The following is a 57,671-nucleotide window of genomic DNA, read 5'->3' as shown; positions in this document are numbered from 1 at the left end:
AGGGTAGATCACAAGGTTTCGCGTCTACCTCATCTGACTATGCGCCCTATTAAGACTCGCTTTCGCTTCGGCTGCGTCCCTGAAGGACTTAACCTTGCCAGACAAGAGTAACTCGTAGGCTCATTATGCAAAAGGCACGCTGTCACAGGACCTGCCTGCTCCAACCGCTTGTAAGCACACGGTTTCAGGTTCTTTTCACTCCCCTGTTCGGGGTTCTTTTCACCTTTCCCTCACGGTACTGGTTCACTATCGGTCTCTCAGGAGTATTTAGCCTTACCAGATGGTGCTGGTGGATTCCCACAGGATTTCTCCGGTCCCGCGGTACTCAGGATACCACTATGTCAACATTCTTTACCTGTACGGGGCTCTCACCCTTGTCGCGCAGTTTCCCACCTGCTTCCAGTTCATAGCGCTGTACAATCTCGTGGTCCTACAACCCCGACCATGCCGTAACATGATCGGTTTGGGCTCTTTCCCGTTCGCTCGCCACTACTTGGGAAATCATTGTTATTTTCTTCTCCTACGCCTACTTAGATGTTTCAGTTCAGCGCGTTCGCGTTTTATACGACTATTCTTCAAATAGTCAGGTTGCCCCATTCGGAAATCTACGGATCACTTCGCATTTGCCAATCCCCGTAGCTTATCGCAGCTTATCACGTCCTTCTTCGCCTCTGAGAGCCTAGGCATCCCCCGTGTGCCCTTATTTACTTTCTTCACCGGCATAGCCTTTTGCTACTATGCGGCTGCTTTTGATATATATACCCATATGCTACGCAGAGATTCGTTCGGCATTCACCGAGGGTCTCCTCTCTACATCAGACACATACACGTATTGTCTCTATACTGTTGTCTTCTCTTGTAATTTTTTTTCTCTTTCAATATGTCAAAGAACTCTTTTTCCGGTTTGTTTCTTCGGAGCATCTGTCGATGTCCCTCCCGGAGATGTGGAGAATAACGGATTCGAACCGTTGACCCCCTGCGTGCAAGGCAGGTGCTCTAGCCAGCTGAGCTAATTCCCCTTACTTTTTCGTAGTCCCGAGCAGATTTGAACTGCTGACCCCTACATTATCAGTGTAGTGCTCTAACCAACTGAGCTACGGGACTAGCTATTTCCTGTTCATCTGTCTCTCTCGGTCCTGCTCCTTTCGGGGCGGGCACTTTCTTCTGATGTTTTTCTTCTTTTGCAATCATATGTAACGTGACGAGCACCGATCTGCGATACTCTAGAAAGGAGGTATTCCAGCCGCACCTTCCGGTACGGCTACCTTGTTACGACTTAGCCCCAATTATCGGTTTTACCCTAACACGCTCCTTGCGGTAACATGCTTTAGGTACCCCCAACTTTCATGGCTTGACGGGCGGTGTGTACAAGAGCCCGGGAACGTATTCACCGCGTCATTGCTGATACGCGATTACTAGCGAATCCAACTTCATGGGGTCGAGTTGCAGACCCCAATCCGAACTGTGAATGGCTTTTAGAGATTAGCATCATATTGCTATGTAGCTGCCCGCTGTACCATCCATTGTAGCACGTGTGTAGCCCAGGACGTAAGGGCCATGATGACTTGACGTCGTCCCCACCTTCCTCGCTGTTTGCACAGGCAGTCTGTTTAGAGTCCCCACCATTACATGCTGGCAACTAAACATAGGGGTTGCGCTCGTTGCGGGACTTAACCCAACACCTCACGGCACGAGCTGACGACAGCCATGCAGCACCTAGTTTCGTGTCCCGAAGGACGGGTGCGTCTCTGCACCCTTCACTAACTTTCAAGCCCGGGTAAGGTTCCTCGCGTATCATCGAATTAAACCACATGCTCCTCCGCTTGTGCGGGCCCCCGTCAATTCCTTTGAGTTTCACCCTTGCGGGCGTACTCCCAGGTGGATAACTTAACGCTTTCGCTGGGACGCTGGCTGTCTATCGCCAACATCGAGTTATCATCGTTTAGGGCGTGGACTACCAGGGTATCTAATCCTGTTCGATCCCCACGCTTTCGTGCATCAGCGTCAATACCAGCTTAGTGAGCTGCCTTCGCAATCGGAGTTCTAAGAGCATATCTATGCATTTCACCGCTACTTGTCTTATTCCGCCCACTTCAAATGGATTCAAGCCCATCAGTATCAAGGGCACTGCGATGGTTGAGCCACCGTATTTCACCCCTGACTTAACAGGCCGCCTACGCACCCTTTAAACCCAATAAATCCGGATAACGCTCGGATCCTCCGTATTACCGCGGCTGCTGGCACGGAGTTAGCCGATCCTTATTCTTCCAGTACATTCAGCTAAATACACGTATTTAGGTTTATTCCTGGACAAAAGCAGTTTACAACCCATAGGGCAGTCATCCTGCACGCGGCATGGCTGGTTCAGGCTTCCGCCCATTGACCAATATTCCTTACTGCTGCCTCCCGTAGGAGTCTGGTCCGTGTCTCAGTACCAGTGTGGGGGATTCTCCTCTCAGAGCCCCTAGACATCGTCGCCTTGGTAGGCCGTTACCCTACCAACTAGCTAATGTCACGCGAGCCCATCTCTATCCTATAAATATTTAATCAACCGAACATGCGAACTGTTGATGTTATGCGGTGTTAATCTCTCTTTCGAGAGGCTATCCCCCTGATAGAGGTAGGTTGCTCACGCGTTACGCACCCGTGCGCCACTCTCACCATCTTCGAGCAAGCTCTCCGATGGATCCCGTCCGACTTGCATGTATTAGGCCTGCCGCTAGCGTTCATCCTGAGCCAGGATCAAACTCTCCATTGTAAAATGAAGTTTTTGATTCCAACTATTTATAATAATCAGAATTCTTTTTTTATATCTCTGATCTTGGATCGAATTGAACGAATTACTTGAATTTGTTCATGACTTTCGACTTTCGTCTGTCTACTCGTCACGCTTACATGATTGTGTTTTCTTAAAGAACTTTTGCCGCTTCAACTTCCGTATCCGCTATATTCCGACAGGCATTGCGCCCCTCTTTATCGTTTTGTTTTTCCCTTCGTTTCCGTTGGGACTGCAAAGGTAGAAATCTTTTCTGAACTTCCAAAAACTTTCTGAAGTTTTTTTTTCTTTTCTCTTTTCCGATTTCCGCGTTTAAAATAAACCCAGCGGGATTTTAAATCCTGCCCAATCCACTTAAACCCTTCTTTTTTCATGGCTCCCTGCTTTCGCGGTAACCGTCCCTCCCTTGCGGAGTGGTGCAAAGATAGGGAGATTGTTAACAAACTTCCAAGCCTTTTGTTCTTATTTATTTCATTTTTCCCTTAACTGCCTGTAACGGTGCGAGATTCTTTTTGTAAAACAGGTGATCGGAAGGCTGGGATGGCTGATTCTGGAGCAGAATAGGCAGGGAACCGGGATCTAACCTGGACATTGCCGGGAACCGCGGCGTGCTGCGTACATACCGGGAACCGGGCTTCGGTACAGGCTTCGCACCGGATCTATTACCAATTCCGTTCAACTTTTGTTAGTAATTGATAGGGGTATTACAGGGGTATAACAGGGGGTTAACAGGGGTTTAGCAGGGGTTATACCCCTATTAACCCCCTGTTAAAACGGTGCCATAATGGTGTTAATTATAAACCCGTATACAATTTGAACCTAAGCGACGTAACAACAGGCCTCCCCTTTTGTCAAAACTGCCGATGAAACAAGCAAAATATCAATATGAAAAGCCAAATAATAACAGCATTGGTTCACTTATCAAGATAAAAAACCTATTTATCTATTTTTTTATGTAGATTTATCTTCTTAAAATAACCACCAGAGCGATGAGCAGAACTACCCTGAAAGATATAGCGTTGGCACTCAATATTTCTGTTTCGACGGTTTCCAAAGCATTATCAGACAGCTACGAAATAAGTGAAGCAACTAAAAAGATGGTTCAGGAATATGCCAAAAAGCATAATTTCCATCCCAATAAATTGGCACGGAGCTTAAAAATAGGAAAATCCAATACAATAGGGGTTATTGTATCCAACATTAGCAATACATTCGTTTCACAAATCCTCGATGGAATTCAGATCGCCTCTCAGCAGACCGTCTATGACGTTATTTTCATGCAAAGCCGGGAAGACGAACGGATTGAAAAAAATTGTATTGATGTTTTACGCATGCGCGGCATTGACGGCCTAATGATATCTCCAGTCTCTTCTGATTCAAATATTGAAGAATTAAAAGCACTGATAAAGTCGCAGATACCTGTGGTTATTTTTGATCGCATCAATCATCAGCTTGATACATTCAAGGTCGGGGTCAATAATTTCCAAGGTGCATATAATGCCACAAAACATCTCATCGAACAGGGCAAAAAGAATATTCTGCATATCACGGGAAAGAACTTAGGGGTGGCAGCCGAACGATTAAATGGCTTTAAATCTGCTTTATCAGATGCGGGTATTCCTTTTGATAATCGGCATTACATCGAATGTAGCTTTAATAATACCGCGGATATCGACCAAACAATAAGAGAGATTTTGCTCAAAGAATATCTTGAGCATAAAAATATAGATGCTATTTTCGGTGCCACAGATGTTATTACAACCCGAACATTGGGTATTTTGGCTGAACTTCAGATTCAAGTCCCTTCAGAGGTCGCCGTTATTGGTTTTTCAAACACACAAATAGCAGCTTCGTTAAATCCGGCCCTATCCACCGTTGTACAACCAGCAACAGAAATTGGGGAACTGGCAACAAATAAATTAATCGCTACTATTAACCAAACAAGACCTATACATGAATTTGAAACGATTGAGCTTCCAACACAGCTTATCATTCGCAAATCATCTTTATAATTCTTTCGATTATAGTCTCGTAGAATACTTAAAACAAAAACAGTCGGAAATAAGATGTTAGCTTCCCTATTTCCCGACTGTCTTTATGCTAGACCTACATTACAAGTCATAATATCCAATCTTCGCCTGAATTATTAGCATTATTCACCAACAATACCATACTCCAGGCCCCGTAATTCTGCAAGCCCTCTCAATCTTCCAATAGCAGAATACCCTGGATTTGTTACTTTATTCAGATCATCCAGCATCTGATGACCATGATCTGGTCTGAATGGAATAGCTGTAGATCTCAATTGATTTTCAGCAACCAGGATTTTCATGATTTTATACATATTGACATCACCATCCAAATGGTCTGCCTCATAAAAACTTCCAATCGCATCTTTCTTCACATTTCGTAAGTGAACGAAGTTTACACGCCCTTTAATGTTTTCTAAGATAGCAGGCAGATCGTTTGTCTGACTAGCCCCCAAAGACCCCGTACAAAAACAAACGCCATTGAATCGTTGTGGAACTGCATTCAGAAAATAGTCAAAATCCTCACCATTGCTGGCAATGCGGGGTAAACCTAAGATAGGGTACGGGGGATCATCTGGGTGAATGGTCATACATATACCATACTCCTCACAGGTTGCCGAAATTCCCTGAAGAAAATAAACCAAATTCTCGCGTAAACCGTCTTTTCCAATATGCTTATAGGTATCAATACTCGCTTTTAAGGCCTCCAATTCCACATTCTTCTCCCCGGGGATTCCCATTAAGACAACATTTGCCAATTCTTCTTTTTGCTGTTCGGTAATTTCATCAAATCGCAAAGTTGCACGTTTTACAACATCCACTGGATATGCTGCCCTGGCTCCGTCACGTTTTAATATAAAGATATCAAAGAGGGCCAGATCAATCCAGTCAAAATACAGTGCTTTTGAACCATCCGCCATGGTTAAGTCCAATTGTGTACGTGTCCAGTCTAGCACCGGCATAAAATTATAACAGATTGTTTTAATACCACATTGGGCGAGATTGGTTAATGTCTCTTGATATTTTTGGAGGTATTCATCTACTTTAGCACCTTTTGTCTTAATCTCCTCGTGTACAGTCACACTTTCCACCACTGACCAGGTTAGACCAGCCTCTTCTATAATGCGTTTTCTTTCTTGAATATCGGCCAGTGGCCATACCTCACCATGAGGAATATGATGTAATGCTGTAACAATACCGGTAGCTCCCGCCTGTTTGATATCCTGCAAAGATACTGGGTCATTGGGTCCATACCAACGCCAGGTTTGTTCTAATTTTTTCATCTTAAAGTTTAATTTAAACGCCGCACCATGCATTAAAACCACCGTCCACAAAGACAGTCTCTCCCGTCACAAATGCCGATGCATCGCTCAGCAGATAGATTAAAGTTCCTTTTAACTCACGCGGGTCGCCTAAACGGTTATAGGGGGTTCCATGAAGAATACGTTTGGTTCGGTCGCTATAAGTACCATCTGGATTAACCAATAGTTTTTTGTTCTGTTTGGTTAAGAATACGCCGGGAGCGATTGCATTGACCCGGACTTGATCGCCATAACGCTGAGCGAGTTCGGTAGCCATCCATTTTGTATAGCCATCGATCCCATGTTTTGCCACAGTATAGCCCAAAACACGTGTAAAAGGACGACTGGCTGTGAGGGAAGAAATATTAATGATAACCCCCTTTCCGCTTTCAGCAATCACGCGACCGATAATATGCGTAGGAATCATTGTACCATACAGATTAAGCTCAATTGCTTTAATGGTATCCTGAATATTGCTCGCAAATAAATCTTGATCAGCACCAATCGTTGCTCCAGGAATGTTGCCTCCAACGGCGTTTACTAAAGCGTCTATCCTACCCCATTTTTGCAAAACTTCATCTTTCGCCCGAGTGACATCCTGTTCGTCCATGATGTCAACTTCAACAAATATCGCTTCGCCGCCAACAGACTCGACCTGCTGAACACGTTCGGCCCCGATTTGTCCATTACGCCCGAGGATCGCGACTTTGGCTTCGGCCTCGGCCAAAGCCTCAACAAAGGCCTCGCCCAAAATCCCAGTACCACCCGTAATGACAACTACTTTATCTTTTAATGAAAATGGATTATTATGCATGTGTTTTTTAATTCAAATTGGTATTTACCCCAATTTTATTGATAATAACCTTAAATACAAAAAAAAGTAATTGATTTAATTACGATAACGTTTTAGTTACGTTGTGTTATTTATTTTCCCCTTCTGTCGTTTCATCATCAAACAGAATCCGTATAGAAGGTGTATAGGTATCATTGTGCTGACCGCTTTTATTTGCCCAGAAAAAAGCACATAGAAAAATCAACGCCAACAAAACGCTACAACCGATCAAAATATACATTATTTCCATAACAATTAGAGTTTACGGCGTTTGGCATACCATCTCGTCATGAGACTTGTAAAGGAGATGATCGTTACCGTACTGATTGGCATTAGAATCGCTGCAAATAATGGCGACATAATACCCTGCACGGCAAAGCTCAATCCAATTACATTATATAAAAGAGATATTCCAAAGCTCATATGTATTACTTTTACCGCATCTTTACTAAAAGCAAAGAAATCCGGCATTTTTGAAAACGACTCCCCATCCAGTATCGCATCGCAACCGGGGGAGAAGTTATTGATATCATCACTCACGGCGATGCCCAAATCTGCTTTACGCAATGCCCCGGCATCATTAAGGCCGTCACCGATCATGCAAACATGCTTTCCTGCTGTTTGAAAGCTTTGGATCGTTTCCAGTTTTTCGATGGGTGATTGATTGAAAAGCAAATTTGCATTTGATGGAAAAATTAGCTGTAGCGCATCCAGACGTCTATCGTTATCCCCTGAGATTAAATGAAGGTCGTATTCGACTTTAAAATCTTCAATCAAAGCCGAAAGGCCATCCCGCCAGGATTGCTCCATGGTAAAATACCCTTTTAACTCCTCACCTATGCGAATAAAAACCACAGATCCATCCGTTTTTATGTTGCCAATATTCAAAAAGTTAGCACTACCGATTTTAATTTCCTTGCCAATTACATTAGCCTGCATCCCCTTACCCGGAAATTCCTTAAAATCCTGTATCGAAATAGCAGCAGAGACATTCAGCCACTTGACAATCTCGCGGCTCAACGGATGGCTAGAGTTTCTACATACCGCATTCAGTAGCTTTTTGTCAACTGCTGAAAGGCTACCTTCAAAATAAATTGAGGTTGCTTTAGGCGACGATATTGTGCCAGTTTTATCGAATACCAGCGTATCAATCGTCGCCATCTGCTCAATCGCAGCTGTATTTTTCACATAAAACTTGTTTCGATCAAAAATACTTAATGCTGCAGAAAGGGTAAATGGAGAGCTCAACGCTAACGCACATGGGCATGCAATAATCAATACCGCCGTAAAAGCTCCCCAAGCCCTGCTTGCACTCCCATCAACGGCCCAAAATAAGGCAGCCAATAGTGCAATAGCCAATAAAACAACAGTAAAATATTTACTTATAAAGTTGACAAAAGTCTGAAAATGCTTGTCATAATCTTTATAATTCTCATTATTCCATAATTTGGTCAAATAGGACTGGGAAATCGGTTTGACCACTTCAAGTTCTATCGCTTCCCCCGTCTGGCGTCCGCCGGCATAAATAATTTCGCCCAAGGTCTTACTGACCGGACTTGATTCTCCCGTTACAAAGCTAAAATCTATCGCAGCATCACCTTTTAAAAGCATAGCATCGGCAGGTATAATTTCATTGTTCCGAACCAAGATACGGTCACCGATATTCACGTCGGCCAATTGTACAGGTTTATCCCCTGATTCGGTCAGTACTGTTACAGCCACGGGAAAATAACTCCGGTAATCCCGTTCAAAAGAGATATGATAATAGGTACGTTGTTGTACCCATTTTCCGATCAATATAAAGAACACAAGACTACAGAGTGTATCCGTAAAACCAGCTCCTGTCTGTGTGAGCACCTCAAACGCCGAACGTAAAAATAACACAAGGATTCCCAGGGCCAATGGCACATCCAGATTCAAACGCTTTTGTTTCAGACTCCAATAGGCCGATTTGAAATAATCCGATGCACAATACAATAAAACGGGCAGACCGAAGGCAAGGTTTATATACCCAAAAAAATTGGCATATTCCTTTTCAAAACTCCCCATTCCAAAATAATCTGGAAAACTGAATAGCATAGCATTTCCAAAACAGAAACCGGCAACAGCAATTTTTGCGACCAATGGATTCAGATTATTTCGATTCCCTTCCTTCACAACATCTTGCAAGGTGATTTTAGGATCATAGCCGATATTGACCAAAAGATAAACCAAATCTTTCAATGGCAGCTCATTGTGATTGAATGTAATGCTCGCCTGTTTCTTCATAAAGTCCACGCGGGACTGTAGTACATGGGGATTGAGTTTATATAAATTTTCCAGCAACCAGATGCAGGAGCTACAGTGAATAGCCGGAATATAAAAGGTGATGATAGTCATCTTATCATCTTTATAATCCACTAATTTATCAGCGATTTGTGGTTCATCCAGATAAGAAAAATCTTCTTGCTTGGATTTATTCGATTTACCGGGATGCTGATTATACCGGTAGTATTGCTGCATACCACTATCGTTCAGTACTTGGTAAACGGTCTGGCATCCCAGACAGCAAAAATCGTGATGATCGAGCTGGTAGCCCGTTTCCTCAATTTTATCGCCGCAATGGAAACATTTTTCTGCAAGTTGTATTTCATCCCTTAGCTCTGCCATACCTTCGTTCTAAATTGCCTGACTAAATAATTGATTTTGCGTCCTTGAACGCAATAATCGCTGATCAAAGGCCATACAGATATTTCTCAAAAAGGAGCGCCCAACGGCAGTACATTGAATAAGGTCGCCCGTTATGGAGACTAAACCATCTGCAACGAGTTCGGACAATTCTTCAATAATCTGTTCATTCAACAACGACCCCGTCTGCAACTGCACCTTACCTTTACACATCATATCCAGGATATAACGTCTTACGAGAAGATCCTCCTCATTGAGTATATGTCCTTTTACAACTGGCAGTACCCCTGCGTCAATAAGTTTATGGTATTCTTCGACGGTCTTCACATTTTGGGCAAAAGCCCCCCAGGCATCACTGATCGAAGAGACGCCAATACCGATTAACAGGGGGCTAAACCGATCAGCATACCCCATAAAATTGCGATGTAATCGCTCTTGTTGAAAAGCCACAAATAACTCATCCTCTCTTTTCGCAAAATGATCCATACCGACATCTTCATAGCCATGGGCTAAAATCATTTTTTTCCCAAGATTATACAGGGCAAGTTTGGCCGCACCATTCGGTAGATCTGCTTCGGTATAATGTCGTTGACCAGGTTTTATCCATGGCACGTGGGCATAGCTATAAAAAGAGATCCGGTCTGGAGCGAGCAGCATCGACTTTTGAATGGTATCGGCAACGGTCGCAAGCGTCTGCTTAGGCAATCCGTAAATCAGGTCAAAATTAATGGACTCAAATCCGATTTTCCGCGCATTCAGCATAACCTCTTCCACTTCCGCCGATGTTTGATGCCGGTTGATCACAAACTGTACAAGTGGATCAAAATCCTGTATTCCCAGGCTCAGGCGCCGAAATCCCAAATCAAATAAGGTTTGTAAATGCGCGATCGTTGTGTTGGCGGGGTGAGCTTCAAAAGAGAACGAACGATCAGGGGCCAGGTCTGCATGTTTAAGGATCCCCTCAATGAGTACCTTCAAATTATCTGGATGGAAAAAGGTAGGCGTGCCACCACCCAAATGTATTTCTGCCAATAACGGTCTTTCTCCTTTAAATAAAGCGACATACATTTCCCATTCCTTCAAAAGGGACACAATATAGGGTTCTTCAACACGATGGTTCTTTGTAATGCGCGTATTGCAGCCACAATACGTACAGAGGCTTTCACAAAAAGGAAGATGGATATACAGGCTAATTCCTTTCTCTTTCGATTGCCCAAAGGTACGAAAGACTTGATCGGTCCAAGCTACCCTGGAAAATGCGTCATTATCCCAAAAGGGAACGGTTGGGTAACTTGTATAGCGCGGTGCGGCAACATTATATTTTTGTACCAATTCTTCCATTTTAACCTGCGATGTAACCATTTTTATTTTATTTTTTTAGCGCAGTCGCTTATACAACAACAGGCTTTACCAACACATTTTTCTATTCCCCATAAGTTGAGATTCCGTACGGTCTGCTCGGCCAGTCCTTTGGGACTCTGGTCTTCGAACGGTGCATTGGCAATCTGAATATTTAAATCTCCGGCTTTCACCAAATCGATATGAGCAGTATCTTTACTGCGGGTCATAATTTTATTGATTCCCAACCCTTTTAAATTAAGTAGCATATTCTCGTCCAAAATATCGCTTACGGAAATAACTACCGCATCTTTTCCACGCGCGTAATTCTGTGTCTCCGCATTTAATCCATTTGAAATCAAAGTCAAATCATGTTGTTTGGCATTTGCCAATGCCCAAAACTCTTTTTCAAATGACCTTACATTATATACTACTACTTTCATTCTGATTCTACAATCAACCATTAAGGTTTATCCTAAGAACAAAAGTAAATCATGCGTATGGGCAAAAAGATGATGTAGCACCACACCTTAAAATGATATTTATCACAATTCACAAAAACTTGCATGATTTCGCAAATACCAACAGCTGTAAAAGTCAACCGAACGTTCTTTTTTGGCCAATAACTGTGTGCAACGCGTTCATTGGAACCGATGAGACCAAACAATTTCTTTAAACTGTGTATTGCTAACACATCGGCACTTTAATAGTGGGATTCAAATAAATATACACGTTCATAAAAAAAGGCATGTTCAGTTCTACTGCACATGCCTTTTTTTAGCTATCGTTTTTAAATACTCACTTCTGATCGCTACTGCTTCACGTCACGGAGATTCTTGATCGAATTGATGTATATTTTACCTTTTTCTTTTGAAATCAGTTTTTCTTCTTTAAAGTCGGAGAGCATACGGGAAACAGTTTCATTGGCTGTCCCTGCAATTGAAGCTAGGCCATCCCGTGTCACATCAATTGTACATGCATTGACCTCGTTTATATTGATTCCACTTTTTTCAGCAACGCTAATCAAAGCATTGGCGACCCGCTTACGGACAGAATGATAGGCAAAGCCAAGCAATTGCTCTTCCTTTTCCCGCAAATCGACAGAAAGAAGTTTAATAAATTTACTGGCTATTGCAGGCTTTTTCCATAACAGCTCCAGAAAACTGTCTTTTGGTATCAAGACAATTTCACTTGGCTCAACTGCTTCGGCGTAGTCTTCATAATTATCATTCAACAAGATCGAGGCATAGCCAAAGTAATTTCCTGCAATAAAAATACCCGTAGACAGCTCGCGTCCATCTTTATACGATTTAAAGCTACGTACCTGACCCGATTTCACGAAATAGACGTATGTTGGCGAATCGTCTTTTTCATAAATAGACTGTTTTTTCTTCACGGTCTTCACCCGTGAATTGGCCAGGAGCTCTTGTAGCAATAAAACCTGCTCTTCGGCACTCAAACTCAAATCATCTTCCCGCGGAACATCTGCTGCCAGCTGCTCATGTCTTTTGAGACGAACATCTATTGCATTCATCAATTCAACATCATCAAAAGGTTTGGTCAGATAATCATCTGCTCCCATCTCCATCGCTTTGCGCATGTCTGCGCGTTCCGCTTTGGCGGTCAGAAAAATGAACGGAATTTTAGCCGTACTTTCAATTTTGCTTAACATAAATAAGACGCCATAACCATCTAATTCAGGCATCATGATATCACAGAGAATCAGATCAGGAATATGTCTTGTCGCCAGGTCGACTCCAACACGTCCATTTTCAGCAGTAATGACATCATACCTCCCTGTCAACTCCAATATTTCGGTAGTCCCCTCTCGGATATCAATATTATCTTCAATAATTAGAATTGTCTTTTTATTTCTCATCTGCAATTATTTATACTGTCCTTTTAAGTTTTAGACCGCGTTATGCTTCGCCTTTATTCATCAACCGTGCTCTCCTTGAAGCGAACCCGGAATGAAGTTCCTTTATGTACTTCCGATTCAAATTCCATCTGACCTTCCATCAGTTCGATGTACCGTTTTACGATATTCAGACCTAAGCCTGTCCCGGGGATATTGCCGGTATTATGTGCTCTAAAAAATGGTTCAAACAAATGTACCTGATCTTCTTCAGGAATACCAATTCCGTTATCCTTTACTGATATCAAGCAGCCTTCTGCGTCAATACATGTGGTAAATTCAATCAATGTATCTTCTCCTGAATATTTGATTGCATTGGAAATTAAGTTGACCAAAGCATTTTTCAACAGATTTGGATCTAAGGTAAAATGCCCAATTTCTCCCGTATGTTGGTATACAATATGCTGATTTTTCTTACAGATCAATTGCATTTCTTCGGTAATCTCTTCCGCCAATTCGACCAGATTGATGTATTGCCTATTCATCACAACGATACCAGCTTCCAGTTTCTCCAGGGATAGGAAATCATTCAGAATGCTCGTCAGCAATTGAACAGCACCTTTGATTTTATTGGTATGTTTAATGATGTTAGCTTTATCGTCCGGTCGCTCGGCATACTTTTCAATCAGCGAAGCCGAAAGCTGAACGGAGCTTAGAGGCGTGCGGAACTCATGCGAAGCCATAGACACAAAACGCGATTTTAACTGACTGAGCTCAATTTCTTTTTCCAGTGATTTAGAAACCTCTGCCTTCGCCTTTTCAAGTTCGGACACCAAAGAAATCAGATCCCGTGTGCGTTCATTGACTTTATGTTCAAGTTCGGCGGCATGTTGCTTGAGCATATCTTCGGCGGCTTTCTCACGCGATAAATCGTGAATAAAGCCTGTAAAGATATTCTTATCTTTTAGCCATACTTCACTGACTGCCAAACGAAATGGGAATGTTTTTCCATTTTTCTTCAAGCCCATCACTTCGCGGCCGATTCCGATAATCTTCTTGTGGCCTGTGGTTTGGTAATTATGTATATAACCATCGTGATTGCCACGATCAGGTTCAGGCATTAACATGGATATATTGTGTCCGATTACCTCTTCAGCCTGATAACCGAACAATTCCAAGGCAGCAGGGTTAATGCTTTCCACATTTCCCCTGTTGTCTATGGTTATTATTCCATCAATAGCGTGGTCTATTATAGCAGCCAAAAGCCTTCCGCTCTCCATAATCCACTCCGCTATTTAACTAATTTCTTATATTTAATACGATGCGGAGTTACATCACCCACGCGTTTTTTACGGTTCTCTTCATATTCAGTATAGTTACCTTCGAAGAAATAAACCTGTGAATCGCCTTCAAAAGCAAGGATATGGGTACAAATACGATCCAGGAACCATCTATCGTGGGAAATCACAACGGCACAACCGCCGAAGTTCTCCAAGCCTTCTTCCATTGCCCGCAAGGTATTTACATCAATATCATTGGTCGGCTCATCGAGCAAGAGTACATTTGATCCCTCTTTAAGCGTAATAGCCAGGTGAACACGGTTACGTTCTCCACCCGAAAGCACACCTACTTTCTTTTGTTGATCAGCACCGTTAAAATTAAATTTGGAAACATAAGCTCTGGAGTTTACCGAGCGGTTGCCCAACATCATATTGTCGCTGCCACCCGTAATGTTTTCCCAAACCGATTTCTCCGGATCGAGGTCGTGGTGCATTTGGTCCACATAGCCCAATTTCACTGTTTCTCCGACTTTGAAAGAACCTGTATCCGGCGTTTCCTGTCCTGTGATCAAGCGGAATAAAGTTGTTTTACCCGCACCATTTGGTCCAATGATCCCTACGATACCTGCCGGCGGCAACATGAAGCTTAAGTTCTCAAATAAAATGCGATCGCCATAGGCTTTGGAGATATTCGTTGCCTCAATGACAGAATTACCCAGACGTGGTCCCGGCGGAATAAACAATTCCAATTTTTCTTCGCGCTCTTTCGTTTCCTCAGAAGCTAATTTTTCATAGTTATGCAAACGTGCTTTCGATTTGGCGTGACGCGCTTTCGGTGCCATACGCACCCATTCCAGCTCACGCTCCAAGGTTTTTTGACGTTTGGTTTCCTGCTTTTCTTCCTGAGCGAGACGTTTTGCTTTTTGATCTAACCAAGAAGAATAATTTCCTTTCCAAGGAATACCTTCACCGCGATCCAACTCAAGAATCCATCCGGCTACGTTATCCAAGAAATAACGGTCGTGGGTAACGGCAATAACCGTTCCTTTATATTGTTTTAAGTGTTGTTCTAACCAATCGATCGACTCGGCATCCAAGTGGTTGGTCGGCTCATCTAAGAGCAATACGTCTGGTTCCTGCAATAATAAGCGACATAATGCTACACGTCTGCGCTCACCACCTGACAAATTGACAATCTTCGCATCTGGTTCAGGGCAACGTAAAGCATCCATTGCTCTTTCCAATTTCGAATCAATTTCCCAAGCGTTAGTGGCATCAATGATATCCTGAAGTTCACCTTGTCTTGCCAACAATTTGTCCATCTCATCGGCATTTTCATAAACCTCCGGCAGGCCAAATTTTTCGTTGATTTCTTCGTATTCCTGTAAGATGGCTGTAATTTCGGCAACACCTTCCTGTACCACTTCAAGAACAGTCTTTTCAAGATCCAATTGAGGTTCTTGTGCTAAATAACCCACAGAATAACCAGGGGAAAACACCACCTCGCCTTGATATGACTTATCCAATCCAGCGATAATTTTTAATAGGGAAGATTTACCTGATCCATTCAAACCGATCACACCGATCTTCGCACCATAGAAAAAAGATAAATAGATATTTTTTAAAACTTGTTTTTGAGGCGGATAGATCTTGTTGACACCCGCCATCGAAAAAATGATCTTCTCGTCTGACATAAAATTTAAAAAAATTCGAAAACTCTTGTTATATTAACATACAAATGTAATCTTTTATACTGACATTTTGGACGTATAACGGTCATGGCTTAATTGTTGATGACATTATTTAAAATAATTTTAAGGTTTGAAATGCAGAATTTACTACATTTATATATCCTTAATATAAAACAGAAAGGTATTCAATGGAAGCAAAATTTTCACCGCGCGTAAAGGATGTCATATCGTACAGTAGAGAGGAAGCTTTAAGATTGCGTCACGATTATATAGGAACAGAGCATTTATTGCTTGGATTGATTCGTGAAGGCGATGGAATGGCGATAAAGATCCTTAAAAACATAGGCATTGACACGGCAGCACTACGTCAATCTGTGGAGGACGCAGTGAAGGGGGCATCGGTTTCACGTGCACCTATTGGCAATATGCCATTAACAAAACAGGCTGAAAAAGTTTTGAAGATCACTTATTTGGAAGCTAAAATATTCAAATCGGATATCATCGGAACGGAGCATCTATTATTGGCTATCTTACGGGATGAAGATAATATTGCTTCTCAGATTTTACAACAATACAATGTGACTTACGACATCTTCAAATCTGAAGTTGAGCAAAATAGAACGACGATCAAGGACGAAGCTCCGGGCTCTCCTACCGGCGATGATGATTTTGCTGAGGATGATCAATATATCCAACCGAAAAAAGTTTCGGATATCAAATCTAAAACTCCGGTGTTGGACAACTTTGGCCGTGATTTGACCAAAGCTGCCGAAGAGGGTAAATTGGATCCTATTGTGGGTCGCGAAAAAGAAATTGAGCGTGTATCTCAAATTTTATCCCGACGCAAGAAGAACAATCCGTTGTTGATCGGTGAACCGGGAGTTGGTAAATCAGCTATTGCGGAGGGACTTGCTCTTCGTATTGTCCAACGGAAGGTCTCACGTGTACTATTCAATAAGCGTGTAGTCACATTGGATCTGGCTTCATTGGTTGCCGGAACGAAATATCGCGGTCAATTTGAAGAGCGTATGAAAGCGGTCATGAATGAACTGGAGAAATCGCCGGATGTCATCTTATTTATCGATGAGATTCACACCATCGTTGGTGCAGGTGGCGCTTCAGGGTCATTAGATGCTTCCAATATGTTCAAACCAGCCTTGGCAAGAGGAGAAATCCAATGTATCGGTGCGACCACATTGGACGAATATCGTCAATACATTGAAAAAGACGGTGCTTTGGACCGTCGTTTCCAACGTGTAACAATTGAACCCGCTACACATGACGAGACGGTTGAAATATTAAATCGTATCAAGGAGAAATATGAGGACCACCACAACGTGACTTACACTCCGGAAGCAATCGAAGCCTGTGTGTCGTTAACAACACGTTATATTACAGACAGGTTCTTACCAGATAAGGCTATCGATGCTTTGGATGAGGCAGGCTCTCGCGTGCACTTAAACAATATTCATGTACCGCAGTCCATTATTGACATTGAGAATAAAATTGAAGAGGTCAAATTGGAAAAGAACAAAGTCGTTCGTAGTCAAAAATACGAAGAGGCTGCCAAATTGCGTGATACGGAGAAAAAATTGATCGAGGAGCTCGAGAAAGAAAAAATCGCTTGGGAAGAAGAGACGAAGTCTAAACGCTATACTGTTTCAGAAGAAAATGTTGCTGAAGTAGTGGCCATGATGACGGGTATTCCGGTACAACGTGTTAGTCAAACAGACAGTCAAAAACTGTTGAATATGGCTGAGTTGATGAAGGGAAGAATCATTGGTCAAGACGACGCTGTAGGTAAATTGGTGAAAGCGATACAACGTACACGTGCGGGTTTGAAGGATCCTAAAAAACCAATCGGTTCGTTTATCTTCTTAGGTCCTACCGGTGTCGGTAAAACAGAATTGGCTAAGGAATTAGCGCGATTTATGTTTGATACAGAAGATGCGCTGATCCAAATTGACATGAGTGAGTACATGGAAAAATTCGCGGTATCTCGCCTTGTTGGAGCGCCTCCAGGATATGTCGGCTACGAAGAAGGTGGTCAATTGACTGAAAAAGTACGTCGTAAACCGTATGCTGTTGTTTTACTGGATGAGATTGAGAAAGCTCACCCGGATGTATTTAACCTCATGTTACAGGTATTGGACGAAGGTCAATTGACAGATAGTTTGGGTCGTAAAGTAGATTTCAGAAATACCATAATCATTATGACTTCAAATATTGGTGCACGCCAATTGAAGGAATTTGGTCAAGGTGTTGGTTTTACGACTGCGGCAAAATCACAACAATCTGATGCGCATTCACGTGGAGTTATTGAAACCGCTTTGAAAAGAGCCTTTGCTCCAGAATTTTTGAACCGTATTGATGATGTAATTGTGTTCAACTCATTGACAAAAGAAAACATCTTCAAAATCATTGATATTGAGTTGAGGTCCTTGTTCAAACGTATCGCTGATTTGGGTTATACGATCAATTTGACAGATGAGGCAAAAGATTTCATTGCAGATAAAGGTTACGACAGTAATTTTGGTGCACGTCCATTAAAACGAGCAATCCAGAAATATCTCGAAGATCCGATTGCAGAAGAAATCCTCAAAGGAAATGTGCAAACTGGTTCAGTTTTGACTGTGAGCATTAATCCGGAAACCAAAGATATTGAGGTTTCTAGCTCAGATCCAAAGTCTTCAAAAGACACCGCTGAGAAGTAGGTCTAAGCTGTCTTTAAAAATAATTTCAATAAAATGCACCTTTATGGTGCATTTTTTGTTGTAAAGAAAGTTGGCGTTAAACTTTTGCACTATTTTATCGTCCTATAATAAAATTGTCACAAATAACACGAATAATATGAAAAGACTTTTATTAGCAGCATTAATTGGAACCGCAGCCTTGGTTTCATTTTCTTCTTGTAAGAAAGAATACGTTACAAACTATTTACCGGGAGTAACTTTTAATACGAAGGTAGTCTCCTCTTCTTGGGGAGTTGACAAAACCGGATATTCTTTCTCAAATGAATTGGACTTTCCCGAATTAGATGCAAAATATTTCGACTACGGACACGTAGGAGTAGCTGTATCATTTGATAATGATCCAAATTATTTCATTAACATTCCTTCAGCTATCGGCCCTTATAATTATCGCGTGGAGTATAAAATTGGTAAAGTATATCTCTATGCTGATTATGTGGGTAGCGACAATAAACCAGTCCGTCCAGACAATATGTTAGTAAAAGTAACATTAACGGATGCTGATAACGGTGGAAACTAAATAAAAAAAGGTCTTAGAAAATCTCTAAGACCTTTTTTTATTTGATAGCTATCCTTTCAGCAATAACTCTGCATGTTCAAGTGCCGCATCCGTTGGATTGGTACCACTGAGCATCTGAGCAATTTCCTTGACCCTCCCTTCTTGATCTAATCGAACAATGTTAGAGATTGTCCGATTGGCTTTATCTTCCTTATACACTTTATAATGTGCAGCACCTTTAGCTGCGATTTGGGGTAAATGGGAAATAGCAATGACCTGCATGTTCTCTGCAAGGCTTTCCATCACCTCCCCTACACGTAGCGCCACCTCTCCAGAGATTCCGGTATCGATCTCATCAAAAATAATGGTCGGTAATGCAGAGGTCTTAGCAACCAAGGATTTAATGGCCAACATCACCCTGGATAGCTCTCCGCCAGAGGCAACCCGATGAATGGATTGCAATGCCTGTCCTTTATTGGCCGAAAATAAAAACTGTATTGAATCTGTTCCCGATTCCCGCATATCCCCTTCCTTCAATGGCTCGAGATTAATTTGCAGCAATGCATTGGGCATCCCCACATTTGACAAAGTAGCTTGTACATCCTTCGCGATTAATTCCAGTACTTTCTTTCTGACTATAGAGAGTTCTTTTCCTTTCGTTTGTGCAATGGCTAATTTAGCTACTACTTCTTTTTCCAGTCGCTCCAATTGCTCATCGGAGGAATTTATAGCAAACAGTTTGGATTCCAGATCATCACGTAATTTGATCAGCTCTTCAACCGAGTCCACATGATGTTTTTTTTGCAAGGAATACAACAAGCTCAAGCGTTCATTGATCTCCAATAAAGTACCTTCATCAATTTGAGTATCTTCTTCAAGCGAACTCAGCTCTGCTGCGACGTCCTTCAGCTCAATCCATGTGCTCCTTAATCGTGCAGCTAAATCTGCCGCCTCAGGGAGAAATGCAGCGATGCTTTCCACTTGGCTCATCGTCTCTTTTAAACGGCTTAAAACTGCCGTATCATCGTTTTCCAATAGATGTGATGCCCCAGTTAGTGCACGCTTAATATCTTCTGCATTTTCCAACTGCCGCTGCTGTACTTCGAGTTGTCCCTGCTCATCTGCTACCAATCGGGCGGCGTCAAGCTCATCAAATTGAAACTGAAAATAATCCTGTTCTATTGCAGCTTTTTTTACCAGCTCCTTAAATTCTTCGAGTTCTCTTTTTGCCTTCTTATAAGCAAAGAAGCTCTCTCGATAGTTTTGTTTCAGCACAAAAGCTCCTGCCACACTGTCGACCACAAGGAACTGAAAATCTTCTGTATTAATCTGCAATGTTGCATGTTGCGAATGTACATCAATCAACTGCTCACCTAAAGCTTTGAGGATAGCGAGTGTGACCGGTGAATCATTAATAAATGCCCGGGACTTACCATCGGGAGAGATTTCTCTTCGAATAATGCTGTTGTCCGCGTAATCAAGATCATTTTCCTCAAAAAAACGAAGGAGTTGATAAGACCCAATTTTAAATTCCCCTTCAATCACACATTTCTTGGTTGGGTCGAAAAAATGCTTCCCCTCGGCCCTATTTCCTAAGATCAACGATAATGCGCCCATGATAATAGATTTGCCGGCACCGGTTTCACCGGTAATCATATTCAAACCTTTATCAAATTGGATTTCCAATTCGTTGATGAGTGCATAATTTCTAATATGTAAGGTATCTAGCATATTCTTGCAGGTCTATTTTTACAGTTTGGAGGAAAAACCGTTCCTCTATCGGATCCTATATTTATGAACCTTTCTGTAGGTAATTTACCTAAAACTCAGGCAATTTCAATATGTTTTATTTTAAAAAACATAAATTCTCTTTACCGACTTTCTCAATTTTGACATTTACAAGCACTAAATACTAAAAATAATATCAATTATCCAAACGGAAACGGAAAATAAAGCTATTATTTTTAGCAATAACATTCTTTTTTTGACAAAAGAATGTTCTCCTTCGGCACTATTGACATGAATAAATCCCTATTTTTATGGCATGCAAGATTATAGTGCTACGCTCAAAAAATACATGCCCGAAGAAGCAGCGCCGATTATATCCAACTGGATTAATCATACCCGCTGCTTATTTAAGATCTCTCGTTCAAGGAGTACCAAGCTAGGAGACTACCGCGCGCCGTTTAGAGGAAGTCCGCACCGTATCTCTGTCAACCATGACTTAAATTGCTATTCATTTTTGATTACGACAATCCATGAATTTGCACACTTACAAACGTGGAATAAACACCAGCATCGTGTCAAGCCACATGGTACAGAATGGAAAAATAATTTCAAGGAACTGATGGAGCCCTTCCTTAAATTGAATATTTTCCCAATCGATATCAGCAATGCTATTCATCGTTATATGGAAAATCCTGCGGCTTCGAGCTGCACGGACCTTCATCTGTTTCGAACCTTAAAATCATACGATACTGTCAAAACTAGTACCCTTACGGTAGAATCCCTGGAGGATGGACATTTCTTTAGACTAAAAAATGGTCGTTCATTTCAACGCATTGAAAAGATAAGAAAACGCTATAAATGCATGGAATTGAGCAGCAAACGCATATACCTATTCAATCCAATAGCGGAGGTATTTCTGCTCGAACAATGATTTTTGATAAATACATTCATTATATTTTTATCTTTGCTAACTTAGGAAACAATTAAAGAGAGCTTTTATGTTACACTTACACTCGACTATAGCAATTGTATTATTGCTAGCCCTGGTGATATCGATCGTGATCACCCTATCAAATTATTTAGGCAACAAACCGTACAACCGTAAAATTGCTTTATTGGGTTTCATTGCATCGCATATTCAATTATTGGTGGGATTGATCTTATTCTTTTATTTAAAGTATCCATCGATGATCTCTGGCGCCGTAATGAAAGATCCGACATTACGTTTTAAAATCATCGAACACCCTTTAACCATGATCATTGCAATTGTATTGATCACAATCGGTTACTCTAAAGCTAAAAAGATTGAAAATGCAAAAAAAGCAAACCAAACGATTGTTATTTTCTATATCATCGGTTTGATTTTGATTCTTTCACGTATTCCCTGGTCTACTTGGTCATTTTTCGCATAGTCTGCGATAATCATACAAAAAGAAGGCCTTACGATTGTGAGGCCTTTTTTTGTTACTTATATGACGATAGTGTACCCAGATTTTATCACATGAAAAAGCCCCAGTAAAAAAACTGAGGCTTTCAAATATCTTAGTTTGACTTTTTAATTAGTCACGGTTTTTTCCAAATCCCAAAATTCCGAAAACGGTTTTGAATGCGATAAGTGCACCTACGATCATGGAGATGTTAGCTATTGCGGAAAACAAAAAAGTTTGTTGGCCCAATGCCGTACATACATCCGGTACAAAACGGATAAATGTACCTATTAAACCTAAAGCGATCGCTACTACCAATGTTTTGTAGTAATGAGTTTGGTTCGCATTATTATCAGTTGTCTTTGGACCTCTTGGTTGTACAGTTTCTGCCATTTCAATTTCGATTTTATTCGATACAAATGTACAAAATAATCTATGTTAGAAAAATAAAAATGAAAAAAGCGGAACCACAGTCATTTCATCCCCCAATACTGATAAATTAACCTCGTTTAACGCATTTAAAATATCTTTAAATGGCGCCGTATAGACGCTTGAAAAATCTACTCAGCGTCACCTTTACCTACAAAACTATCCAACTCTTTGTTCACCTCGTCCAGCAGCTGCTGCTCTGTCGGTAGATAAAGTTCGTATTGACTGGCGACAATCTGTTTTTGGTCTTCCGGAAGGGTAAATTTGACGACTGCATCGTTTTTGCTGGCACAAAGTAAAATGCCAACTGTCGGATGTTCATGCGGAAGCTTTTCAATACGGTCATAATAATTCACGTACATCTGCAATTGACCGATGTCCTGATGTGTTAATTTATGGGTTTTAATTTCAATGATCACAAAACTTTGCAGCAGACGGTTGTAAAAGACCAGGTCAACGAAAAACTCATCGCCCTCGATATGGATGCGTTTTTGTCTAGCGACGAATGAGAACCCATTTCCTAATTCGAGTAAGAACTCCTGAAGATGGGCAATAATGGCGCCCTCAAGATCTTTCTCATAGTAAGCGCTTTCGCGTTTCAAACCCAAAAATTCCAGTACCATCGGATCTTTGATGATCTCCTTCGCGTCAGAAGGCATCTTTTCCTTTTTTGCTACAGCCAACACACTTTCTTTATCGTTGCTAAGCAATAGGCGTTCATATAGATTCGTGTTGATCTGTCGCTCAAGCTGCCGAACTGTCCAATTATTCTTTATGGTCTCTGCGATATAAAACTCCCGTTGTTCCTCGTTACCAAGACTTAAAAGCAGCTTATATTGGCTCCAACTCAATTGCGTCCACAGTGTAGACACAATTGGAAATGTGCGATAAAACTGACGGTACCAATTTAACTGTCTTGATGAAAAACCACTACCAAACTCAGGCTGTAACTCCGCTGAAAGATACTTTATGATGTATTTCCCATAATCGGCTCTATCTTTACCTCCCTGCTCCTGCTCAAAAATACGTTTTCCGATGTGCCAGTACATCAAAGTGCGTTGATGATCGACAGCACGAATCGCATTATCTTTGGATTGCGCAATAATTGTCTTTATATCGGATACTAAAGTTTGATCGGACAACATAATTGTTTATTTCTTGGTATTACTTCTGTAAATGAACAATACAAAGATAGTTAAAAAACAATTAAAATACTAATTATTTTAGCAAACAATTAAACAATGCTTCCCTGATGTTTGAGATTTAAAAGGAGATACACCGCAATTTACTTTTAATCGATTATAAAGTTTGGCTAACTTCACTCACAAGAAGAAATGCAAATGAAAATAGCCGACAATTATTTATCTGTTTTCAAGCATACTATGACAATGGTGGCAAAGAAACCTGGAATCATTTTGAACAGATTAAACATGGTACAAGAAAAACAGCTCTAGCGAAACTCCAAGAAGCTTTTCCAGGTAAAAAGGACAAATCGTGCGTTTTTCGTGCATGCCCCTGATGAGTTTCGTGTCATAGCGGATAGTTTCGATGAGTATCTCCTGCTACTGATCAATACTGGTTGCAATTTTATTGATGAAGATGATATGTATTAGCACCAAAACATGAATAATGAAAATAGATTACAAGCTAGATGAAAGACTATCTATACCATCAACTTTTTATTGCAAATAGGGTTAAAACATTCATCTTCTTTTGAGGAATAATGAAAGGCTCACAAACCTATTTACAGGCGTTTCAACATTCGTATAGTTAAAGATTTTCAAAAGAAAATTAAAATCCCTAAAATTGCATGCTCATTCGATAAGATCTGTTTCGACACCGTCAACATGAATCTGTCCTGGCTTGAAGAACGTGATGTAAGCAAATAAGTTAAATCTCTTGCTACAAATGGGCTAAAATTAAACGCTTATAATAAGATGAAAAAGATTATATTTTTTCTGTTACTGATACCTTTTTGGGCAGCTGCTCAAGAACAAAATATCCAAAACTTTATTGTAAAAGAAAACCTTTCCAAAAATGGAAAACTCGCTGTAGTGGCATTGGATTCATTGGGAAATACCAATGAGACCATTAATGGCAATTACCTATTTACAATCAATGGTTTCTCACAAGCACTTCAATTTCATGAGGGTGTTGCTGTCCCTAATCAAAAAATTGAGTCATCAACCTTTGTTTTCTTTAGCCATAAGAATCAACAAACTTCCAAGGGACGTTTATTCTATATCTATAAAAGCGATAGCGGACTCTCCCCTTTTGCCATTAGCGGATTGATGTTTTTGATTATCCCGGCCATTGTGTTAGGAATAGCTTACATGTTTAAAAAAGTGATTATGACGGCCATCGCGCTGGCTATAGTTTTCTTTTTATTCAACCATTCGCAAGGTTTGGACTTGAGTAAAATTTTTGAATCTATATTTTCAAGTCTCAAAAATCTCATTGGTTAACAACGTGGTTTGCCTGAATATCCCATCAACTGATGGGATCAAAGTAAATCATGCCGAAACGGTTAGACATTAGAACGGCATACCGATTCCAAAATTGTATTGAATAAAATTGTATCTGTCAGGCCTATGGGTTTCGTAATATTGGGCCTTAAATTCTTTGGAATCAAAGAAATGCTTGATAACCCATTGATCAGCACCTGAGAATTGCGGATCTTTTAGTTTAAGCCCGGCATCTAAGCGAATGACAAAATAGTCCGAATCGAAACGAAGTCCGAAGCCGGTACCAATGGCGACTTGCCCAAGAAATTTATTGAATTTAAACTCCCCACCCGGATTCAGCTCTTCATCCTTCTTCAGTCGCCAAACATTTCCCATATCCACAAATGTCGCCCCATTCATCTTTGCACCCAGGAAGTTATTGAGTAATCTGAACCGATATTCGGCATTCGCTTCCAGTTTAATCTCCCCCAGCTGATCCAAATTACGCAGGTTTAAACGCAAATCCTCACTAAGACTCTGCCGGTTATAGGCACCTGGCCCCAAGGTACGCGCCTGCCACGCGCGTATGCCATTCATCCCACCGCTATAAAAGCTCTTTTCAAAAATTAACAATTTAGAGTTATTCCCATAAGGAATCGCTATCCCCGGATTAAAACGGAAGACAAACTGCCTATTTCCACCGAGATTTCGGTATAAACGATAATCGAATTCTGTCTTGGCGTATTGAAGAAAGGGCACACCGAATATTTTTTTCTCACCATCGGCATTCTTGGGCAATTTTGCCAAGGAGCTAATAAGATCCAATACGTTTCCACTAACGTCCAATGTCCCTCTGAAATATTGAAAGTCCTCCTTACTATTCAGTTTTTTGCCATTCAATATAAAGGTATATTGTGTCCCTAAACCAAAATACTGACGGTCGTTGCTACGTACATACAGCTGATAACCTTCCTGTACAAGCTTGTTCCGAAAATTGGAATCTAAGCGTCCATCCCGATACTCCAACACAATAGGCGTAAAACTATGGTACTTATTTTCTGTTTCATACCATGAGTAATTCAGAGACGTGATAAAATAGCGGTTTGAATAGGTTTTATCTTGATCGAACAACTGCAATGTCATCGAGTAGGTCGTTTTGGGCAAACCAAACTTCCCGCCCGGATTAATATGAAAGGGAACCATCAGACGAGGAATAACTAAATTCACGCCCGCTTGAAAATCGTTATTGAATATTTTGCTGGAAAGCCCACCTGCGAGACGCGGATCAAACAATACACCATAACGTAATTTCACTTCCAATTGCTCCGAACCACCAAAGATATTACGTTGAGAGAATGTATTTCCAATATTAAATCCGCTCATACCCGAACTAAAGGTATACTCGCCCTCTATCTGGTTTCCCATACGCGGTCTTGGAACGAAATCATAGTGCACATCGAGTTTATTGGAATCTTTTTTGACAAACTGCATTTTGACAGAACGAAAACCATTCATCTCATACAATCGGTCATAGGACTTATTTTCCTCCCGCAAGGAATAGTACTGACCTGAGCGTAGATACATATAACGTTCCAAAGGTTTCCACCTGAAACTATTTGTTTCATCAACAAATAAAAGACGTTTTGCAGAATCTAGTATACGACGTGGCTCCTTCTTCGACATTGTTCCATAATTCCTTATCGTCATATAAACACTGTCTATTTGATACTTTTTATGTATCGTTGAGTCAGACGGATTTTCGACATTAATTTTCAGGTCGATCAAAGGTCCATCGATCGTGGAATCAATCCCAGCACGCATGTATTGCCTTAAATAATCGTAATATCCATTGTTACGCATCGAAATATAAAGTTTCTCCCGCTCATCGAGCAACTTTGCAGCATCATACTGGGTATTGGATTTTACAGCAGTTTTGGGGAGTACCTCCCGTTCAAATATTGCCTTAATATCTTCATCCTCAAATTTTCGATCTATATTTCTAACTTGATATGGGACTCCTTCATCCACTTTAAAATCGATATGTGCTCGCTTTTTGGAAACTGAAATCGTTGGTTCGACCTTAGCTTTAAAATAACCTTTTGAAAATAGAAAGCGTCGGATTTGATTGGCGGATAAATCGACCATTGCCGAATCCAACAAATGAGGTGGTTCGCCAACATTCCGAATTTTCTTGGTTTTATAACGCCCGTTTTTAGTATTGAATGTATTGTAAATAAATAGATTTACCCTTGAATTAGGTCTTATTTGATTGGAAATATACGTTTCGGATGATTCTTTCAATGCAGGGGTGACACCAGAAATCTGTACTTTTGTAACCAGAGCTTGGTCATCGTCAAGATATTTTGAAGAACGGCATGATGCAAAAAATAACACTAAAAGCGTTATACTTGCAAATCCGATAAAACGAGGATACTTAATCATCAATAAAAATGTTGTCAAAAGCGCAAATCAGTCTAATAACGTCTCTACAAAATAAAAAGTATAGAAAACAACACGGCCTGTTTATCGTTGAGGGTATAAAATCCGTGATGGAATTTATTTCATCAAGCTATGAGGTTGAGTCTATTTTCTACACGGGCGACGCAAACACAAAAGTGGGTAAAATCTTGCATAATATAAAATCCCATGAACTAACAGATACTGAATTTCAAAAGATTAGTACACTGAAATCGCCACAAGGTATCCTCGCTTTGGTCAAACTTCCTTTACAGCAAAAAATTGTACCAAGTAATTTAAAAAACAAGTTTAGCCTTGTACTCGATGATGTGCAGGATCCAGGCAATCTGGGTACAATTATCCGCACGGCGGAGTGGTTTGGAATCGAACATATTATTTGTTCCATTGGAACTGTTGACGCATACAATCCTAAAGTAGTGCAAGCAACCATGGGCTCACTGGCCAGACTGCAGATCCACTATACTGATTTAACCGATTTTATTCCGGCTACTGGATTGAAAGTTTATGGTGCCCTACTTAATGGTCAATCCATTTATCAGACTATGTGGGCTAATGAGGGGTTAATTGTTATGGGCAACGAAGGAAATGGCATCAGTGATGAAATAATAGCGTTGGTCGATCAAGCCGTCACTATTCCGCGCATAGGCCAAGCCGAATCACTCAACGTGGCCGTTGCAGCGACCATTTTCTGCAGCGAAATAGCCCGACAACAGTTGACCTAATAGGTGATATGGTCCTGATTCGCCATTTATAACTTTTGATGTAGCCCGATCCTATTTCCTTCAGAATCTTCAATCTCCGCGACAGCAAATCCCAGATCGGTATGAAAGGTGACGGGATATAGCTCTTTTCCACCCAAGCTCATGGCCTTTTCTAACGTAGTTGATATATTTTCTACATGTAAATAAAGGAGTATTCCCTCGCGTGTAGGTTTATAAATTTCGCCTTTCGCGAGGGCGCCAGTAATCCCAGATAAGGTTTCTTGAAATGGAAAGTAAGCCATGTGATTATTGTCAAAATCTTCTTGTTCAAAGGTAAAATTGAATAACTGGCTATAAAACGCAATTGCGCGATTCAAATCTGATACCGGAATTTCAAAATAAACACCTGGATTTCTATGTTCTTGCATGTTTTAAACAAAAGGTCTCAACAAAAATAACCTTTTTTTAGGCAGGAAAGACCTCAACGCCGCATTTTCCATCCCATAAAAGAATTCAATTATTTTCCGCCAAAAGAACAGCTTAATCGCTCCAAAAACTGTACATTTGACCCATTCCCTTGAAGGATGGATAATCGCCAACATCCATTGTCCTTTTTTGAATATTCACACACGTTAAAAATAGCGCCATGCCAGCTGAACAGAAATCCATCTATACGCTTCAATTTATTTTACTTTGCTTAAGCTCACTCCTATTTTCTTCGAGCTTCAATATGATTATCCCCGAACTTCCCAATTATCTGAGCAGTTTGGGCGGAGCGGAATACAAAGGGTTGATCATCGCGTTATTTACATTGACTGCTGGAATTTCGCGACCTTTTAGTGGTAAATTGACCGATCGCTGGGGACGTGTACCAGTCATGGCAATTGGATCCATCGTCTGTTTCATCTGTGGTTTTCTTTATCCCATTTTAACATCAGTCGCGGGCTTTCTATTCTTACGCTTGATACATGGTTTTTCCACTGGTTTTAAACCTACCTCAACTTCTGCTTATGTCGCCGATCTGGTTCCACAAAAACGATGGGGTGAGGCGCTCGGAATGCATGGATTGGCCTTTAGCGTCGGTACGGCTGTCGGCCCAGCAATTGGCAGTGCTATTTTCGAGGCCTTTGGTATCAATGTGATGTTTTATTGCTCTTCTTTCATGGCACTTCTCTCCATCCTTATCGTCATTAACATGAAGGAAACACTGGCGAAAAAAGAGAAATTCAATCTTTCCATGCTCAAAATAAACCGTAAAGATATCATTGAATGGCGTGCACTACCTGCGGGAATCGTCACGTTTTTATCTTACACCGCTTATGGAGTCATTTTAACCCTAATTCCAGACTGGAGTGAATACCTTGGACTCAAAAATAAAGGGCTATTTTTCCTGGCTTTCACCATTGCATCGGTATTGATACGTTTTGTATCCGGCAAAGTTTCGGACCGTTATGGAAGACCTAAGGTTATTGTTGTCGGATTAGTCATTATTGCGATCGCTCTGGTTGCCATTGGCATCGGAAATAGTTTTATTGGCATGATGATCGGAGCAAGCATCTATGGCGTCGGCACGGGCATACTCTCTCCTGCTGTGAACGCCTGGACGATTGACCTTAGTTTACCCGAGCATCGTGGCAAGGCGGTTGCAACCATGTATATCTCCCTTGAAGCCGGAATAGGACTTGGCGCACTGCTTGCTGGATTGTACTATAGTGATGTTATCCTGCGAATTCCAGTCATTATGTATGCCAATGCCGTAGTTTTGCTACTTGCTCTGACCTATATGCTGGGCTGGCAGAAAAGACACAGGGCCGTAAAATAAAGAAATTCAAGCGTCAAAACGACCAGCAATCGATCGTTGCAAAGCCGAAATAAAAATAAGGGAACAGTCCCTTGTTTTAACTTCGATTTTTTACTTTTGATTGTATCATGGTTAGCAACTATTTAAAGCTTCAATATACTTTACTTTCTCGACATATTCGGGCTACAGGACTGCCTGTTTGGCTCGCCTTTTTCATCGTGTTTGGATTAGCCTATTTTGCTTATTATGCATTGGTTCAATATCCCCTTTTTGGCTGTTATGCGCTGCTGCTTGGCAATTTTCAGGTACTGTTTCTGCTCACAGAAAAAAACAGAAATGACTTTCTCAAAAATACATACAGTAAGCGAGATTTTCACAAGATCAGAATATTCGAGAATGGCTTATTAACGCTGCCGTCTTTCATCATTCTTTTCCTCCATAACCAATGGGGCTATGCAGTGTTATTAGCTATTTTGGCTATTATCTTTGCATTTTTGACATTTAAGGCTTTCGGCAAATCTATTCCGACACCTTTCGCAAAAAAACCTTTTGAATTTATCATTGGGTTCCGACGAAGCTACCTGCTCTTGCTTGTATTGTATCTCTTGGCCGGAATCGGCTTTTATGTGGCCAATTCCAATCTTGTTTTATTTTGTGTGGTTTGCATTGCGCTCGCCTGTGTTTTCTATTATCAATTACCGGAACCTATTTTTTACCTCTGGAATAACCATTATACACCGACAGTCTTTCTGATGCGAAAGTTTAAAAGAGGAATTTTACAATGTCTACTCTTGGTACTGCCCCTTCTTTTTCTGTATGTTATAATCTTTCCATCGGAGTTATTTAATGTGTGTATTGTATTGGGCGGAATATTACTTTTACTTCCTTTTGCAATCACCTTAAAATATGTTGCTTACCCACGGGAGATCAATTTCCCCGAAGGTTTTGCTTTGGCACTGTGCTTTAGCTTTTACCCCTTGATCCTCGCACTCTTGCCCTTTTACTATATCAAAGCAATCAACAATTTAAAAAATCACTTATGATCGAGCTTACGAATATTAGCAAGTCCTTTGGACAGCATCAAATACTCCACGAGGTTACTTACACCTTTGATAGCGGAAAAATATACGGTATTGTCGGTGAAAATGGTGCCGGAAAGACAACGCTGTTTCGTTGTATTGCTGGACTGGAAACTGCTATAGGAAGTATAAAATCTGATTTAGAGCCACTGAAAAACAATTTAGGTTACCTGACTTCAGATCCGTATTTCCTTTCTAAGCTCACGGGTGAAGAGTATATTTATCTGCTGACAGATGCACGTGGTAAACAGATTAAAAACCTCAGCGAAAGGAATATTTTTGAGTTGCCCTTAAAAGAATATGCTAGCTCTTATTCGACAGGAATGAAAAAAAAACTTGCGCTGACGGCAACATTACTACAGGACAATAACTATTATATCCTTGACGAACCTTTTAATGGCATTGATCTACAAAGCAGCATCATTCTCACGGAGATTATGCTACGTTTAAAAGCGATGGGCAAGACCATCTTAATTTCATCCCATATCTTTTCCACATTAAAAGATACCTGCGATGAAATCTTGGTGCTGGAGGCTGGCCATATCAGCAAATCCGTCACCAGGGATCAATTTGGAAATTTTGAAGAAGAGATGAAAGAGCAGATTTTGAAGAAAGACATCGACAAGCTCTGGCAATAGGATATAAAAGAAAAGCAACTAGACTGGACTACCCATAGTTGCTTTTCAGTAGTTTTTTACAGTGGATATACTAATCGGCTTTACTTAAGAATGCTCTTTTGCATGCAGCGCTACAAAACCTGATGGTATCGCCATGATTAACAATTTGCTCTGGTTCGGAACCTGCACTTACCATCATACCGCATACTGGATCCTTAGCGGATGGCATCGCTTCCGATAAGGGCATCTTTTCTGTAGTTGACGGTGCTGCATCTTCTTTATGAACAGCAATATTGATGGTCTCGATGGTTTCAAGTCTATAATAAATCTTATTATCATCTGCCCAGGCAACGACAATTTGATCTTTTCCCAATGCTGTAATAACTGGATACGAAGCATGTGATAGCGGTAATGAAATTTCTTTTTCAAAAAATCCTTTGTCATTAATTCGATTCACCATAATTTTTTTAAATGTTGCCCCTCCTTTTTCATAAGCAACATCGAATGTGGCAATTCGATCTCCAGTGGGCATCAGCTCTAGTTGTACAAATCGAGCTTCGCTACTTAACTCACGCTTCACAACTGTTTTATTGTTCGCATCCAATTCTGCATAATATACTCCACTTCGCTTCGCCCCTGTATACCAAGACACATATTTTGTAGCACCAACAAATACAACGGAGGGACCATTATGAGGACAACCGTCCACTACCCAATGGTCATTACTAAAAGGCATAGGTTTGCTAAAATTGAATCCATTATCTGGAGAAACACTTATTGAAATATCGCGAATGGATCCGGGCAAAAGATCACGAAATACAACATTGACCTGTCCTTGCCCATTGGTACTCATAGCGGTACGACAACATTGGCAGGCTGCTGAATCTACCAAAACGGCTCTTCCAAAACCTTCTTTTGTATGTGTTCTCGCAAATTTAACGGGTCGTCCCAGTGCTGGATTTATAGGGTCAGTATCAAGCCACGAAACCGCAATTTCTCCATCGTCGAGACGGATAATGTCCGCAAAAGAACGGGAACCCAACAATGGCACATCCGCTTGGATTGATTTTCGTTCAGTCCAACTCTTTCCCCTATCAAAAGACATCGTATATTGAATATCACTTAAACCCCATTTACTCGTAGAGGAGGGAACAGAAGTTTCATAAATAGCAACGATAGTCCCATCTCCTTTGAATGCGATTTTTGGCATACCCTCTTCGTGTATACTGGTATTGGGTTGAATCGGTATTGCAATGGCTGTACCAAATCGGCCAGCGTTTGTATCCCAATTTGCAAAGTAAAAGTATTTATGCTTCAAACTATCTTGTTCGATCCAGCTTATAGCGGGCAACCCCATATTGTCTTTTGTTAAAAATACGCAGGAAGCGGTAGATTTTACAGTGGAAACGAGAACGGGATTATGTTTAATTTGTTCCCGATCCACCGCATCACAACCCTGCAAAAAGAGGGCAATTATGGTATATAAAAGAATTAATTTTCTCATTTTCTTTAAATCTCCAACTAAAAAATATATTTCAGATTAAACCCTCCAAAGCCATTTCTCCCTGGCGAAGGGTTATAGTAAGGTGCTGCTCCCCCATTCCATCCGCTCGCATTGAGGGAGGTCAAGGAACTATATCGTGTATTTGTAATATTGTCCATTCCTGCATACAAGTCGACAGTAATATGCTTAGCGAGTTTTTTTCTCCATCCAATTTTAGCGTTCACCAATTGGTAAGAAGAATTAAAAACTGTATTTGCATCGTTTACAGGAAGTCGATCGTTAAAGAAATAACTTCCAAAAAAATATATTCCATATTTCGTCTCCATATGCATACCTATATTGGCAACCCAAGGAGCGATCCCCGTGAGATCATTTCCATCGTATACTGCCGTTACCTGATTGTGTTCGCCAAGCACCTTATAGTCTACGAATTTAAAATCAGCATACGTCAATGCAATGTAAGGCCGCAACAATGTCACTGCATATCCATCTTCCTCCCGGATGGGCAAATAAGCAATTGACGCTTCGACTCCTTTGTGATCGGTACGACCCGAATTATTATAAATCGTGATACCTTGTTGGATGGATTGAGCTATTAGCTCGCCTTTCATATCCATTTTAAATAAATCAAGCTCATAAGATAACCTAGCACCAAAGAAACTACCTTTGGCATTCAACTCGTAATTGGTACCTCTTTCAGCCTGTATACGCGTATTGATAGAGCGATCTTCGTTTTGTATTTCAGAACTTGAAGGTGGTGAAAATCCTGCACTGATACTTGCATGAAGCGAGAGAGCCGTTCCGAAATTGTGGCTTAACGCAATTCTTGGTGAAGCTTGTGGTTTAAACGTCTTTGTACCACTCCGTGTAGAAATCAAATAGTCTTTCACCTGATAATCAATACCGGTATAACTTATTCCCAAGGCTAAAGTCGTTCTTTTGCCAATTGCAGTGGTGGATTGGTAAAACAAGGAATATAAGCTGTTTTTATAATCACTATTACCACTGATAGCCCCTTCTACCCCATGTTCATTCACATATTGAACACCCTTGGTAAGTGCCTGATTAAATTCTGCTCCAACAGTAAAGGTTGTCGGCAAAAGCTTTATTCCGGCATCATAGCTAAATCTGGTCCTTCCACCATAACTCTGATAGTAATTTCTTAAATAGGCGTATGGCAAGGGATGATCAAGGTCATAGAAATACGTAAAAATACTAGTAGAATTGGAAAAACGATCATTGAAGCGGTATTGCTGTCCCAATCCTATTCGGGTCCAATTTTGATAGCGTGCAGCCTGCTTATCCAAATTGGTCGCATTTGCCTGTTTGGGATTTTCTTCCATTTGTGCCGACGTGAGCGCCCCAGGTATTTGAGAATCTTGGGAAGTTCTATTTAGCAAAACGGTAACCGTTCGTTTTGCTGAGGGAAAAAACTGAAAGTTTCCTGTCAGGAAACGTCTTTTATCATTACTATGATCTCGGTAACCATCATATTGCTGCCAACCATAGGAGACATAGCTGTTCATTTTATCTCCACCCGAGCGATATGCTGTTGCCAGCCGTTTGAGTCCATAAGAGCCGCTTAAAGCGGAAACCTCTAGACTTTGTTCTTGATAAGGAGATCGCAACAATTGAAAATTAATCACACCTCCGGTACCGCCACCATAAATGCTTGAGGCAGGTCCCTTGATAACTTCTGCTTTGCCCAGATCATTCACATCTAGTGCTTCTATGCGAGAGGTCCCGTCAGCCTCTGTAATTGGGATATCATTAACGTATATTTTTACATTTCTAATCCCGTACTGCGCCCTAACACCATTACCACGAATAGAAATACGGGCTTCGGACAAGGTACTCTGATCCATCCGAACACCCGGAATACTATTTAATGCACCTTGCAGAGACACTCCGCTGCCTTGGCGAATCTGATCACCTGAAATAACAGCAATTGCTCCTGCTGTCTCTTTGATTGATTTATTGCTCAAAAAAGCACCAACACGAACTTCGTTCAAATGAACCTCGTCCCCATCAAGCTGAATATGAAGTTCTTTTTCTCCCGCAATATAGTGTACGACTTGTTTCTTATAGCCCAGCATGGAGATATTTAAGTCTCCGTCAGCTCGATTTGTACTGATTTCAAAATATCCTTTATCGTCGGCAGAAACCGATTCTTTTGATGGAATATTGATTAACGCTCCACTTAATGGAACTTGTGTTTGTAAATCAAATACCCGTCCTTTAATTATATATTGCTGTGCTGCTATACGCTCGCTGACAACCAGAGCAACAACACATAGTAAATAGCTTTTTATTGATTTCATTAAATTAGTATATGAAAGAAAACAACGCTCTCTTTCTATGGTATAAGCTAGGCAATGAGGCCTTATTTAAAAAAATTGGACAAAATATTATCCGGTTCCTTAGGCTAAGGAAACGAAAAATACAACAGTCTTTAATGAAATACTAGCAGGTAGGTGGTTTGAAAATCGTGCGTGGGCGTTCGATGGTTTTTAAATCTGGCAGGGGGCTAAACAATTGTTTGCTGTCCCCAACCAAGAGCATAGAAAGAGAACTGATACAGGAATTAAAACAGTAGAATTCGCTCTGCCTCTCATTCCTTTTTTCTTGCTGTTTCTTTTCCTCTTCTTGTTGCTTTTTTATCAATTTTGAAAGCTGACATTTCCCGTCACAATGCATCCAAATTTTTGACTTATTTACACAGTTTTCCGCGTATCGGGAGGTATTGAGGTAATAATCACCAACCAGTAACGTTTTGTTGAATGTCTGCAACAGCAGAGCCATCAACAAAAGAGGAATCCCGATTTTTTGATATGTGATTAAAGTCCTTAACACGGTACAAAACTATTAATTATTTTCATTTTATAATATGCGAAACAAAAAAATGGGAACTACTTAATAGGAAATTGATGAACTCAACTTGAAAAACTAACATACTTAGTTATAAAAACTAATTTTTTTAACTTTTCATAGTTTCACTGGGATAAAACAAAATGGTTTTGTATTTTTACACGTTCGAATAAAATACTATTTCGAACATTTCTGTATTGTACAATTTAATCTATTGCTGAGTAAATGAGTGACGAAACGAACTTCCCAACGGAAGACAATCAAGAAGAACTGGGATCCGGAAAAACAGAAAGCGGAAGTCAAACGATACCGATATCAGGACTATACGAAAACTGGTTTTTGGATTATGCATCCTATGTTATCTTGGACAGAGCCGTACCACATATCAATGACGGTTTGAAACCCGTACAACGTCGTATCCTCCATTCCTTAAAGGAAATGGATGATGGAAGATATAATAAAGCTGCCAACGTAATCGGTAATACAATGAAATATCACCCACATGGTGATGCTTCTATTGGTGATGCCATGGTGCAATTGGGACAAAAAGATCTCTTGATTGACTGTCAAGGTAACTGGGGTTTCCCAATTACGGGCGACTCTGCCGCTGCTCCACGGTATATTGAGGGAAGATTATCCAAATTTGCAAATGACGTTGTCTTCAATCCCGAAACGACTGAGTGGCAATTGAGTTACGATGGACGGAATCGCGAACCTGTCACCCTTCCAGTAAAATTCCCGTTGTTATTGGCTCAAGGTGCCGAGGGTATCGCTGTTGGTCTAGCGACCAAGATTATGCCCCACAATTTCATTGAGCTCATCGATGGATCAATTCAGGTTTTAAACGGTCAACGTCCGAATATCTTCCCAGACTTTCCTACGGGTGGTATGGCCGACGTTTCAAATTATAATGAGGGGCAACGTGGCGGTAAAATCCGTGTACGTGCGAAGATTGAAGAACGCGACAAAAAGACGCTCGCAATTACAGAAATTCCATTCGGAACTACAACCGGCGGCCTGATTGAAAGTGTGGTTACAGCAAACGATAAGGGAAAAATTAAAATCAAAAAAATCGAGGATAATACAGCGGGAAATGTAGAGATCATCGTGCATTTGGCCCCGGGAATTTCTCCGGATGTAACGATTGATGCCTTATATGCCTTTACAGCCTGTGAAGTCTCTATCTCCCCTAACACCTGTGTTATTAAGGATGAGAAACCGCACTTTATGAGTGTCAACGACATTCTAACGGAAAACACAATAAACACCAAAAATTTATTGAAACGAGAATTGGAGATTCGTTTAAACGACCTTCAAGAAAAAATCTTTTTCAGTAGTTTATTAAAAATATTTATTCAGGAGGGGATGTACAAGCATCCGGATTATGAAAATGCCGGTGACTTTGAGGTCGTAGTGCAGGTTCTGAATCGCTTGTTTGAACCTTTCTTTGACCAGTTTTACCGCGAGATACGTCCAGAAGATTACAAAAAATTGATCGATAAACCAATGAGTAGCATCACTCGTTTCGACGTTAAAAAAGCGGACGAAATGATGAAAGCACTCGAAAATGAGATCAAGGAAGTCAAGCGCCATCTCCGTCAATTGACAGAATATGCCATTGCATGGTTTGAGAAATTGCGTGAAAAATATAGTAAAGATCGCGAGCGTAAAACCGAACTGCGCGTATTCGATAAAGTAGAAGCGACCCAAGTTGCGCTAGCAAATACCAAACTATATGTCAATCGCGAAGAAGGATTTATTGGTTCGGGCATGAAGAAAGATGAGTTTGTATGTGACTGTTCGGATATCGACGATATTATTGTATTCCGGGAGGATGGCAAATATGTTGTCAGTAAAATCCAGGATAAAGTATTTGTTGGAAAAGGAATTATCCATGTTGCTGTTTTCAAAAAAGGTGATGAGCGGACAATCTATAACGCCATCTATAAAGAAGGTGAAACTGGAACCAGTTTTATCAAACGTTTCTCAGTAGTAGGAGTTACGCGAGATAAAGAATATGATGTGTCCAAAGGATCCAAGGGCTCAAAAATTCTGTATTTCACAGCCAATCCCAACGGTGAAGCGGAGGTGGTTAATATACAGCTTAAACCGCACACAAAATTGCGCAAGCTAAATTTTGACATGGACTTTGCCGAGATTGCAATCAAAGGCCGTGCTTCACAAGGAAATATTGTCTCAAAATATCCTGTCAAAAAAATCAGCTTTAAAAGCTCTGGTGTCTCTACACTAGCAGGACGAAAAATATGGTATGATAGCATCATGAAACGTCTAAACGCAGATGAGCGTGGCCAATACCTCGGCGAGTTCGACGGCGACGACAAGATATTAGTGGTCCTTTCGGATGGTAGCTACGAATTGTCAAACTTTGATCTAAGCAACCACTTCGACGAGAAAATGATCCGCATAGAAAAATACTATCCTGACCATATCTATACAGTCGTGCATCAGGACGGCAAAAGCGGAACGTATTTTGTCAAACGTTTTAAATTTGATGACCAGCCTATTGGAAAACGTATTTCCTTTATCAATGAAGATGCAGGATCCAAACTGATCCTGATGAGTAATGCGGCTGAACCGATGGTCAAATTGGAGATTTTAAAAGGCAAATCCCAAACGGAAGAAACGCTCGATCAGCCTTTGACTGAAATTATTGATGTAAAGGGAATAAAAGCGCAAGGAAACCGTCTGTCGTTCCATACGGTGAAATCGGTTACGCTAACGACAGCGGATGAAGATTTAAGTCAAAAAGGTAAGGAAAAAGCAGCCGAATCAAGTACTGATACCACAGAAACAACGGTTGATAGTAGTACAACGGCAGTGGACAGTTCCGTAAAAGAGAAGGAGGTCGGGTCAACCGATAAAAATGATGATATCAAATTGGAGATCACCAATCCAAATGACATTCAAATCGATGATAAAGGACAGATGGAAATGTTCTAACTCATGTTCAATCCACAAAAAAGGCTCGAATAAATATTCGAGCCTTTTTTGTGGATTATTAATTTTCATGTTGTTTCGTATATGTAATCCAGGAAACTCAGAAGCCAATTTTATGACATCCATTTCCCAAGGTCCACCTGATTCAACCCCTTATTATTGTCTTTTTAAGCTTTAAATTCTTTTAGGAATTTTTGAAGTTTTGGAGCAATGACTACTGAACAAAATGGATTTTCAGGATGATCATTAAAATAATTATGATGATAATCTTCTGCCAACCAAAATGTAGACGCAGGTTCTACCGCTGTGACAATAGGGTCCTCGTAAACATCCTCATTTTCCAATTCATCGATAAAATTCTGTGCTAAGATCTCTTGTTCTTCATTATGGTAAAAAACAACTGATCTATACTGCGTGCCCACATCATTACCTTGACGATTTAACGTCGTCGGGTTATGCGTCCTAAAGAAGATTTTCAAGAGCTCTTCGTAATTCACCAGCTCTTCGTCATATTCTAGTTCGACAACCTCAACATGATCAGTTGTTCCCGTACAAACCTGCTCATAAGTCGGTTTATCGACATGTCCTCCCATATACCCAGGTAATACCGATGTTACCCCTTCAGTGTTTTGGAAAATAACTTCTGTACACCAAAAACATCCTCCTCCAAATGTTGCTTTCATACTTTTATAATCTTGCGTATTTAACTCTTACTTTTATGGACATACAGCCGATGCGACTATATGTTTAGACAAATATAATGATTAATCAGCCCTTATTTTTAATATTAATAGTAGTGCTTTCCTTTAATCAACAAATCTTGTTGTTTACTGTCACAAACTGCATAGGAAAAACCTTGTTGTAGTGCATAGGCACCATATTCCCCTTTTTTATTAATTGCTAAGAATCCAACTTGAATTTCCTTCGCAATTGCAGGTTTCTTCTTCACGATACGCATCACAGCTTCCTTGCAGGCGTCTTCAGGAGAATAACCCTGACGCATCAATTCGACGACTAAAAAACTTCCTACATTCCGAATAACTTCTTCGCCAACTCCGGTTGATGTAGCTCCACCTACTTCATTATCGACATAAAGTCCAGCTCCAATAATAGGGCTATCTCCTACCCGACCATGCATCTTGAAAGCCATACCGCTGGTGGTGCAAGCTCCAGAGATATTCCCATTAGCATCCAATGCCAACATACCGATTGTATCGTGGTTGTATTGGTTTCCAGGCAAACGTTCTGCTGCAAAAGATTGGTTTTCAATATTGGCTACAGGTTTGTATTTTTTCTCCTTCAACCATTCCTTCCAGGCTTTTTCACCTTCTGGGGTCAGTAGATTTTCTTCCTTAAAACCATTTTCTAACGCAAATTGCAATGCGCCTTCACCTACCAGCATGACATGGGGTGTTTTTTCCATGACCAGCCGTGCTACGGATATTGGATGTCCAATTTTTTCCATTCCGGCAACAGCACCGCAGTTACCATCCGCATCCATGATACAAGCATCAAGTGTGACGTGACCGTCGCGATCGGGATAACCACCTTTACCCACTGTCATATTCTTGAGATCAGCCTCGGGAACGCGTACGCCTTGCTCTACCGCATCCAATGCCTTCCCTCCTTTAGACAATATTTCCCAAGCGGCTTTATTTGCTGCGATCCCAAAGTCCCAAGTTGAAATTACAATGGGATAATTTTTAACATTGCTTTTTGCTGCAATCGTCAATCCTTTCGCATCGAATGCGGTTAATGTCCCCATTGTGGTTGCAGCAATCAAACCTTGCCGAATAAAATCACGTCTTGAACTCATTTCCTTATTACTATTTTATAAATCTATCGCTATTTATTAATCCGGCAAAAAACAATCATCAAAACTGCTTTCAGTGCACCGAACACAAAAAATTTTCATCATTGACTGCAGAAAAGCATCACTTTCTTTTCTAGCGTAATACACTGCCTTGCATCAGATCTACCCCCAAAACCTACTTCGTCAATATCCGCCGGAAAATGCCATCCTACATTTTTGCAGCTTTGTCGGTAATGGAAGAAGAATACTGCCTTCATAATCAATAAGCAATATTACAAAATGGTTTTAGCAATTAGATGATTTAATTGTAATTAAACCCAAACATTCGTTTTTTAGCAACATAACATCAAAATCACTTAAAAATCGACAATAAAAATTGACTTATATTATGAATTAATCCTATCTTTAGAAACAAACTAATTCGCATGAAAAACACTCTTAAATTCGCTATTTTAGCTTATGCAAGCCTTATAGGTGTTGAAAGCGGTCAGGCTCAGCAGCTGGATTCCACGACTTATTTCAAGATCAAAGAGTTGCAAGAAAACGTAAAACGTGAATTTGCGCCCGATAAAAGAACCAAGATCGTGGCCATCCAGAAAGCGGATATAGCACAGAACCAATACGTGCTTGAAACAACTGAAAAAGATGCTAAGTTCGTTTTGGAACAAAAGGCAAAAGATATATCAGCCAATATTCAAGTACAACTGCTGCCCGATGCAAGTGTAGGTGAAAAAACTACTGGAGTCATCAGACTCTCTGTTGCAAACATGCGCACATTTCCAGATAATGCTGCGGAGCTGACTAGCCAGGTTTTACTCGGAACACAAGTTGACCTTCTGCAAAAAAAGAGCGGCGACTACCGTGTTCGTACACCCGACGGCTATATCGCTTGGGTCCCCAGTTCATCCATCGAAGCCATGGACAAGACCATGTTGGCCAATTGGCGACAAGCAGAAAAAGTGATTTATACAGCTGAATTTGGAAAATCATATTCTGAACCCAATGAAAAAAGCCAGCGGGTGTCTGATCTCGTTTATGGAGACATTCTTCAGTTAAAAGGACAGAAAGGCAATTTTTATGAAATTGCCTATCCCGATGGACGTTCAGGTTATATTAAAAAATCAGAAAGTCTAACCTTAAAAAATTGGTTTGAAACACGCCAACCTACGGCGGAAAATATTATTGCCAGTGCAAAAACAATGTTAGGTCTGCCCTATTTATGGGGAGGGACATCGGTGAAAGGTGTAGACTGCAGCGGCTTTACCAAAACTAGCTTCTTTATGAACGGCTTTGTAATTCCGAGAGATGCATCGCAACAAGTACTTGCAGGTGAAAAAATCGATATTTTAGATCAAGAAGGGCATTTCGACCCTGAGAAAGCACTCAAAAATCTAAAACCCGCAGACTTATTATTCTTCGCGGCGGGCAAAAATAGCAATCCTAATGCGCGTGTAACACATGTTGCACTCTATATTGGCAATGGAACCTTTATTCATGCTGCAGGCTTGGTTCGGATCAACAGCATGCTAAAGGATGCCGCAAACTACGATGATTTTCAAACGCGTACCGTAGTGGCTGCACGCCGTTACCTCGGTGCACACGATAGTGCAATACAGAAAGTCGTTGAAAACAATTATTACAGCAACAAATAAACATGGCGATGAGTAATCAATCTGAATGGATCAGTAAAGATTTTGGGCCCTTTAAATTAAGGTTTCGACCTTACACGTTAACATTGCGCCACATCTTTACGGTAGCTTCCTTTAGCCGAAGCACAACACCGGTTGTTTTGACCGAATTGGAGTATGATGGCATTATAGGTTATGGTGAAGCAAGTATGCCCCCCTACCTTGGCGAGTCGCAGGATAGCGTCATTTCGTTTTTGAATCAAATTGATCTCACAGGTTTTAACTCACCTTTTCAAACCGAAGAAATCCTGCATTATATTGATCAGCTCGCCGTGAAAAATACCGCCGCTAAAGCTTCCATTGATATCGCCCTCCATGATATCCTCGGCAAAATCATGAACCAGCCTTATTATAAGATATGGGGATTGAATCCTGATCTTATTCCACCAACATCCTATACCATTGGGATCGATACAGAAGAAATGATCCGCACAAAAGTCGCCGAGGCTGATCAGTTTAAAATTTTAAAGGTGAAACTGGGGCTCGACACCGACAAAATGATTATTGATACCATCCGTCAGGTTACCGATCGACCGTTATGTGCCGATGTGAACCAGGGTTGGAAAACACGTGAAGAAGCCTTGGAGATGGCGCATTGGCTTGCAGAAAGAAATGTTTCTTTCTTAGAACAGCCTATGCCTAAAGAACAGATCGATGACAATGCCTGGTTGACAGAACATAGCCCAATTCCCACAATCGCCGACGAAGGATGCCAACGATTGGTCGATGTACCGGGTTTAAAGGGGGTTTATTCGGGTATTAACATTAAATTGATGAAATGCACGGGCATGCGCGAAGCGAAGCGAATGGCAGAACTTGCCCGTTCGCTGGAAATGAAAGTCATGATCGGCTGTATGACCGAAACTTCCTGCGCTATTAGTGCCGCTGCACAACTTGCACCATTAACAGACTGGGCAGATCTAGATGGTGCTTTATTAATCGGAAATGATATATACGACGGCATGACCGTGGTAAATGGCAGTTGCCTTCTCCCCGACCGTCCGGGAATTGGAATTGTAAGAAAATAACCCTATATTCAGTGCAATGTTTTTTTCTTAAAGAAAAGATTGCACTGAATTGCTATCGCAAGTTTGACCAACACTCGACAGCACCAAAATATTAACAACTAAATTAATCAATTCACACTTTTATGAAACAACATGTGCTCACAACGTTGTGTCTCATAGCCTGTAGTTCGATGCAGTCTTTATATGCACAACAGATCCAAATTGCTGGTAAAATAACAGACAGCAACGGAAAACCAATTAGCGGAGTTACGATTAATGTAAAAGGCGCTAATCAAGGGACATCGACAAACGAAAATGGCCTTTTTACCCTAAGCGCAAACCCCGATGCAACATTGAGTATATCTGCCGTAGGTTATAGCCCACAAGAAGTGCAGGTCAATGGCCGCAAAACTATAAGTATTTCACTTAAAGGTGATGAAAAGGCACTGGACGAAGTCATTGTTATTGCTTATGGAACGGCTAAAAAAAGCACCTATACTGGTTCGGCGGCACAAATAAAATCAGATGCCATTGATAAACAACCTGTCACCTCTTTTGAAAAAGCACTTACCGGTCGTGTCGCGGGCCTACAAATGTCAAATGGATCGGGGCAAGCGGGGGCTACTTCGGCGGTTCGTATTCGGGGCATAGGCTCCATGAACGCATCGAATGAGCCATTATATGTTATTGACGGTGTTCCAGTCATTTCGGGTAGTGTCGGACAAATGGGCGATTACATTGTTAATACAAACAATGTCATGAGCACGTTAAATCCGAGTGATATTGAATCAATCTCTGTGCTTAAGGATGCCGCTGCCTCTTCTCTTTATGGATCCCGGGCCGCAAATGGCGTCATCATCATCACCACCAAAAGGGGTAAAAATGGAGATCCAAAGATCAATGTCAAGTCTTCTATTGGCATTAGCCCTTCCTGGGCAACAAAAAATAATGAACCTGCTTCCGTACAGGATCAAATCAACATGCTGTATAGCGTTTTATATGATTCTAGAATAGCAGCTGGTCAAACCGCTGAACAGGCGAATAAAAATACTTTATTCCGCTTAAATTCCTTGGACTGGAATCCAAATTCGGCAAATTATGGTAAGCCAACTTCTTCTTATGGTTTTGGTATTCATGGTTATCAATTCAGTACGGATGGAACCACCCAATGGGAGAACGTACATATCTCAGGAAAAACTGATGGTGTCGTGAATAGAGATGGTCAATATTATGACTGGAACAATGCTTTATTCAGAACGGGAATATTCAACAGTAACGATATTTCGGTAAGTGGAGCAACTGAAAAAACCAATTATTATGCTTCCTTAGGCTATACGCAGGACAAAAGTAGGGTGATCGAGAATAATTTTGACAGAATTAATGGCCGGATCAATTTGACGCAAAAGATTGGAAAATATCTTGAATTTGGATCAAATGTCAACTACGCCAAAAACAAGCTTATTGGAATGAATGACACCCGAAATACAGGAACAAATTACCTGTATCAAACCAGTAATTTATTGTGGCAGATGTATTGGCCAACGGATTATAAAACTGGTAAGGAATATACGGCTCGCTACGGTAGTCTTGCTTACAATCCTTTATACTACAATAAAGAATGGGAAAACTCTTCGAAAACGAGCAAATTATCAGCGATAGAATCTCTATCATTGAAGTTATTGCCTGAACTTACCTTGAAGACTATTTTCTCCTATGACAGAACAGAGGTCAAAGATCATATTTACTATAGTGCGAAACATTATAACGGAATGGCAGATAATGGACGTGTTACCGAGGTTTCTACGTCCATTGAGAAATTGGTATCATCCACAACCGCCAATTACAACAAAAGCTTCGGCTTACATCATATCGGGTTGTTAGCAGGCTTCGAGGCTGAAAAAAATACAACGGATTTTATCCGTGCCACGGGTAAAGATCTACCATCCTCTTCCCTTCATACGGTCGCCACTGCAGGTATATTGGATGCATCGGCTTATTCTTGGGGCAATAATATGATGTCTGTACTATCGCGGGCCGAGTACAATTATGATGAACGCTATTTTGCATCAGCATCCTTTAGAAGGGACGGTTCATCACGCTTAGCACCAGGTCCTCGTTGGGGTAATTTTTGGTCTTTAGCCGGCTCCTGGAATCTGGCAAAAGAATCTTTTATTAAAGGGATTGAGGAAATCAATAACCTCAGAATTAGAGGTTCGTATGGCGTAAATGGAACATTACCGACCGATCTTTTTGCCTGGAGAAATCTGACAAGCTATTCCAACAAATACATGACGCAGCCAGGTGGTGGTCTAAATAATCTAGGCAATCCGGACGTCGCTTGGGAGAAAAATTACTCCACAAACGTCGCCTTAGAATTTGGCCTGTTCCGCAACAGACTATTTGGTACTATTGAATATTTTAACAGAGACTCGAAGGACCTACTACAGAACGTTCCGATATCCACAATAACTGGTTTCGGCTCCATACTGCGAAATGTTGGTGAAATGAACAATGAAGGGATCGAGATTGAATTAGGTTCAGATATCGTTAAAAACGAAAATTGGAAATGGACATTAAGTGCAAATGCCGCAATCATCAGATCCAAAATTACAAAATTATATGGTGGACGGGATATCGTTTGGTTCGATCCCACAGGGGGAGACGATAGAGCCCGATTTATTTACCGTGAAGGAGAGTCATCCTTATCATTCTTTGGTTTGGAATGGGCTGGTACCGATCAAACCAATGGCAAAAATGTCTGGTATACAAATGATGGCACTAATGGCGACTTTATATTTAATGGAAAGGCGGCGAGTTATGATTACAAAAAGGCGAAACAGACCATCATCGGAAATGCAAATCCTAAGCTATATGGAGGTATAAACTCTGATGTTGACTACAAAAACTTTTCACTAGGACTGAATTTCGCTTATAAAATAGGTGGTAAACTTTATGACGCTACATCCAAAGATGTTGCCGACGATGGCTATTATTGGGAGCGAATTCATGCGGCTTATTTTACGGAAAACAGCTGGTCACCATCAAATACCGGAGGATCTTACCCAATGGTAACGGGAAGAGATCTGGAAGATGTTAACCAAATCAGTAGCAGGCAGCTATTTGACGCATCCTATCTTAGATTAAAAAACATTTCGTTGAGCTATAGATTACCAAATGAGTTTTTAAAACGGGCCGGCATTTCCAATGCAAGAGTATTTTTCAATGGAAGCAATTTGCTGACTGTTTCGAAATATAAGTATATGGATCCGGAAGTCAACCAGTTTGGTACGCGCGGTTGGGAAACACCATTGGCAAAAACATATACTTTTGGTGTCGAATTTAGTTTTTAATAAAAAAAACAGTATTATGAAAAAGCTTTTTATTGCCTCGTGCATAACAATATCATTAGCAATCAGCTCTTGTAGCAACTTTCTGGATGTCACACCGACTAATATGGGTGACTCTAATTCCTCTATCCAAACTGCTGCCGACGCAAAAGTTATCATCAATGGGTTAATGAGTAAAATGGCAAACGTCGCCTACTACGGACGAAATTTCCCGCTCTACGCTGATGCTAAAGGAGGAGACTTTACGATAGCATCTCAGGGTCGCGGTTATGATTATCTTTATGTTTTTAATCATTCAGCCTCTTCTAATCCTTACTCAGGTATCTGGACACAAGGATTTCATACACTTGTACAGATTAATAATCTTTTGACGAATATCGATAAACTAGTCGCTGCCGGTTCAACCGAGAATTTTAATACCTACAAAGGACAAGCATTGACCGCAAGAGCCCTCATCAATTTTGATCTTGTGAGGCTATATGGAAAACCCTACAATATGGATAAATCTTCCCTTGGTATTCCTAATGTGACAAAAGTCCTCGAATATAGTACGCAGGAAAAACGCATTTCTGTTGAAGAAAACTACAAACAAATTGTACAGGATCTAAAGGATGCGGAAAGCATTTTGCCAAAATCTAAATCGGATGGGTATTTTAACTTTTTCGCCAATAAAGCGCTTCAAGCTCGCGTGTACCTTTACATGAACGATTATGAAAACGCGCTAAAATCCGCTCAAGAAGTAATAGACTCCAAAGTTTACACATTATATAGCAATGAAAATTGGGTAAAATCCTGGACAGGTATGTTTGGAACTGAATCTATCTTAGAATTGGGCGTCTATCCGAACGAGGCTGACGCCGGAACAAGTTCATTGGGGGCTATGTTTCGCCGGAAAGGACATGGCAGTACAGCCATATTGGGGAACTTTGTAGCCGCCGACCCTTTCTTGGCTAAACTTAAGAAAGATGACACAGACGTTAGGTGGGGAGTTATGGCTTATGATGAGGTCGGTACCACACATTTAGGTGCAGTCTACAAATACAGCGGTAGTACAACGCTTTCTGGTGATAAAAATTCTGCTGCAAATAGCACCGCTGTCAATATTAAGGTCATCCGGTTATCCGAGGTATATCTTATCGCTGCTGAAGCCGCATTGTTAAAACCGTCGCCTGATAAAGCTCTTGCAGCAAACTACCTCAATGCAATACGCCAGCGCTCACCAAAATTGGATGCCGCAACATCAGGTACGATCACTTTAGACATGATCGCCGATGAGAGAAGTAAAGAACTCCTTGGGGAAGGTCATCGTTTCTTTGATATGATGCGTTGGAACAAATCAATAACTTTTGATGATGATTTGGGCAATATCAGTACAACGAATAGACAAAAAACAATTGATAGAACCTTCTTTAAAACCATCCTTCCTATCTCATTGGATGAGATGAATGCAAATCCAGCTATTGCAAATCAACAGAATACTGGCTACTAGCAGTCTCAAAAAGTAAAGGTCACAAGAAATGTTGTGACCTTTGCTTTTTAAATAGTATACTGTTTATTTCTAAAGCACCTGATTTTTATAGTGCCTCTGCAGCGATTTTGTCAAATCGATCACATAGCCATTTATTAAGGCGTACATGATTTTACCTTTTCTATGAAGGAAAAAATCTGCTGCATTTCCCAACACTAATCGTTGTGAAAAGTCAACATTTTTCTTCGTTAATACCCTGATTGGAAAGCAATGTAAAAGTTCGTCTGGATTAATTTTATCTATAATAACAGCTGCGTATCCCTTATTAAGTAAACCCATAACGATCGTATCATCTAAATCTGCCAAGGAAGCAAACGGCTCCAGGTAAATCTTAGCCGGGGCAAACGCCAATCCCGCAGCATCTATATCTACGTAACCATAAAAATCCTGCAGATCGCCAATATCCTCGATTACCCCAACTACACAATAGTCAGATCCTATCGTCTTTTCATTTTGCCGAATGGCAATATCAACAACAATTTGGGTTCCATCCTGCTCAATGGTCAAATTTCTCAGTAACACATCATGGAGCTTTTCATCATTAAAGGGAATCGTATCGTAATCGGTAATCGAATACTGTTCAAAGGATTGGTCAGCAATCTCCTCAAATGCTTTTAACAATGCGACGAAATTACATTTTCTGACTATCATTTTTTCGCTATCACCTACATAAGCTCCTGATTCAATTAAAACAGTACGAACTCCCCATTTTTGAAAGTTATCGCCAAAGCCACGTGGTGTATGTTCATCGTCATACTTTGCGACCGCATCGGGTACAACCTCTTGAAGGATCTTATTTATTCCCACAATTACACGCATAGCATCCGCCCGAGTTGCATTGATATTCCGCGCATAATCATAAGCTGGGGCCAACAAGGAAATTGCCACTGGCGTATTTGTCCCAGGAATATTGTAGTAATTGTTTTGGTTGTGCAGGTTAAAGGCAAAATCAGGCTTTAACAACATGGCTTGCTCCTTCAATAGAGCTCCCTCTACAGTTGCAGTAGCCCGAGCGTCCCTGTTCATATCCACATCCATTGCCGTCCTACGTTGAAACCGCTCAGTACCATCTGGGTTTAGCATCGGAATAAAATATAGGGTCAATTTTGATGCTATCTCATTTCGATATGCATCAAAACCATCACCTTTACCTCCAAAGAAATTAAACAGATCAAATAATGCCATTGTCGCTGTAGGCTCATCACCGTGCATTTGTGACCATAAAAGTATTTTGATTGGCCCTTGACCGTATTGTAACCGATAGATCGAACGGCCTTCACTTGATTGACCAATTTCCGTTACAGCAAGGTACCCAGCGCTCCTGATATTTTCCAATAGCGGTAATATATCGCCATGTTTAAATCTTCTATGCATCAAAGCCCTTTCTTCATACAAAGAAAAGGCTTTGATTAAATCATTCTTTACTAATTTCATACTAATCTCTTAATGCAGGCTCCATTAAGGCAATTGTTCCTAGAGAAGCATCCACACGAACTTTTGCACCTACGGGTAAAATAAACTGTTCGGCAATATGCCCAATGACCGCTCCTGTATACGCAGGAATTTTCAAAGGTTTGATATAATCACTGAACAATTGATCAAGTGTTACGGATCCATACCCAGCCGATGGTTTGCAATTGGTGCACTTGCCAAAAATAAAGCCCTTAACTACGCCTAATATACCCGCATTTTTCAATTGGCAGAACATCCGATCTATACGTTCCATATCCTCGTCTACCTCCTCAATAAAAAGAATTTTATCTTTAAAGTCCGGCAGATAAGGCGAACCACATAATCCGGTCAATACGGTCATATTCCCACCCAGCAATATTCCTTCTACTATGCCAGGATGAATTGTTGCTATTCGGTCTTTAGTTTGTACAATCGTATCGCCCTTCAACTTGGGGTTCTCAAATATCGCTGGCTGATTGGCAACAAACTGGGCTTTGAAAGCCTCTGCAAGTTTTTTAGTCCACGTGCTGATACCAACTGCTCCGTGAAATGTAACTAGTCCTGTCTTGGCATACAAGGCCAAAATAAGCGCCGTTATATCTGAATAACCCAATAGAATTTTGGGGTTATTGGAAATCAGTTTATAATCTAGCCGATCTAAAAGGCGCGAAGTACCCGATCCGCCCCTGATACAGACAATCGCTTTGACAGTCTTATCTGCAAACATATCGTGTATGTCGGCAATACGCTCCTGATCGGTACCGGCCAAATTACCATAGCGGCTGCGGATATGTTTACCCTCTTTTACTTTAAAACCCTGTGTCTCGAATATTTCACGTGCAATGCTAATGGACTCTTCCTCATCCAATACACCTGCAGGTGTAATTAAACCTATGGTATCCCCCAATTTTAACCTCGTTGCAAGCAAAGCCGCTTGGCCGTACAATTCATTTTTGTCTCCGGTTGGCAATCCCATTCCCGATACAGGAATAGACAACAGGCTTAAAGCAACCGATTTTAGAAAGGCTCTTTTTTCCATCTTTAAATACTATCGGTTGAACAACAGACGTTCACCAGCACCTTTCTCAATAAGTTGCCCATTGGAGAAAGCAAGTTTACCTGATACAAAAGTATGTTCAATCGTCGAGCTAAATGTGTGTCCCTCAAATGGTGACCAGCCACATTTTGACAGGATATTTGCTTTCGAAACCGTATAAGGTTTATTCAGATCGACCAACACAAGATCGGCCCAATAACCCTCACGAATGTAACCTCTATCTTCGATTTGGAACAATGTAGCCGTATTGTGTGCAGATTTCTGCACCAATTGTTCCAGGGTCATTTTTCCCGCTTTGACCATATCCAACAAGGCTTGCAATGCATGCTGTACAAGAGGTCCTCCGCTTGGCGCTGAAGCATAGGGCTGCGATTTTTCCTCCATTGTATGCGGAGCATGATCTGTTGCTATCACATCGATATGCCCATCTAATAAAGCTTTTAGAATTTGGTCGCGATCATTGGCGGTTTTTACAGCTGGATTCCATTTGATAAAATTACCTTTTGAAGCATAGTCCTGATCAGAAAACCAAAGGTGATGGATACAAGCTTCAGCCGTTATTTTTTTATCCTTTAATGGAATATCATGACTAAATAATGCAATTTCTTTGGCTGTTGATATATGAAGGATATGCAAGCGTGTATTATGCTTTTTTGCCAATTCGACAGCTTTCGACGAGGATAAATAGCAGGCTTCCTCAGAACGAATCAATGGATGCATCTCAATTTTCAATCCATCCTCACCATATTTTTCCTTAAATAGGGCCAGATTTGCCTTTATCGTCGCCTCGTCTTCACAATGCGTAGCTACCAAGGTCGGAGCATTCGCAAAGATCCCTTCCAACGCTTTTTCATTATCCACCAACATATTCCCTGTAGATGAACCCATAAAAACTTTGATACCACAGACGTCCCTTGGATTAGTTTTAAGCACCTCCTCAAGATTATCATTAGCCGCCCCCATAAAGAATGAGTAATTGGCCAATGCATTTTTTGCTGCAATATCATATTTATCTTGAAGCAACTGCTGGGTCAACGTATTCGGGACAGTATTAGGCATTTCCATGAAGGAGGTTGTCCCACCGGCAACTGCGGCGCGGCTCTCATGCCATATATCCGCTTTATAAGTTAACCCGGGTTCTCTAAAATGAACCTGGTCATCGATAAGTCCCGGTAGCAAGTGTAGCCCCTCAGCATTTATCTCCTGATCAGCAGGATGATTAATTTCCTGAGCAATCATTTCGATTCGACCATTGCTGATATATACATCAGCAACCTCAACTTTACCTTCATTGACTAGTTGTGCAGATTTTATAAGAATAGATGACATGTTGAAATTTTTACTTTGCTTTAGGTCAAAAGTAAAGATTTGTTGCGGTGATATCAAGTCATCTCGAGAAAGAGTTCCCTATAACGATGGCAATTCCTTCACTAAATCCGCTCCTTTCCCCTATGTTAAATTGGAAACATCTGCTCCATATTTGTCCAGATTTGGCGCAAGGCGAATCGTATCGAATCTATACTGCGGAAAGTTAATCAATAAAAAAAGAGGCTTTGGCCTCTTTCTCTATTCTTTATCGAATTTGTATCCCACTCCTTTTACAGTGGTTACATAATCGTCTCCTATCTTTTCACGCAGCTTGCGGATGTGAACGTCAATTGTACGGTTAGTCACAACAACAGAATCTTCCCAGATGCTCTTTAAGATCTGTTCACGCGTAAACACCTTATTCGGTTTTGAAGCCAACAAATATAATAGCTCAAACTCTTTCTTTGCAAGAACGATCTTTTGTTCCCCTTTGTAGACTAGGAAAGAATCTCGATCAATAACCAAATCGGCAATTTCAATTTTATCCTGAACGGCAGCATCTGACTCTTCGGAAGCATTTCTTCTTAAGATAGCATTGATGCGGCTCATTAGCGCACGCGGTTTGATCGGCTTTGCAATATAGTCGTCTGCACCGACATGAAATCCTGCGATCTCCGAATACTCTTCGCTTCTAGCAGTCAAAAACACCATGAATGTACTCTTGAATTCAGGCATTGCGCGCATGATGCGACAAGCTTCAATTCCGTCCATCTTTGGCATCATCACATCCAAAATGATGAGGTCCGGATTTACTTGTTTGGCAACGTTGATTGCCTCTTCTCCATTTTGCGCTGTAGAGACCTGATAACCTTCACGATTTAAGTTGAATGCAATTAAATCCAAGATATCTTTTTCGTCATCAACAATTAAAATCTTTTGTTTCGAAGAACTCATTTGTCTTATTTTTTTTGCTAAATTATAAACAAAATGATAACAATCAGTTAATCTAATGTTACCAAATTATTAAGTAATATAATATTTAACAATAACACATTGACTACTTAATTGTTTTCTTCAAAAATGCCTCCAGCTCCTCTCCGCGCAAATTCTTTGCTATAATAATGCCGTTCGGATCGAGAATATAGGAGGTAGGCAAGGCTTTCACACGGTAATCAATAACAACGGGTGAGCTCCAAGCTTTCAAATCTGATACATGTGTCCAAGTCAACTTGTCATCTTCGATAGCACGCATCCACGAACCTGGATTATCGTCAAATGAAACGGAGAGTATATCAAAGCCTTTAGCATGGTAAGTATGGTACAACCTAACGAGATTGGGGTTCTCCTGACGACAAGGCATACACCACGAAGCCCAAAAGTCCACTAAAGTGTATTTACCTTTAAAACTGGACAATTTTACCTCTTTGTTGGAAGGCGTAAATGAAGTCAGTTCGGGAGCAGGTTGCCCAATTGCCATTTTTTTCAGCTTTTGGGTCTCCTCTTTAAACTGTGTCACATATCTGTTCTCCGTAAATTCATTTTTTATTTTCTCTGCATAGGTAATGATTTCATTTTCGGCGACTTCGGGATCTAAGGTAGAGATCGCATAAAAACCTGCAAGATCATTGTGTTTATTAGAGAAATCGACGGCTTTTTTTGTATATGTACGCAATTCTTCAGCAAACTTTGATTTATATTCAGCACGAATCTTTTCGATCTCAGCTGCTGTTGAATTGGCTGTTAGCTTAGAAAACACCGACTGTAAGGAGTCCTGTAGATAATCGCGATAATTTCGCTCTTTGGCAAAAGGCTGTATCGTCTTTGACAATTCAGAACCATCCACCTGATAATCATTTACATCTTTGTGAAGATCTGTCTTAAATGTGATCGTCTCCCCCGGAGAAGCAATCAAATCATACCGATTTTTACCGATACGCAAAGACAACAGTCTGGATTGGCTAGCAGGTCGTATGAACTGAAATTTGTTATTATCGCCAAAAAACATAGAATCCAGCTTGGTATCACCTTCATATAATGAAATAACTTTGATATTACCAGGATTTTCGACATTTCCAGCGATGGTAAACTGCTCTTTATTTTGGCAACCCATCATCAAACCAACGATCCCTACTGCTAAAAAAACTGCCTTTTTCATCCGTTTATTTTTATTTGTTAAGTACCTATTCCCAATTACGCAAATGGCTTTGCTCCGTTTGATTCACCTTACATGTCACAACTTAAAGAATCGTGCAAACGATCAGATTTATCCGGATCTTCCAACGAAGATGTCGAATAAATCTGATGGCTTGGTATTGTATAAAATTTATTTCAAAAAATCTATTGCGCGCTCAATTGCAAACTTTAATCCAGCAGGGTTCTTACCTCCAGCTGTTGCGAAAAATGGTTGACCACCTCCGCCACCTTGGATATCCTTCGCTAAATCACGAACAATATGACTTGCGTTCAACCCTTTTTCTTTGGCCAATTCATCTGATATGACAACGGTCAAACTTGGTTTACCTTCAAACTCAGCACCGATGACCAAAAACAAGTTGTTAACCGCCCCCTTAACCGCATAGGCTAGGGTTTTCACAGCTTCGGCATTGGGCAGATCAACAATTGTGGACAAGAAGTTTATAGATCCAACTTGTTGAATCTTCGCTTCCAGATCTGACTTCAATGCCAAGGATTTTTCTGTAATGCTTTTCTCGACTTCTTTCTTCAAAGCGCCATTTTCGTCGATGATTTTACCTAATGCAGAAACGAAATCCTTTGGATTATTCATAAGCTCTTTCAGGTGATGCACCAATTCGAAATGCTCACGGATAACCGAAGCTGAACGAGTTCCGGTAATTGCCTCAATACGACGTACACCGGCTGCAACAGCAGATTCAGAAACAATTTTAAAAAACCCAATTTGACCAGTTGCTTTGACATGCGTACCACCACATAATTCTTTAGAATATTGATCTTCAAAGGTGATCACACGAACAAAATCGCCATACTTTTCACCAAATAGTGCTGTTACACCCGAGTCTAATGCCTGTTGATAAGGGACATTACGTTCCTCTTTCAGCGGAATATTTTCACGAATTTTAGCATTGACAATATCTTCAACTTGTTTAATCTCTTCGTCAGTCATTTTCGCAAAATGAGAGATGTCAAAGCGTAAAATATCGGCGTTGACCAATGATCCCTTTTGATTCACATGGCTTCCTAGCACCTGTTTTAGCGCAGCATGTAATAAATGGGTCGCCGAGTGATTGTTTTCGGTATCGATTCTTTTGGTTTTATCGACCTGAGCAACAAATGTTCCTTTCAATTCTAATGGCAATTTGTTTGTAAAATGTACAAATAGACCATTTTCTTTTTTTGTATCCGTTATATAAATCTTTTCGCCCGTTTCCTCGGAAACCAATTCTCCAGAGTCACCAACTTGGCCACCACCCTCAGCATAAAAAGGACTAACAGAAAGCACCAATTGGAATTGCTCTTTATTTTTTGCTACAACCTTACGGTATTTAATAACCTCTGTAACGGCAGTTAATGTGTCGTAGCCTACGAATTCAAATCCCTCATCATCATTTACCACAACCCAATCACCTGTATCTATAGCAGTGGCAGCACGAGAACGATCCTTTTGAATTTGAAGTGCTTGGTTGAAACCTTCCATATCAACCGTTAACCCTTTCTCTCGGGCCAATAATTCAGTTAAGTCGATCGGAAATCCGTAAGTATCATAAAGCTCGAAAGCAAAATCACCATTAATTACGCTGTGATCCTCTACATAATTTTCAAATCGTTGGACCCCCGTAGACAATGTTCTTAGGAAAGAAACTTCTTCCTCTAAGATTACTTTCTGTACAAAATCCTGCTGTTGAATCAGTTCGTCGAATACACCGGCAAACTGTGATGCCAATACAGGGACGAGTTCGTTGATAAAAGGAGTCTTAAAACCTAAAAATGTATAAGCATAACGTACCGCGCGACGTAAAATACGACGGATCACATAACCAGCTTTATTATTAGATGGCAATTGACCATCGGCAATTGCAAAACTAACCGCACGAATGTGATCAGACACTACACGCATAGCAATATCAGACTTTTCATCTATACCGTATTTTATGCCTGACTTCCCAGAAATAAAATCAATGGTAGGTGTAAATACGTCTGTATCATAATTGGAGGTCTTTCCCTGGATGCATCGCACCAAACGCTCAAAGCCCATTCCTGTATCAACATGTTTAGCTGGTAATGACTGAAGCGAACCATCTTTCAAGCGATTAAACTGCATAAAAACAAGATTCCAGATCTCAATTACTTGAGGGTGGTCTGCATTGACCAAACTCTGTCCTGAAGTTTGTCTACGCTCTTCTGCACTGCGCATATCGAAGTGAATTTCGGAACAAGGCCCACAAGGTCCTGTCTCGCCCATTTCCCAGAAGTTATCTTTTTTGTTTCCAAGGAGAATTCTATCTTCGCCAATCCACTCTTTCCAGAAATCGAAAGCTTCCATATCACGTTCTAAACCTTCTTTTGCATCCCCTTCAAAAATAGTTACATATAAACGATCCTTGTCTAACTTATATACTTCTGTCAACAGTTCCCAGGCCCAAGCAATAGCTTCTTTCTTAAAGTAATCACCAAAGCTCCAATTTCCTAACATCTCAAACAATGTATGGTGATAGGTATCAATCCCTACTTCTTCCAAATCATTGTGTTTGCCGGAAACACGCAAACAACGTTGTGTATCGGCAACACGTGGAAATTTGATGGGTGCTTCACCAAGAAACAAATCTTTGAATTGATTCATCCCCGCATTGGTAAACATTAATGTAGGGTCATTTTTTACAACTACTGGTGCCGAAGGTACTATCTGATGCCCTTTACTTTTAAAAAAGTCCAGAAAGGCTTGACGAATTTCTCTACTTGTCATTTAATTATCTAAAAATATGTGCAAACTTACTCAAAATTGGTAGGTTATGCAATGTAGAATTCCATATATTGACCTTGAAACGACTGTTTTCTCTAAACGATCAAAAATCAATATTGACTTTTCAAACAAAAAAATCAGGACATAACATACAGACAATTAGGGCACAGGTATTTTATAGGTGATAGAAATCACAAACTGATATTAAATACAACATTTTAAAAGTGTTATTCGTTATTCATATTTGTCTAAAGCTCGTCAAATTCAACATGTAAAACAACAAAAACTATTTGACTTAAGGTCATTCACAATTACATTTGTTTTATTACATTTGATAGTAAGATAGGGAATCTAGTACACTTTCACGCATATTCCCTAAAGGCAAAATAAATAAGATTAGATTTTGTAGATTAAATTCCTTCTAATGAAAAAAAACATTCTACTACCGGTAGATTTTTCGGCTCATTCTAATAATGCTGTAA

40 protein-coding genes, 2 tRNA genes and 2 rRNA genes (2 of these 44 only partly in view) are annotated in these 57,671 nt (G+C 40.6%); 16 read left to right on the top strand and 28 right to left on the bottom strand.

Annotated features, from left to right (window positions below):
• The 4 genes from AAH582_RS07780 to AAH582_RS07765 form a co-directional block, all read right to left on the bottom strand.
• A 23S ribosomal RNA gene (locus tag AAH582_RS07780) occupies positions 1-714 on the bottom strand (it extends 2,167 nt beyond the left edge of the window).
• Between the two features lie 231 nt (positions 715-945).
• Positions 946-1,019: transfer RNA gene (locus tag AAH582_RS07775), tRNA-Ala, on the bottom strand.
• 11 nt (positions 1,020-1,030) lie between these two features.
• Positions 1,031-1,104 (bottom strand) — tRNA-Ile (locus AAH582_RS07770).
• Positions 1,105-1,227: 123 nt separating this feature from the next.
• A 16S ribosomal RNA gene (locus tag AAH582_RS07765) occupies positions 1,228-2,758 on the bottom strand.
• Together the 16S and 23S rRNA genes with 2 tRNA genes alongside form the textbook arrangement of a ribosomal RNA operon.
• Before the next feature lie 1,007 nt (positions 2,759-3,765).
• On the opposite strand from AAH582_RS07765, the gene AAH582_RS07760 reads away from it, so the two are divergent.
• Positions 3,766-4,788, top strand: a complete 1,023-nt coding sequence (locus tag AAH582_RS07760; RefSeq protein WP_046672228.1) for a LacI family DNA-binding transcriptional regulator — start codon at positions 3,766-3,768, stop codon at positions 4,786-4,788.
• Between the two features lie 140 nt (positions 4,789-4,928).
• Here the strand turns inward: AAH582_RS07760 and uxuA are convergent, their stop codons facing one another.
• The 9 genes from uxuA to ettA form a co-directional block, all read right to left on the bottom strand.
• Positions 4,929-6,089, bottom strand: coding sequence for a mannonate dehydratase (gene uxuA / locus AAH582_RS07755; protein ID WP_343321746.1), 1,161 nt, complete (start codon positions 6,087-6,089; stop codon positions 4,929-4,931).
• A 13-nt stretch (positions 6,090-6,102) separates the two neighbouring features.
• Entirely contained in the window at positions 6,103-6,921 is an 819-nt protein-coding gene (locus AAH582_RS07750) for an SDR family oxidoreductase (protein WP_343321745.1), read from the bottom strand.
• 106 nt (positions 6,922-7,027) lie between these two features.
• Entirely contained in the window at positions 7,028-7,189 is a 162-nt protein-coding gene (ccoS, locus tag AAH582_RS07745; protein WP_046672226.1) for a cbb3-type cytochrome oxidase assembly protein CcoS, read from the bottom strand.
• Between the two features lie 5 nt (positions 7,190-7,194).
• Positions 7,195-9,588, bottom strand: coding sequence for a heavy metal translocating P-type ATPase (locus AAH582_RS07740; RefSeq protein WP_343321744.1), 2,394 nt, complete (start codon positions 9,586-9,588; stop codon positions 7,195-7,197).
• 9 nt (positions 9,589-9,597) lie between these two features.
• Positions 9,598-10,968 carry an oxygen-independent coproporphyrinogen III oxidase gene (hemN, locus tag AAH582_RS07735; RefSeq protein WP_343321743.1) on the bottom strand — a complete coding sequence of 457 codons (1,371 nt, stop codon included), beginning with the start codon at positions 10,966-10,968 and terminating at the stop codon, positions 9,598-9,600.
• A gap of 2 nt (positions 10,969-10,970) precedes the next feature.
• Positions 10,971-11,387 (bottom strand): lactate dehydrogenase, encoded by a 417-nt coding sequence (locus tag AAH582_RS07730; RefSeq protein WP_046672235.1) that lies wholly within the window; start codon positions 11,385-11,387, stop codon positions 10,971-10,973.
• Positions 11,388-11,755: 368 nt separating this feature from the next.
• Entirely contained in the window at positions 11,756-12,823 is a 1,068-nt protein-coding gene (locus AAH582_RS07725; protein WP_046672224.1) for a response regulator, read from the bottom strand.
• 53 nt (positions 12,824-12,876) lie between these two features.
• Positions 12,877-14,079: a PAS domain-containing sensor histidine kinase gene (locus AAH582_RS07720; protein ID WP_343321742.1), complete on the bottom strand. Its 1,203-nt coding sequence runs from the start codon at positions 14,077-14,079 to the stop codon at positions 12,877-12,879.
• A gap of 11 nt (positions 14,080-14,090) precedes the next feature.
• Positions 14,091-15,773, bottom strand: a complete 1,683-nt coding sequence (gene ettA, locus AAH582_RS07715) for an energy-dependent translational throttle protein EttA (RefSeq protein ID WP_343321741.1) — start codon at positions 15,771-15,773, stop codon at positions 14,091-14,093.
• 185 nt (positions 15,774-15,958) lie between these two features.
• Here ettA and AAH582_RS07710 point away from each other — a divergent pair, with 185 nt between their 5' ends.
• A complete protein-coding gene (locus AAH582_RS07710; RefSeq protein ID WP_312747512.1) occupies positions 15,959-18,484 on the top strand; it encodes an ATP-dependent Clp protease ATP-binding subunit in 2,526 nt (841 codons plus the stop codon).
• A gap of 136 nt (positions 18,485-18,620) precedes the next feature.
• On the top strand, positions 18,621-19,040 hold the full coding sequence (locus AAH582_RS07705; protein ID WP_046672220.1) for a hypothetical protein: 420 nt from the start codon (positions 18,621-18,623) through the stop codon (positions 19,038-19,040).
• A 48-nt stretch (positions 19,041-19,088) separates the two neighbouring features.
• On the opposite strand, the gene recN is transcribed toward AAH582_RS07705, so the two are convergent.
• On the bottom strand, positions 19,089-20,750 hold the full coding sequence (recN, locus tag AAH582_RS07700) for a DNA repair protein RecN (protein ID WP_343321740.1): 1,662 nt from the start codon (positions 20,748-20,750) through the stop codon (positions 19,089-19,091).
• A gap of 313 nt (positions 20,751-21,063) precedes the next feature.
• On the opposite strand from recN, the gene AAH582_RS07695 reads away from it, so the two are divergent.
• Positions 21,064-21,678, top strand: coding sequence for a hypothetical protein (locus AAH582_RS07695; RefSeq protein ID WP_046672218.1), 615 nt, complete (start codon positions 21,064-21,066; stop codon positions 21,676-21,678).
• Positions 21,679-21,745: 67 nt separating this feature from the next.
• Positions 21,746-22,159 carry a hypothetical protein gene (locus AAH582_RS07690; RefSeq protein ID WP_046672217.1) on the top strand — a complete coding sequence of 138 codons (414 nt, stop codon included), beginning with the start codon at positions 21,746-21,748 and terminating at the stop codon, positions 22,157-22,159.
• A gap of 147 nt (positions 22,160-22,306) precedes the next feature.
• Here AAH582_RS07690 and AAH582_RS07685 read toward each other — a convergent pair whose 3' ends face one another.
• Both AAH582_RS07685 and AAH582_RS07680 read right to left on the bottom strand, forming a co-directional pair.
• Complete coding sequence (locus tag AAH582_RS07685) at positions 22,307-22,567, bottom strand: hypothetical protein (RefSeq protein WP_046672216.1); 261 nt, start codon at positions 22,565-22,567, stop codon at positions 22,307-22,309.
• A gap of 167 nt (positions 22,568-22,734) precedes the next feature.
• Positions 22,735-23,748, bottom strand: a complete 1,014-nt coding sequence (locus AAH582_RS07680; protein ID WP_343321739.1) for a PDDEXK nuclease domain-containing protein — start codon at positions 23,746-23,748, stop codon at positions 22,735-22,737.
• A 792-nt stretch (positions 23,749-24,540) separates the two neighbouring features.
• On the opposite strand from AAH582_RS07680, the gene AAH582_RS07675 reads away from it, so the two are divergent.
• Positions 24,541-25,068 carry a hypothetical protein gene (locus AAH582_RS07675; RefSeq protein WP_343321738.1) on the top strand — a complete coding sequence of 176 codons (528 nt, stop codon included), beginning with the start codon at positions 24,541-24,543 and terminating at the stop codon, positions 25,066-25,068.
• A gap of 69 nt (positions 25,069-25,137) precedes the next feature.
• On the opposite strand, the gene AAH582_RS07670 is transcribed toward AAH582_RS07675, so the two are convergent.
• Positions 25,138-27,489 carry a BamA/TamA family outer membrane protein gene (locus AAH582_RS07670; RefSeq protein WP_046672213.1) on the bottom strand — a complete coding sequence of 784 codons (2,352 nt, stop codon included), beginning with the start codon at positions 27,487-27,489 and terminating at the stop codon, positions 25,138-25,140.
• A gap of 8 nt (positions 27,490-27,497) precedes the next feature.
• Between AAH582_RS07670 and AAH582_RS07665 the strand changes: the two genes are divergently transcribed.
• Positions 27,498-28,247, top strand: a complete 750-nt coding sequence (locus AAH582_RS07665; RefSeq protein WP_343321737.1) for a TrmH family RNA methyltransferase — start codon at positions 27,498-27,500, stop codon at positions 28,245-28,247.
• Between the two features lie 26 nt (positions 28,248-28,273).
• Here the strand turns inward: AAH582_RS07665 and AAH582_RS07660 are convergent, their stop codons facing one another.
• Positions 28,274-28,654 (bottom strand): VOC family protein, encoded by a 381-nt coding sequence (locus AAH582_RS07660; RefSeq protein WP_046672211.1) that lies wholly within the window; start codon positions 28,652-28,654, stop codon positions 28,274-28,276.
• A gap of 218 nt (positions 28,655-28,872) precedes the next feature.
• On the opposite strand from AAH582_RS07660, the gene AAH582_RS07655 reads away from it, so the two are divergent.
• The 3 genes from AAH582_RS07655 (at position 28,873) to AAH582_RS07645 (ending at position 31,744) form a co-directional block, all read left to right on the top strand.
• Positions 28,873-30,048: an MFS transporter gene (locus AAH582_RS07655; RefSeq protein ID WP_343321736.1), complete on the top strand. Its 1,176-nt coding sequence runs from the start codon at positions 28,873-28,875 to the stop codon at positions 30,046-30,048.
• Between the two features lie 107 nt (positions 30,049-30,155).
• Positions 30,156-31,070: a hypothetical protein gene (locus AAH582_RS07650; protein ID WP_046672209.1), complete on the top strand. Its 915-nt coding sequence runs from the start codon at positions 30,156-30,158 to the stop codon at positions 31,068-31,070.
• Positions 31,067-31,744, top strand: coding sequence for an ATP-binding cassette domain-containing protein (locus AAH582_RS07645; RefSeq protein WP_046672208.1), 678 nt, complete (start codon positions 31,067-31,069; stop codon positions 31,742-31,744). The genes AAH582_RS07650 and AAH582_RS07645 overlap by 4 nt, the downstream gene beginning before the upstream one ends.
• A gap of 70 nt (positions 31,745-31,814) precedes the next feature.
• On the opposite strand, the gene AAH582_RS07640 is transcribed toward AAH582_RS07645, so the two are convergent.
• Both AAH582_RS07640 and AAH582_RS07635 read right to left on the bottom strand, forming a co-directional pair.
• On the bottom strand, positions 31,815-33,227 hold the full coding sequence (locus tag AAH582_RS07640; RefSeq protein WP_343321735.1) for a hypothetical protein: 1,413 nt from the start codon (positions 33,225-33,227) through the stop codon (positions 31,815-31,817).
• Positions 33,228-33,244: 17 nt separating this feature from the next.
• Entirely contained in the window at positions 33,245-35,548 is a 2,304-nt protein-coding gene (locus AAH582_RS07635; RefSeq protein WP_343321734.1) for a TonB-dependent receptor, read from the bottom strand.
• A 772-nt stretch (positions 35,549-36,320) separates the two neighbouring features.
• Between AAH582_RS07635 and AAH582_RS07630 the strand changes: the two genes are divergently transcribed.
• Positions 36,321-39,056, top strand: coding sequence for a DNA gyrase/topoisomerase IV subunit A (locus tag AAH582_RS07630; RefSeq protein WP_343321733.1), 2,736 nt, complete (start codon positions 36,321-36,323; stop codon positions 39,054-39,056).
• Between the two features lie 164 nt (positions 39,057-39,220).
• Here AAH582_RS07630 and msrA read toward each other — a convergent pair whose 3' ends face one another.
• Together msrA and AAH582_RS07620 are read right to left on the bottom strand one after the other, a co-directional pair.
• Positions 39,221-39,736: a peptide-methionine (S)-S-oxide reductase MsrA gene (gene msrA / locus AAH582_RS07625; protein ID WP_046672204.1), complete on the bottom strand. Its 516-nt coding sequence runs from the start codon at positions 39,734-39,736 to the stop codon at positions 39,221-39,223.
• Positions 39,737-39,840: 104 nt separating this feature from the next.
• Positions 39,841-40,869, bottom strand: coding sequence for a N(4)-(beta-N-acetylglucosaminyl)-L-asparaginase (locus tag AAH582_RS07620; RefSeq protein WP_046672203.1), 1,029 nt, complete (start codon positions 40,867-40,869; stop codon positions 39,841-39,843).
• Between the two features lie 422 nt (positions 40,870-41,291).
• Between AAH582_RS07620 and AAH582_RS07615 the strand changes: the two genes are divergently transcribed.
• The 4 genes from AAH582_RS07615 to AAH582_RS07600 all read left to right on the top strand — a co-directional run bounded on the left by AAH582_RS07615 (position 41,292) and on the right by AAH582_RS07600 (position 48,397).
• Positions 41,292-42,518 carry an NlpC/P60 family protein gene (locus AAH582_RS07615; protein WP_343321732.1) on the top strand — a complete coding sequence of 409 codons (1,227 nt, stop codon included), beginning with the start codon at positions 41,292-41,294 and terminating at the stop codon, positions 42,516-42,518.
• 8 nt (positions 42,519-42,526) lie between these two features.
• Positions 42,527-43,582, top strand: a complete 1,056-nt coding sequence (locus AAH582_RS07610) for a dipeptide epimerase (RefSeq protein ID WP_343321731.1) — start codon at positions 42,527-42,529, stop codon at positions 43,580-43,582.
• Between the two features lie 122 nt (positions 43,583-43,704).
• Complete coding sequence (locus AAH582_RS07605; protein ID WP_343321730.1) at positions 43,705-46,911, top strand: SusC/RagA family TonB-linked outer membrane protein; 3,207 nt, start codon at positions 43,705-43,707, stop codon at positions 46,909-46,911.
• A 16-nt stretch (positions 46,912-46,927) separates the two neighbouring features.
• The gene (locus tag AAH582_RS07600) at positions 46,928-48,397 is read left to right on the top strand and encodes a RagB/SusD family nutrient uptake outer membrane protein (RefSeq protein WP_046672199.1); all 1,470 of its coding nucleotides are present in this window, start codon (positions 46,928-46,930) and stop codon (positions 48,395-48,397) included.
• 69 nt (positions 48,398-48,466) lie between these two features.
• On the opposite strand, the gene AAH582_RS07595 is transcribed toward AAH582_RS07600, so the two are convergent.
• The 6 genes from AAH582_RS07595 to alaS form a co-directional block, all read right to left on the bottom strand.
• Positions 48,467-49,870: a M14 family zinc carboxypeptidase gene (locus tag AAH582_RS07595; RefSeq protein WP_343321729.1), complete on the bottom strand. Its 1,404-nt coding sequence runs from the start codon at positions 49,868-49,870 to the stop codon at positions 48,467-48,469.
• A gap of 1 nt (position 49,871) precedes the next feature.
• A complete protein-coding gene (locus tag AAH582_RS07590) occupies positions 49,872-50,927 on the bottom strand; it encodes a S66 peptidase family protein (protein ID WP_046672197.1) in 1,056 nt (351 codons plus the stop codon).
• Between the two features lie 9 nt (positions 50,928-50,936).
• Positions 50,937-52,274 carry a dihydroorotase gene (locus AAH582_RS07585; RefSeq protein ID WP_046672196.1) on the bottom strand — a complete coding sequence of 446 codons (1,338 nt, stop codon included), beginning with the start codon at positions 52,272-52,274 and terminating at the stop codon, positions 50,937-50,939.
• A gap of 237 nt (positions 52,275-52,511) precedes the next feature.
• Entirely contained in the window at positions 52,512-53,207 is a 696-nt protein-coding gene (locus AAH582_RS07580) for a response regulator transcription factor (protein ID WP_046672195.1), read from the bottom strand.
• A 103-nt stretch (positions 53,208-53,310) separates the two neighbouring features.
• The gene (locus AAH582_RS07575) at positions 53,311-54,408 is read right to left on the bottom strand and encodes a TlpA family protein disulfide reductase (RefSeq protein ID WP_046672233.1); all 1,098 of its coding nucleotides are present in this window, start codon (positions 54,406-54,408) and stop codon (positions 53,311-53,313) included.
• A 168-nt stretch (positions 54,409-54,576) separates the two neighbouring features.
• Positions 54,577-57,192, bottom strand: coding sequence for an alanine--tRNA ligase (alaS, locus tag AAH582_RS07570; RefSeq protein ID WP_343321728.1), 2,616 nt, complete (start codon positions 57,190-57,192; stop codon positions 54,577-54,579).
• A gap of 421 nt (positions 57,193-57,613) precedes the next feature.
• Here alaS and AAH582_RS07565 point away from each other — a divergent pair, with 421 nt between their 5' ends.
• Positions 57,614-57,671: the 5' portion of a universal stress protein gene (locus AAH582_RS07565; RefSeq protein ID WP_286769264.1), read on the top strand. Its footprint extends 791 nt past the window's final position; 58 of the gene's 849 nt are visible here — the first part of the coding sequence; it begins with the start codon at positions 57,614-57,616; its stop codon lies off the right edge, out of view.

This window comes from Sphingobacterium multivorum (assembly GCF_039511225.1).
Taxonomy (GTDB): domain Bacteria; phylum Bacteroidota; class Bacteroidia; order Sphingobacteriales; family Sphingobacteriaceae; genus Sphingobacterium.
This window is presented reverse-complemented; position numbering and strand designations above follow the sequence as displayed.

Excerpts from the sequence above, each read along its gene's own strand:
- AAH582_RS07760 (WP_046672228.1), top strand. The coding sequence starts at position 3,766 with ATGAGCAGAACTACCCTGAAAGATATAGCGTTGGCACTCAATATTTCT.
- uxuA (WP_343321746.1), bottom strand. The coding sequence starts at position 6,089 with ATGAAAAAATTAGAACAAACCTGGCGTTGGTATGGACCCAATGACCCA.
- AAH582_RS07750 (WP_343321745.1), bottom strand. The coding sequence starts at position 6,921 with ATGCATAATAATCCATTTTCATTAAAAGATAAAGTAGTTGTCATTACG.
- ccoS (WP_046672226.1), bottom strand. The coding sequence starts at position 7,189 with ATGGAAATAATGTATATTTTGATCGGTTGTAGCGTTTTGTTGGCGTTG.
- AAH582_RS07740 (WP_343321744.1), bottom strand. The coding sequence starts at position 9,588 with ATGGCAGAGCTAAGGGATGAAATACAACTTGCAGAAAAATGTTTCCAT.
- hemN (WP_343321743.1), bottom strand. The coding sequence starts at position 10,968 with ATGGTTACATCGCAGGTTAAAATGGAAGAATTGGTACAAAAATATAAT.
- AAH582_RS07730 (WP_046672235.1), bottom strand. The coding sequence starts at position 11,387 with ATGAAAGTAGTAGTATATAATGTAAGGTCATTTGAAAAAGAGTTTTGG.
- AAH582_RS07725 (WP_046672224.1), bottom strand. The coding sequence starts at position 12,823 with ATGAGAAATAAAAAGACAATTCTAATTATTGAAGATAATATTGATATC.
- AAH582_RS07720 (WP_343321742.1), bottom strand. The coding sequence starts at position 14,079 with ATGGAGAGCGGAAGGCTTTTGGCTGCTATAATAGACCACGCTATTGAT.
- ettA (WP_343321741.1), bottom strand. The coding sequence starts at position 15,773 with ATGTCAGACGAGAAGATCATTTTTTCGATGGCGGGTGTCAACAAGATC.
- AAH582_RS07710 (WP_312747512.1), top strand. The coding sequence starts at position 15,959 with ATGGAAGCAAAATTTTCACCGCGCGTAAAGGATGTCATATCGTACAGT.
- AAH582_RS07705 (WP_046672220.1), top strand. The coding sequence starts at position 18,621 with ATGAAAAGACTTTTATTAGCAGCATTAATTGGAACCGCAGCCTTGGTT.
- recN (WP_343321740.1), bottom strand. The coding sequence starts at position 20,750 with ATGCTAGATACCTTACATATTAGAAATTATGCACTCATCAACGAATTG.
- AAH582_RS07695 (WP_046672218.1), top strand. The coding sequence starts at position 21,064 with ATGCAAGATTATAGTGCTACGCTCAAAAAATACATGCCCGAAGAAGCA.
- AAH582_RS07690 (WP_046672217.1), top strand. The coding sequence starts at position 21,746 with ATGTTACACTTACACTCGACTATAGCAATTGTATTATTGCTAGCCCTG.
- AAH582_RS07685 (WP_046672216.1), bottom strand. The coding sequence starts at position 22,567 with ATGGCAGAAACTGTACAACCAAGAGGTCCAAAGACAACTGATAATAAT.
- AAH582_RS07680 (WP_343321739.1), bottom strand. The coding sequence starts at position 23,748 with ATGTTGTCCGATCAAACTTTAGTATCCGATATAAAGACAATTATTGCG.
- AAH582_RS07675 (WP_343321738.1), top strand. The coding sequence starts at position 24,541 with ATGAAAAAGATTATATTTTTTCTGTTACTGATACCTTTTTGGGCAGCT.
- AAH582_RS07670 (WP_046672213.1), bottom strand. The coding sequence starts at position 27,489 with ATGATTAAGTATCCTCGTTTTATCGGATTTGCAAGTATAACGCTTTTA.
- AAH582_RS07665 (WP_343321737.1), top strand. The coding sequence starts at position 27,498 with ATGTTGTCAAAAGCGCAAATCAGTCTAATAACGTCTCTACAAAATAAA.
- AAH582_RS07660 (WP_046672211.1), bottom strand. The coding sequence starts at position 28,654 with ATGCAAGAACATAGAAATCCAGGTGTTTATTTTGAAATTCCGGTATCA.
- AAH582_RS07655 (WP_343321736.1), top strand. The coding sequence starts at position 28,873 with ATGCCAGCTGAACAGAAATCCATCTATACGCTTCAATTTATTTTACTT.
- AAH582_RS07650 (WP_046672209.1), top strand. The coding sequence starts at position 30,156 with ATGGTTAGCAACTATTTAAAGCTTCAATATACTTTACTTTCTCGACAT.
- AAH582_RS07645 (WP_046672208.1), top strand. The coding sequence starts at position 31,067 with ATGATCGAGCTTACGAATATTAGCAAGTCCTTTGGACAGCATCAAATA.
- AAH582_RS07640 (WP_343321735.1), bottom strand. The coding sequence starts at position 33,227 with ATGAGAAAATTAATTCTTTTATATACCATAATTGCCCTCTTTTTGCAG.
- AAH582_RS07635 (WP_343321734.1), bottom strand. The coding sequence starts at position 35,548 with ATGAAATCAATAAAAAGCTATTTACTATGTGTTGTTGCTCTGGTTGTC.
- AAH582_RS07630 (WP_343321733.1), top strand. The coding sequence starts at position 36,321 with ATGAGTGACGAAACGAACTTCCCAACGGAAGACAATCAAGAAGAACTG.
- msrA (WP_046672204.1), bottom strand. The coding sequence starts at position 39,736 with ATGAAAGCAACATTTGGAGGAGGATGTTTTTGGTGTACAGAAGTTATT.
- AAH582_RS07620 (WP_046672203.1), bottom strand. The coding sequence starts at position 40,869 with ATGAGTTCAAGACGTGATTTTATTCGGCAAGGTTTGATTGCTGCAACC.
- AAH582_RS07615 (WP_343321732.1), top strand. The coding sequence starts at position 41,292 with ATGAAAAACACTCTTAAATTCGCTATTTTAGCTTATGCAAGCCTTATA.
- AAH582_RS07610 (WP_343321731.1), top strand. The coding sequence starts at position 42,527 with ATGAGTAATCAATCTGAATGGATCAGTAAAGATTTTGGGCCCTTTAAA.
- AAH582_RS07605 (WP_343321730.1), top strand. The coding sequence starts at position 43,705 with ATGAAACAACATGTGCTCACAACGTTGTGTCTCATAGCCTGTAGTTCG.
- AAH582_RS07600 (WP_046672199.1), top strand. The coding sequence starts at position 46,928 with ATGAAAAAGCTTTTTATTGCCTCGTGCATAACAATATCATTAGCAATC.
- AAH582_RS07595 (WP_343321729.1), bottom strand. The coding sequence starts at position 49,870 with ATGAAATTAGTAAAGAATGATTTAATCAAAGCCTTTTCTTTGTATGAA.
- AAH582_RS07590 (WP_046672197.1), bottom strand. The coding sequence starts at position 50,927 with ATGGAAAAAAGAGCCTTTCTAAAATCGGTTGCTTTAAGCCTGTTGTCT.
- AAH582_RS07585 (WP_046672196.1), bottom strand. The coding sequence starts at position 52,274 with ATGTCATCTATTCTTATAAAATCTGCACAACTAGTCAATGAAGGTAAA.
- AAH582_RS07580 (WP_046672195.1), bottom strand. The coding sequence starts at position 53,207 with ATGAGTTCTTCGAAACAAAAGATTTTAATTGTTGATGACGAAAAAGAT.
- AAH582_RS07575 (WP_046672233.1), bottom strand. The coding sequence starts at position 54,408 with ATGAAAAAGGCAGTTTTTTTAGCAGTAGGGATCGTTGGTTTGATGATG.
- alaS (WP_343321728.1), bottom strand. The coding sequence starts at position 57,192 with ATGACAAGTAGAGAAATTCGTCAAGCCTTTCTGGACTTTTTTAAAAGT.